The organism is Pseudomonas sichuanensis (genome assembly GCF_003231305.1).
GTDB lineage: Bacteria > Pseudomonadota > Gammaproteobacteria > Pseudomonadales > Pseudomonadaceae > Aquipseudomonas > Aquipseudomonas sichuanensis.
Genome location: NZ_QKVM01000019.1, coordinates 1 through 56,927, shown reverse-complemented (window position 1 = coordinate 56,927; position 56,927 = coordinate 1). Strand labels below are relative to the sequence as shown.

Here is a 56,927-nt window from a genome sequence, read left to right as displayed (position 1 = left end):
CGTAGTGGCCGCGTTCGGCGTTCCACTTGAGTTCAGGGTCGGGGGCGGTGCAGCCGAGCAGTTCCAGCTGCGGCACGGTCTGGTCGATGAAGCGCTGACGCAGCTCGTCGTTGGTCTGGCGCTTGATTTTCCAGGCCATCGACTGGGCGCTGTTGGGCGAGTGTTCGTCGCTGGGGCCGAACATCATCAGTGCCGGCCACCACAAACGATTGATGGCGTCCTGGACCATGTCGCGCTGGGCCTGGGTGCCGTTGCGCATCATGGTCAGCAGCAGTTCGTAGCCCTGGCGCTGGTGGAAGCTCTCTTCCTTGCAGATGCGCACCATGGCGCGGGAGTAGGGGCCGTAGGAGGTGCGCTGCAGCACCACCTGGTTGACGATCGCGGCGCCGTCCACCAGCCAGCCCACGGCGCCCATGTCGGCCCAGCTGAGGGTGGGGTAGTTGAAGATGCTCGAGTACTTGGCCTTGCCGCTGTGCAGCTTGGCGATTTCTTCGTCGCGGTCGGCACCGAGGGTTTCCATGGCGCTGTACAGGTACAGGCCATGGCCGGCTTCGTCCTGGATCTTGGCCATCAGCTGCAGCTTGCGTTTGAGCGATGGGGCGCGGGTGACCCAATTGCCTTCGGGGAGCATGCCGACGATCTCGGAGTGGGCATGCTGGGAGATCTGGCGGATGAGGGTCTGGCGGTAGGCGTCGGGCATCCAGTTCTTGGCTTCGATCTTGATCTCGGCGTCGATCTTTTCCTGGAAGGCGCGCTCTTCGGGCGACATCTCTTCCAGCGACTTGAGGCGTTTGACGCCGGTTTCTACGAGCTGTGCGTACATGTTCGGGCTCCCGGTGGTGGGCGGCTTGGGGCGTGGGGTATTTATAAGCGATACAAAACACAACATCAAACAGTATTTGATGTATCAAATAAGATTTGTGTATCACGTTGGGGTCAGATCGCGGGGCAAGCCCGCTCCCACAGCATCGGCGTCCAACTTCTTGGGGCAATCCATAGCGTGGGAGCGGGCTTGCCCCGCGATGGCGTTGTCACGGGTGAAAAAAAGCCCCGGACCATGCCGGGGCTCGATGGACAGCTGCCGAATCAGCTGGCCAAACGCTTGTCGTACACGTGACAGGCTTTGCCCTCCGAGCGCTTCAGTGCCCCGCACGGCTGCAGGTGCACCTGCGTGCTGATGCCGATATAGGTCTTGATCTGCTTGGCCAGCTCACCCACCACCTGCTTGCGCTGGCCTTCATCCAGGTACTGACTGTCAGCGCGCAACTCCACGTGCACCTCGACGCTGTCGAGATTTCCATTGCGATACAGATGTATCTCATATAGCTCTGAAAGCTGTTTTATTTTCAGAACCTGCTCTTCGATCTGCGTGGGGAACACGTTGACCCCGCGGATGATCAACATGTCGTCGCTGCGCCCGGTGATCTTGCCGATGCGCCGCATCGGCCGGGCAGTGCCAGGCAGCAGGCGGGTGAGGTCGCGGGTGCGGTAGCGCACCATCGGCAGCGCCTCCTTGCTCAGCGAGGTGAACACCAGCTCGCCGAGCTGGCCGTCCGGCAGCACGGCGCCGGTCACCGGGTCGATGATCTCGGGGTAGAAGTGGTCCTCCCAGATGGTCGGGCCGTCCTTGGTCTCGATGCACTCCATGGCCACGCCCGGGCCCATGATTTCCGAGAGGCCATAGATGTCCAGGGCGTCGATGCCCAGGCGCTGCTCGATGGAGCGGCGCAGTTCATCGGTCCAGGGCTCGGCACCGAAGATGCCCAGGCGCAGTTTGAGGTCGTCGGGGGCAATGCCCTGGCGCTCGATCTCGTCGGCCAGGTTGAGCATGTACGACGGCGTGACCATGATGATGTCGGGCTGGAAGTCGCGGATCAGCTGCACCTGCTTTTCGGTCTGGCCGCCAGACATGGGGATCACCGTGCAGCCCAGGCGCTCGGCGCCGTAGTGGGCGCCGAGGCCGCCGGTGAACAGGCCGTAGCCGTAGGAGACATGCACCTTGTCGCCCTTGCGCCCGCCGGCGGCGCGGATCGAGCGCGCCACCACGTTGGCCCAGGTGTCGATGTCGTTCTGGGTGTAGCCGACCACGGTCGGCTTGCCGGTGGTGCCGCTGGACGCATGCAGGCGCACCACCTGGTCCTGGGGCACGGCGAACATGCCGTAGGGGTAGTTGTCGCGCAGGTCGTTCTTGCCGGTGAAGGGGAACTTGGCCAGGTCGTCCAGTGTGTGCAGGTCGTCCGGGTGGGCGCCGCAGGCGTCGAAACGCTGGCGGTACAAAGGCACGTTCTGGTAGGCGTGCAGCAGGCTCCAGCGCAGGCGCTCCAGCTGGTGCTGGCGCAGCGCGTCGAGGCTGGCGGTTTCCATCGGGTCGAGCAAGGCGCGTTCGGCTTTGGCGTAGTGGTTCATGGTTTCACTCGAATTGTTCTTGTCGTGGGCCAGGGCCCTGAGTGTCATGGGGGCAGCATACTGCCCGCGTTGCATTGCGTCTCTGGGCGACTGATCAGAGGCGCTCGATCACCAGGGCGATGCCTTGGCCCACGCCGATGCACATGGTGCACAGGGCGTAGCGGCCACCGGTCTGTTCAAGCTGGTGCAAGGCGGTGGTGACCAGCCGTGCGCCGCTCATGCCCAGTGGATGGCCCAGGGCGATGGCACCGCCATTGGGGTTGACCCGTGGGTCGTCGTCAGCCAGGCCCAGTTCGCGCAACACGGCCAGGCCCTGGGCGGCGAAGGCTTCGTTGAGTTCGATGACGTCCATGTCGGCCAGCGCCAGGCCGGTCAGCTCCAGTACCTTGCAGGTCGCCGGCACCGGGCCGATGCCCATGATGCGGGGTTCGACCCCGGCCACCGCCAGCCCCAGCACCCGGCCGCGGGCTTTGAGGTTATGCCGGCGCGCGGCCTCGGGGCTGGCCAGCAGCAGCGCGCAGGCGCCGTCGTTGACCCCGGAGGCATTGCCGGCGGTGACGCTGCCACCCTCACGGAACGGCGTGCCCAGGCGCGCCAGTTGCTCAAGGGTGGTGTCGCCTCGGGGGTGTTCGTCGTGCTCAATAGATTTGGTCGGGCCTTTGCGCTGGGGGATCTCGACCGGCACGATCTCCTGGGCCAGGCGCCCGCTGGCCTGGGCCGCGGCGGCTTTGTGCTGGCTGCGCAGGGCAAAGGCGTCCTGGTCCGCACGGCTGATGCCGAATTGCTCGGCAACGTTCTCGGCGGTCTCGGGCATCGAGTCGATGCCGTATTGCGCTTGCATCAGCTTGTTGACGAAGCGCCAGCCGATTGTGGTGTCGTACAGCTCGGCGCTGCGGCCAAAGGCCTGTTCGGACTTGCCCATCACGAACGGCGCACGCGACATCGACTCGACCCCGCCGGCCAGCATCAGCCCGGCTTCGCCGCAACGCAGGGCGCGGGCGGCATTGCCGATGGCGTCCAGGCCCGAGCCGCACAGGCGGTTGAGGGTGGTGCCGGGCACGCTGATCGGCAACCCGGCCAGCAGGCTGGCCATGCGCGCGACGTTGCGGTTGTCCTCGCCGGCCTGGTTGGCGCAGCCAAGGATCACATCGTCGACCTGGCTCCAGTCCAGTTCGGGGTGGCGCGCCATCAGTGCCTTGATCGGTACCGCGGCCAGGTCGTCGGGGCGCACGCTGGACAGGGCGCCGCCGTAGCGGCCAATGGGGGTGCGCACCGCATCGATGATCAGTGCATAGGGCTGGCGGGTATCAGTCATGGGTGTTCTCCGGTGCCAGCACGCTGCCGCGCACCTTGTAGGATTTGCCGTGGAACAGGGCGATCAGCTCGCCATGCTGGTTTTCGATGCGCACGTCGTAGTTGCCGGTGCGGCCTTTGCGGCTCTGTTCAGTCGCGCTGGCGACGAGCTGGTCGCCACGTTTGGCCGCAGCGACGTAGTCGATGCTGCAACCCAGGGCCACGGTGGCTTCGTCATGGCTGTTGCAGGCGAAGGCAAAGGCCGAGTCGGCCAGGGCAAACAGATAGCCGCCATGGCAGGTACCATGGCCCTGGATCATGTCGGCGCGCACGGTCATGGCCAGGCGCGCGCTGCCGGGGCCGGCGTCGAGCAGTTCGATGCCCAGGCCCTGGCTGGCCGCATCGCGGGCGAACATGGCCTGGGCGCAGGCACGCGCCAGGGCTTGGGGGGACAGATCAGGCATGCAGGCGGCCTCCTTCGGCGTGGGTGCGGCGCAGCAGCAGGGAAGGGCGGTAGCGTTCCTCACCGTAGCTGCGTTGCAGGTTGTCGAGCACGCGCAGGGTGTAGCCGACACCGAGGCTGTCGGCCCAGGCCAGCGGGCCACGGGGGTAATTGACCCCGGCGCGCATGGCCAGGTCGATGTCTTGCGGCGTGCCAACCCCTTGCAGCACGGCGTCGGCCGCTTCGTTGGCGAGCATGGCGACGGTGCGTAGCACCACCAGGCCGGGCAGGTCGGCAACGGCGCTGACCTCGAGCCCGGCGCTGCGCAGCAAGGCGATCGCCTGGTCGCGAGCTTCGGCTGTGCAGTTGGCGGCGTGGCTGATGGCAAGGCGGGTAGCGCTTGCATAGTCCTGGGCCAGATCGAGCAGGACCAGGTTGCTCAGACCGTCCTCGCGGGCACGCTGGCTGGCCAGGCGACCGTCGGAAAGCGCCAAGGTGGCGTCGCCAACCCGCAGCAAGCCTGCGCCTGCGCGTTCGGTCACGCTGATACCTGCGCCGCGCAAGCGCTCCACCAGGGGGCGTAGTACGCCAAGGTCGCCTTCTGCCACGCAGCAATCCACATTCGCCTGGCTGGCCAGGGTGAGCGGTTGCGGCCTTTGTGCGCCCTCGGCATAGCTATAGAAGCCCTGGCCGGACTTGCGCCCCAGGCGCCCGGCATCCACCAGCGCCTTCTGCACCAGCGACGGCTGGAAGCGCAAGTCGCCATAGAAGGCCTCGAACACTGAACAGGTCACGGCGTAGTTGACGTCATGCCCGATCAGGTCGGTGAGCTCGAAAGCGCCCATGCGAAAACCACCGGCCTCACGCAGCAGGGCGTCGAGGGTGGCGCAGTCGGCGGCGCCTTCCTGCAGCAGGCGCAGGCTTTCGGCATAGAACGGGCGCGCCACGCGGTTGACGATGAAGCCCGGCGTAGACTGCGTGTGCACCGGCTCTTTGCCCCAGGCCCTGGCCGTTTCATGCAAGGTGGCGGCTACGGCTGGATCGCTGGCCAGGCCCGAGACAATTTCCACCAGGGCCATCAACGGCGCCGGGTTGAAGAAGTGCATGCCGATCACTTGCTGGGGGCGCTTCAGGCCGGCGGCCAGGCTGGTGATCGACAGCGACGAGGTGTTGCTGGCAAGGATGCAGTCCTCGCCACACAGGGCTTCGAGCTGATGCAGCAGGCCTTGTTTGATCGACAGGTTCTCGACGATGGCTTCGATGACCAGGCGCGCGGGTGCGAGCGCATCGAGGGTTTCCACAGGCTGCAGGCGGGCGCTGATGGCTGCACGCTCGGTGGCTGGCAGCCTGCCTTTTTCCACCAGGCGGCCGAGCTGCCGGTCGATGCCTGCAACGGCTTGCGCGGCGGCGCCTGGGCGGTTGTCGTAGAGGCGAACCGGATGGCCGGCCTGGGCCGCTACCTGGGCGATCCCGGCCCCCATGGCACCGGCACCAATGACTGCCACCAACGTGTTGCGGTCGAGTGCAGCCATGATCAACGCCCCTTGAACGCGGGTGCGCGCTTGTTCATGAAGGCGCTGACGCCTTCGCGGTAGTCCTCGCTGCGCCCGGCCAACCGTTGCAGGTCGCGCTCCAGCTCCAGCTGTTGGTCGAAACGGTTGTCGTAGCTCTGGTTCAGTGCGCGCTTGATCAGGGCCAGGCCGTAGGTGGGCTGGGTCGCCAGCTGGCGGGCCAGGGTCAGGGCCTCGTCGCGCAGGGCTGCATCGTCGACCACCCGATAGATCAGCCCCCACTGTTCCGCCTGTTCGGCGCTCAGGCGCTCACCGAGCAATGCCAGCGCCTTGGCCCGGGCCATGCCGACCAGGCGCGGCAGCAGCCAGGTGCCGCCGGAGTCGGGTACCAGGCCGATCTTGCAGAACGCCTGGATGAAGCTGGCCGAACGCGCTGCCAGCACCAGGTCGCAGGCCAGCGGCAGGTTGGCGCCGGCACCGGCGGCCACGCCATTGACGGCACAGATCACCGGTAGCGGCAGGTCGCGCAGGCTGCGTACCAGGGGGTTGTAGAACTTTTCGATGGACTCGCCCAGGTCGGGCATCTCGGCGCCGGGGGCGACATTGCGATCGGACAGGTCCTGGCCCGCGCAGAAGCCGCGGCCTTCGCCGGTCAGCAGCAATACCCGGGCGTGTTCGCTCTGGCGCACTTGCTTGAGGGCTTCGCGCACTTCCAGGTGCATGGCGCTGTTGAAGCTGTTCAGTTGCTCGGGCCGATTGAGACTGAGCAGGGCGACGCCGTCGTCGTCGATGGAAAACAGGATGTGCTGGAAAGGCATGCTGGAAGCGCTCCGTCGGTGGAGGGAAGGGGTCACTGGCCGAGGAAGCGGGCCGGGCGTTTTTCCTGGAAGGCGCGAATGCCTTCGTTGCGGTCGGCAGTACCGGCCAGCAGGGTGAATGCGTGGCGCTCGAAACGCAGGCCGCTGGCCAGGTCGGTGTCCTGGGCCTTGAGCAGCGCCTCCTTGGCCAGGCGCACGGCCAACGGGGCCTTGGCGGCGATAGCGCGGGCCACCTGCAGGGCGCGCTCGACCGTCAGTTCTGGCTCGGTGACTTCGCTGACCAGGCCGGCCTGCAAGGCACGGCGGGCGTCGATGGCCTCGCCACTGAGGACCATCTGCATGGCCAGCGGCTTGCCCACTGCTCGCAGCAGGCGCTGGGTGCCGCCGGCGCCGGGGATGATGCCGAGGTTGATTTCGGGTTGACCGAACCGTGCATCGCTGCCGGCAATGACGATATCCGCGCACATCACCAGTTCGCAGCCACCGCCCAGGGCGTAGCCGTTCACGGCCGCGACCAGTGGCTTGGTGAAGGCAGCGATGCGTTGCCAGTGGGATACGCGGGGGTCGTTGAGGATACCGACCAGGTCGCGCTCGGCCATTTCGTTGATATCGGCGCCGGCGGCGAAGGCCTTGCGGCTGCCGGTGATGACCACGGCACGGGTGTGTTCGTCGCGCTCTGCGGCGTCGAGCTGGGCGGCCAGCTCGGCCAGCAGCTCGGTGTTCAAGGCGTTGAGGGCTTGCGGGCGGTGCAGGGCAATCAGACGGACGCCGTCCGCTGGGGGCTGCACAACGAGGTTGCTTGGCATGGTGGTACCTCAGGCTGCACGTTCGGCGTCAGCCGCAGCTGGCTTTTCTTGGAATTGTTGGCGGTGCTGGGGCAAGTATAAATTCAAAGCGATACCGCAATGCAATAGATAAATTGATTATATGTATCTGATTGTGCTCCTGGCCTCGCTAGCGCGATCCATCGCCGGCAAGCCGGACCCCACAGAATAATGCGCCATAGCGTTAGCGATCAGGTCCTTTTGAAGCCGTATTACAGGCAATGAATCGTCGCCCTCAAAGCGATACACGCTTGAATGAATTGACTGAATCATTTGAAGTGATACAAGATCGGCTTGTCATTCGAATCACATTGAGTAACAACCTATGCCCAGCTACCGCCTCGACGGCCTGACCCCGGTGGTTCACCCCAGTGCCTATGTCCACCCCAGCGCAGTCCTGATCGGTGACGTGATCATCGGCCCCGATTGTTATGTTGGCCCGCTGGCCTCATTGCGCGGCGACTTCGGGCGTATCGTCCTGGAGCAAGGCGCCAACCTGCAGGACACCTGCGTGATGCATGGTTTCCCTGGGGGCGACACGGTGGTGGAGCGCAATGGGCACGTCGGCCACGGTGCGGTGTTGCACGGTTGCCGGGTGGGCGAGGATGCCTTGGTGGGGATGAATGCGGTGGTGATGGATGGGGCGCATATCGCGCCGCGCTGCATCGTCGCCGCCACGGCCTTCGTCAAGGCCGGCTTCCAGTGCCCGGAGCAGACTCTGGTGGTGGGCGCGCCGGCCGAGGTCAAGCGCCCGCTCAGCGACCAGGAGCTGGCCTGGAAGCAACGCGGCACTGCCCAGTACCACGCCCTGACCCGACGTTGTATGGCCTCGATGGTGGAGTGCCCTCCATTGAGCGAAGCAGAGGCGCAGCGCCCGCGCATGGGTGATTCAGGTTTCCGACCCAAGGCCGAGGGCGGCGCATGAACCTTGCACGGCCACGGCAGGCAGGTATAGTCGAGGCTTTAGCCGCGCCGCGCCCCCTCATGAGCAGCCTTGCCCCCCTGAATCACCTGATCACCCGCTTCCAGGAGCAGACGCCGATCCGCGCCAGCTCGCTGATCATCACACTCTATGGCGATGCCATCGAACCCCATGGCGGCACGGTCTGGCTGGGTAGCCTGATCAACCTGCTGGAACCGATGGGCATCAATGAGCGGCTGATCCGTACCTCGATCTTTCGTCTGACCAAGGAAGGCTGGCTGACCGCCGAGAAGGTGGGGCGACGCAGCTACTACAGCCTGACCGGCACCGGCCGGCGGCGTTTCGAGAAAGCCTTCAAGCGTGTCTACAGCGCCAACCTGCCGGCCTGGAACGGCGCGTGGACGCTGGTGCTGCTGTCGCAGCTCGATGCCGCCAAGCGCAAAGCCGTGCGTGAAGAGCTGGAGTGGCAAGGTTTCGGCGCCATGGGCCCGAACCTGCTGGGCTGCCCACGCAGCGACCGTGCCGACCTTGCGGCGACGCTGCGCGAGTTGGACGCCGAGGATGACAGCATCGTGTTCGAGACCCACGCCCAGGAAGTGCTGGCCTCCAAGGCCTTGCGCGCCCAGGTGCGCGAGAGCTGGAACATCGATGAACTTGGGCAGCATTACAGCGAGTTCATTCGCTTGTTCCGCCCATTGTGGCAGGCGATGAAAGAGCTGGAGGCGCCCGATGCCGCCGACTGCTTCCTGGCCCGCACCTTGCTCATCCACGAGTACCGCCGCCTGCTGCTGCGCGATCCGCAATTGCCGGATGAGTTGTTGCCGGGCGACTGGGAAGGCCGAGCGGCTCGGCAACTGTGCCGTAACCTGTATCGGCTGGTGCAGGGCAGGGCAGAGGAGTACCTTGCCACTGCGCTGGAGACCGCGGACGGGCCGCTGCCGGATGCCAACAGCAGCTACTACCAACGGTTCGGTGGATTGAGCTGACTAAAACAGCCGAATCCCTGCGGAAACCTCGACGGCTTTGCTGATGTTGTAGCCGACAACGCGCCATTGCTCAGCTTCCTCGCTGAGCAGCACGGCCTCGGTGACGGTCATGTTTGCAAAGGTTGATTGGGTCTGGACGGCCGCGTAATGACCAGGCGGCGCATCCGGCAGTTGTTTGGTGAACGCCACCTGGTATTGATTGCGCTGCTGCAGCTCGCCAAGCCCCATGCGTAGTCCGCTGATGCCTTTGACCCAGTTTGGCTCGGTCGTAGCTGCTTTGAGTACTGCACCTGCCGACGCCCAGGTCATATCGGCTCTTCCCGCGTCCAGCAATAGCAGGAACTCGTTCGCGGTATCCGCTATCTGTCTCTGCTGTTGCGCAGAGCCAGGCTGGGAGAGCACTACCGCCGACGTATTCGTCGCGGGCGCGTTGGTATTGATGGAGACATCACAGCCTGCGAGCAACAGCAAACCGACCAGTAAAACACCTTGCTTCATGCAAAAGCCTCGAGAGTAGAGGGGGTCAGCGAGCTATTAAACCTAAAACCGGACGCGTTGGACACCCGCAAGGCCGTACACAGCACATTGCTCAAAAGGTCTCAAGTCTGTCGAATTATGACTTGGACGATCTTGGTAGGGGCGCAATAGGATTGCCGCCATCGGAGTTCATGACCAACTCCCCTAATCAGGAAAATCCAGATGAACCTCAAATCCCTTATCGCCAACCCACTGGGCTTCGGCACAGCGCCCCTGGGCAACATGTTCCGCAATGTCCCAGAGGCCGAGGTGCAAGCCACTGTCGACGCCGCCTGGAACAACGGCGTGCGTTACTTCGACAGCGCGCCGTTCTACGGTGCCGGCCTCTCCGAATCGCGTCTGGGCAACGCCCTGGTCGGTCGTCCGCGTGACGAATACGTGCTCAGCACCAAGGTCGGCCGGATCATCCTCGACGAACTGGAAGACCCTGCCAGCCGTGAGCTGGGCGAGAAGAGCGGCTTGTTCGAACACGGCAACCGCAACCGCATCGTCAACGACTACAGCGCCGACGCCACCTTGCGTTCCATCGAGGACAGCCTGCGTCGCCTGAAGACCGACCGCCTGGACATCGTCTGGATCCACGACATCGCCCAGGACTTCTATGGTGACGAGTGGCTGGAGCGTTTCGAAACCGCGCGTAAAGGGGCCTTCCGGGTCCTCACCCGCCTGCGTGAAGAAGGCGTGATCAAGGCGTGGGGCCTGGGTGTGAACCGGGTCGAGCCGATCGAGCTGACCCTCGACCTGGACGAGCCGCGTCCAGACGGCTTCCTGCTCGCGGGTCGTTACTCACTGCTGGATCACGATCGCGCCCTGCAACGGGTCATGCCGCAAGCCGTGGAGCAGGGCGTTGGCATCGTCGTCGGCGGCCCCTACAGCTCTGGCGTCACTGCCGGTGGCGAGCACTTCGAATACCAGAAGGCCTCCCAGACGGTGCTGGAGAAGCTCGAACGCATTCGTGCGGTCGCCCGTGCCCATGGTGTCGACGTCAAGGCCGCCGCCCTGCAATTCGCCCTGGCCCACCCGGCGGTGGTCGCAGCGATCCCGGGTTCGACCCGTGCGCTGCACGCCAACGAAGACCATGCAGCCCTGAGTGCCGTCATCCCCAGCGCGTTCTGGAACGACCTGCGTCAACAAGGCCTGGTCAACGCCCTGGCGCCCGTTCCAACCGTTTGAACTGACTTTGCGGGGCCGCGTGGCGGCCCTGTCCTTAACGCATCATCGGGGTTGAACCCCAGGAGAAACATCATGGCTACTGCACAATCGTCCATCGAACTTGCCGTCAATGCCGACCGTGTCTGGCAACTGATTGGCGGCTTCGACGCACTGCCCGACTGGCTGGCGTTCATTCCACACAGCACCCTGAGCGAAGGCGGCCGCGTGCGCACGCTCAAGAGCATCGACGGCGACACCATCATCGAGCGCCTGCTGGACTTCAACGAAGCCGGGCGCAGCTACAGCTACACCATCCTTCAAGGCCCGGCACCGGTTCGCGACTACCAGTCGACCCTGCGCGTGGTGCCGGAAGGCCAAGGGGCCCGCGTGGAATGGTCCGGCTCGTTCGTGCCGGTCGGTATCAGCGATGCCGAAGCGAGCGCGATGTTCACCACCATCTACCAGGATGGCCTGGCGGCGCTGAAGCAAGCACTGAAAGGTTGATGGATGGCTTGGGGCCGCAAAGCGGCCCCAAGCCCAAGCAGCCCGCCCCGAACCGTGTTTCCACGGCCTTACTCATTTTCGAAGACTCATATGCTGGACTTCAGACAACTGCGTTATTTCGTCGCCGTGGCTGAGTTGGAACACGTGGGCAAGGCGGCGGAGCAACTGCACATCTCCCAGTCGCCGCTCAGCCGGCAAATTGCCCAGCTTGAGGAGCGCCTGGGGCTGCAGCTGTTCGAACGCAGTCAGCAACGGCTGCGCCTTACCTCCGACGGTCGCACCTTCCTGTACGAAACCAAGGCCCTGCTCAAACACGCCGAACGCCTGGAGTCACTCGGCCGCCGACTGGGCCGGGGCGAGACGGGCGGGCTGTGCATTGGCTACGTCAGCCACGCCATCCATGCTGGGGTGTTGCCCAAGGCGTTGCGCCAGGTCCGTGAGCAACGGCCGGGCATCCATATCGCCCTGTACAACCTGACGGCTCAAGAGCAATTCGAGGGGCTGCGCCAGCGCAGCCTCGATATCGCACTGGTGTGCGAGCCGATACCGGCGGGGGATCTGGACCTGCTGGCAACACCGGTATTCAAAGATCCGCTCTATCTCGCGCTACCCTTGGGGCATCCACTGGCAGCCAAGGCGCAGATCGACCCTGGCGATCTTCACGAGCAGGATTGGATCATGGTCGACGGGCACGCCACCCCCAACCGTCGCGAGCGTTTCATGGCCCGTTGCGTGGAAGCAGGCTTTACCCCGCAGATCCGGCTGGAGGCCGCCGAACCGCTGAGTGCGCTGGGGCTGGTGTCCGCAGGATTAGGCCTGGCGCTGATACAGCAGAGCATTGGCGGTGGCAGTAACCCTGAGGTGGTCCTGCGCGAGTTGCCGTGGTTACAGCAAAGCATCGGCCTCTGGGCAGCCTGGCACCGTGTTGACCTGCGCCCGATAGTAGGCGAGTTTCGTCAGATCGTATTGGCTGGCGCAGAGTACTGAGGACCCGTAGCATCATCGAGGCAATCGCACGGTCCTGTCCTGATGACAGGGCCGCTGACATCTGCGCGCTCGCACCCTGATTATTCATTCACCAAGGAGCCGATCATGGATCTAGGTATCAAAGGCCGCTGGGCGATCGTCTGCGCCGCCAGCCAAGGGCTGGGCAAAGGCTGCGCCGAGGCGCTGGCGGGCGAAGGCGTCAACCTGGTGATCAATGCGCGCACCGCCACTACCCTGGAGCAGACTGCTGCCGAGCTGCGTAGCCGGTTCCCGGCAATCGAAGTGGCCACGGTCGCCGGTGACGTGGCCGAGCCTGCGGTCCGCCAGGCCCTGCTCAGTGCCTGCCCGCACGTCGATATCCTGGTCAACAATGCAGGCGGCCCGCCGCCGGGGGATTTCCGTGACTGGGGCCGGGATGACTGGCTCAAGGCGCTGGACGCCAACATGCTCACGCCCATCGAACTGATCAAGGCCGTGGTGGACGGCATGGCAGAACGTGGCTTTGGCCGGGTGGTGAACATCACCTCCGGTGCGGTCAAGGCGCCGATCGACCTCCTGGGACTTTCCAATGGCGCACGTAGCGGCCTGACCGGTTTCATCGCCGGGCTTGCCCGCCAGCAGCGCCTGGCCGGGCGCAATGTGACCTTGAACAACTTGCTGCCAGGCGCGTTCGACACGGCACGCCTGCACAAGACCCTGCAGGCGGCGAGCCAGGCCAGCGGTGATCTGCAGGCGACGACCCGGGCACGCCGCCAGGCGATCCCGGCGGCGCGGTTCGGCAATGCCGAGGAGTTCGGTGCGTACTGTGCGTTCCTCTGCAGTGCCCATGGGGGCTATATCACCGGGCAGAACCTGCTGATCGACGGCGGGGCCTATCCAGGGACCTTCTGAGCAACGGCATCCGGGTGCGCGGCAAGCGATCAATCCAGCCGCGTCACCCACTTGCCGGACGCGCTGCCGTCCTTGAGCTGGCGTAACGCCTGCGGCAGCGCTTCGAAGGCAAAGTCCCGGCGCTCCGGCGCCAGTAGCCGACCATCGGCGACCATTTGCAGCAAACCTTCGCCTGCGACCTTCAACGCCTGGCGATCTAGCAATCGGCCATGGGCATGGATGCTGTTGAGGGCTACTTCATGCAGTGAGATTGCTGTACTGAAAGCGGCCAGCGGCGCGGTTTCCTGGCGGTCCTGGATGCACACCAGGTGGCCGTTGTAACCCAACAGGTGGGCCAGGCTTGCGGCATGCACGCCGCTTACGGTGTCGAACAGGGCGTGCAACGGGCGCTCGCCGAGGGCGGTTTGCAAACGTGCCAGCCAGTCGTTGGAACGGTAGTCGAATACCCCAATCACACCCATTTGCTTGAGGCTGGCATGATGTTTTTCGCCCGCCGTGGCCCATACCCGCAGACCGCGCTGCACGGCGAGCTGGACGAGGTAGAAGCCGACCGCGCCACCCGCACCGATCACCAGCACGTCGCTAGATGCACCGTTGCCGACCTTGGCCAGCGCTTGCCAGGCGGTAAGCGCAGGGCAAGGCACCGCGGCGGCTGCGGTGGCTTCGAGGTTGCCCGGAACCTGCATCACCAGGTCGGCGTCGAGCAGGCAGTACTCGGCGAAGCTGCCATCGCGGGACAGCGATTGGTGATAGGCGATGCGCGTCCCCAGTAGCAGGTCGACGCCTTCACCGACCGCGGCGACGACGCCGACGCCATCCACGCCCGGTACGGTGCCCTGGCGCCAGTCGGCATGGCCCCATTCACAGATTTTCCAGTCCACCGGGTTGAGGGCGATGGCGCGGTTGGCCACCAGCACTTGGCCAGGGCCGGGTTGCGGCAGGGGTTTGTCGATGAGCTGCAGACCGTCCAGGCCGGCGTTCGGGGTCCAGCCCCAGGCTCTATGGGTGTTGTGCATAGGGATCCTCGTGAAAGTAGGAGGGCAGGGTAGCCATCAATGACAAAGGGCCGCTGGGCGGCCCTTGTGTTCAAGCAAACTGGATTCAGATTGCGAGGCTGTCGACCACACCGCCGTCGACCCGCAGGGCTGCGCCGGTGGTGGCGGAGGAGTAAGGGGACGCGAGGTAGACCACCAGATGGGCGACTTCGTCGACCTCGGCGGCGCGCTGGATGATCGAACTCGGACGGGCGCTGCGCACGAAATGGTCAGCCTCTTCGCGGATGCTGCGGCCGGAGGCCTTGGCAGCGTCGGCCACCAGGTTGGCGACGCCGTCGGTCAGGGTTGGCCCTGGCAGCACTGCGTTGACGGTGACGCCGGTACCTGCCAGGCGCTTGGCCAGGCCGTGAGAGACGGCGAGGTTGGCGGCCTTTGTTACGCCGTAGTTGATCATGTCGGCGGGGATGGCGATGCCGGACTCGGACGAGATGAACAGGACCCGCCCCCAGCCTTTTTCGACCATGGCCGGTGCGTAGTGACGAGCCAGGCGCACGCCGGACAGCACGTTGGTTTCGTAGAAGCGGGCCCACTCGCTGTCGGCTACCTCGAAGAAGTCGACGTCATCGTAGATGCCCAGGTTGTTGACCAGAATGTCGGCACTGGGATGGGCCTCGAACAGGGTCTGGGCGCCTTCGGCGGTGCCCAGGTCAGCAACGACACCGTGGACCTGACCACGCCCGCCTTGGGCGCGCAGTTCGGTGAGGGCGGCATCCACCGATTTCTGGCTACGGCCGGCGATGACGACGTCGGCATGGGCCCGGGCCAGCCCGCGGGCGATGGCCAGGCCAATACCGCCGGTCGAGCCGCTGATGATGGCGGTGCGTCCGCCGAGGTCGATGTTCATGGAATGGCTCCTGTGGGTGAGTTGTATCGATGAGGCCATGCTATTGAGGCGCTAAAAGACTGTAAAAGACATGATTCGACTGGGTTCAGACCTTTTAGGTCTGTTCGGCCAGCGCCAACACCTGTTCGCGGAAACCCCCCACGATCGGCCGCAGGTCCACCTGATGCCAGGCCGCCCATAGCCGCACGCAAGGCCTGAACCAGTCCAGCTGGCGCAACACCACGTTAGGGCCCGCGCTGGCCGCCAGGCTGCTCTGCACCATGGCCAGGCCCAGCCCTGCGGACACCAATCCGAGCACGCTCAGCGAGTCGGTGGCCTCCAGCGACAGGCGTGGGGTGAAGCCGGCATCGGCGCAGCGGGCGATGAAGTCATCGCGCTTGTTGACCTGGTCGGGCTGGCCGCCGGTGATGATCCACTCCTGTTCGTGCAGGTCGGCGGGGGTGAGTTCGGCCTGGGTCGCCAGCGGGTGCTCGGCGGGAATCGCCAGCAGCATGGGGTCGTCCAGCACGGGCAGGGCAAGCAGATCAGGATCGTTGTCGGGTGCGGGCTCGCAGACCAGGGCGATGTCGAGGCTGCGTTGACGCAGGCCTTCGAACTGCTCGCCCGGTGTCATGTTGTAGAGGGCGATATGGATCTGCGGACGACTGCCACGGATGGCCCGCACGGCGCCGGGCAGCACGCCGGCATGGATGGCGTGGTTGACATAGCCGATACACAGGCCGCCTTCCTCACCGCGGCCCAAGCGCTTGCCCAGCGACTCCAGGCGCTCGGCGTGCTTGAGCAAGCCACGGGCTTCGGCCAGGAAGGTGCGCCCGTCAGTGGTGAGGAACAGCCGTTGGTTGCGTCGCTCGAACAGGGCCAGGCCGAGATGATCCTCGAGCTGCGCGATCTGCCGGCTCAGCGGGGATTGGGAAATGTGCAGCTGCTCCGCCGCGCGGCCGACGTTTTCACATTCGGCGACGGCGACGAAGTAGCGCAACTGACGTAGATCTTGCATGGGACCTCCGGGGGACCGCTCCACGTTTACGAGGGCGGTCCCGATTTGGCCAGCCTCAGTGCACGTCAGGTAATGTTACGCAGCCTCGCCGATGGTGTTGGCAGTGGCCTCGCCGCGCCCGCCAAGCCATACCAGCAACAGCCCGCCCGCTGCCAGCAGGCCGCCGGCCACCGGTATTGCAGCATAGCCAAGGCCCAGGCTGATGACGCCACCACCCAGCGCCGCGCCCACCGCGTTGCCGAGGTTGAACGCGCCGACGTTGATCGAAGAAGCAAGGCCTGGCGCCTCGGCAGCGGCGATCATCACGCGCATCTGCAGTGGCGGCACCACGGCGAAGGTGAACACGCCCCATACCAGCAAGGCCAGGGCCGCACCGAGGTGGTTGCCCAGTACCAGCGGCATCAGCACCATGACCACGGCCAGAACGCCGAGGAAGATCCGTGCCGAGCCGTCCAGCGACCAGTCGGCCAGGCGACCGCCCAGGCTGTTGCCGAGCGTGAAACCTACGCCGATCAGCACCAGGCCGAGGGTGACGAAGCTGTCCGAGGCGCCGGTCAGTTCGGCCAGCACGGGGGCTACGTAGGTGTAGAGGGTAAACATCGCACCGGCGCCGAGCACGGTGGTGGCCATGGCCAACAGCACCTTTGGCCGGGCGATCACGGCCAGTTCGCGGCGTACATCGGGCACGCTGCCACGCTCGCCCTTGGGCAGGGCATACCACAAGGCGGCCATGGCGAGGATGCCGAGCAGCGCGGTGCCGGCGAAGGCCAGGCGCCAGCCGACCTGCTGGCCGATCCAGGTGGCGGCGGGCACGCCACCGATGTTGGCGATGGTCAGGCCCATGAACATGGTGGCGATGGCACTGGCCTGCTTCTCACGTGGCACTACGCTGGCAGCCACCACCGCACCCAGGCCGAAAAAGGCACCGTGGTTGAGGCTGGTGATCAGGCGCGAGGCGAGCAGGGTGCCGTAGCTCGGCGCCAGGGCCGAGAGCAGGTTGCCGAGGGTGAAGATGGCCATCAGCGCGATCAGTGCTCCGCGCTTGCCGAAGCGGCTGAACAGCAGGGTCATGATCGGGGCGCCGAGCATCACGCCAATGGCATAGGCCGTCACCAGCATACCGGCGCTGGGGATGCTGACGTCCATGCCTTCGGCAATCACCGGCAGCAGGCCCATGGGGGTGAACTCGGTGGTGCCGATGCCGAAGGCGCCGATGGCCAGGGCGGTCAAGACGTGCCCGGGTTTCATTGCGCGGACTCCTGTGCGGCGAAGCTGGATAATGGGGTCTGATCATGCAGGCTCATCGGATGGCTCCGGTTGATGTTATGAGCGATGCTGGAACGTATCGCTTGGTGGGCGCAGTATCTCCATCTTGCGCGGATGGATTAAGTCATGACTGCGCCAATGACTTTTGACTTGAAATCACGGATCAAGAGAGGGAAGCCCGCAGCGAGAGCGTTCGAAGCGGGCAGGGGACTTGGTGGTAGAGCGATCAGTGAATGGCAACCGGATTGATGTTGACTTGAGTGGAGCCAACATAAAGCGGTTGGCCGAGCACAAACAGGAACTCCCAAACCTTGTCGTGCACCAATGCACGGCTGTCGATCAGTTCCAGGTTGTAGATGCCGCGCTTGGCGAGCATGTACTGGTTGACCGGAAACTCGTCCTTGCCATGCGGGTTCGGATAAACCTCCGAGGCCCAGGTGTCGCCGCCGAAAGCGACGATTCCCTGGTCTGCCAGCCACTGCGCCGCTTCCATGCCGATGCCGGGTTCCACTTCCAGGAACTGCTTGTTGTCCTTGCCGATCAATTCCAGCCAACCGGTGTTGAACAGCACCACATCGCCCTTGCGCAGGGTCAGGCCTTGCTTCTTCAACACAGCCTGGATGTCGGCCACGCTGAACTCGGTGCCACCTGGCACGACGGCTTTGTTGTAGTAAGCGGTCATGTCCAGCACCACGCCACGGGTCACTATCGGCGGCACTTTCTCGACCCCGAGCTTGGTGACGCCATCGACAGTCACGAAGTCGGCCGCTTTGTTGCCGTTGTAATAAAGATTATCGATGCCGATGTGGCCAATCCCGTTGAGCTGGGTGCCAACGCCGGTCCAGGCATTTACCAGTTCATCGTTGAAAGTGAACTTGTTCGGCCCCAGCGACTTACCGGCTTGCTGCCCGACCTGCACGTTGTAAAGGCGGAAGCTACGATGGCGGAATGCAGGAAGGTTCTTGTCTACGGGTACGGCCAACGGATAGGTCTTGCCGGTCTTGACCAGGCCGACCGCCTGCTTGACCACGTCTGGGGTCAACAAGTTGGCAGCGCCGATTTCATCGTTTGGACCGTAGGCCGATGGATACCAATCGGCGGCAGAGGCGGCCTGCATGGCAAGGGGCAGCAAGGCCGCCAGGGCGAATTTTGTAAAGGTTTTCATCGTGGTTCTCCAGAATTTTTCAGGCGGTGGCCTGGGGCATCTTCGGGTAGGCGGTTAGAACAAGTGCATCGCCGTCAAAACCGGCCGCTAAGGTAAGAGCAAACAGTGCAAGGGGTATGATGCGGTCCAGTGGGTTAAACAATGGTTCGCAGTTTGCGGCCTTTACAATTGCGGATTAAGCCCCGTATAAGCCAAATTTATTTGCCTTGAAGTCAAGAATGAAGATTGCGCTAGAGGAGGGCAGGAGAGGTAGACCTAGATGCCCTCGGTATTAACTGGCGAGAGTTTGGGCAATGCTTCTCTGGGCCATATCCAGATGGTCGAATATGGCGGGGCGCCCTATGAAACTAAGTTTATTGAAGCGCTGAAACGTGTCGAAATCGGATGTTGAGGGAGTTGAAAATGCTGCTTCCTTGATAATTCATACCTATAACTCAACTAAATACTCATTTAGTTGAGTTATATTTAGCGCCTATAAATTCGCGGCAAAGGGGCAGGCCGCAATCAGATCTGTGAAGCGGAGCGTTGTGCTTGAGCGGGCGCAGCCGCAACAGGCTGTATCATCCGGCTGGCCATCAACGCCTCTTGCAACTGGGCGATATCAACGTTGCCAAGCATGGACACTGGCAGTTTGAAGCTGCCATTGCGGTGAGCGATGAGCAGTACGTCTTCCTCGTTCACCAAGGCACGCTCGACATGCATCAAGTCCGCGAACGGCAGTTCGAACACATTGCTTGAAAACTGGCTTTCAGGGATCTGGACGCTGTGGGCAGTAAACACAATCTGCCGACGCACACGACTGAAATACACCAGGGCGCCTGAACCGGCCAACACGAATACCAAACTGCCGAAAGTCACCAGGCCGCCCATGGGCTCGCCGTCTCTAGACATGAACCAACCAAGCACAGCCAGGGCTGCGAAGAACGCCACTGCCAGATAGAGCTTCAGGACGTTGGGGCCGTAGCGGTAGGTTTTGAGGTTCGAGGTTGGTACATGCATGGGGCGATCTCCTTGATCAGGGCAACTGATGGTGTGCGATTGTAAGACCTTCGCGAGGCTCTGCACGAAAAGAGATGCATCGGAATGACGGCTGCATTCGATATTGGTCGCAGTAGCGGCCACTTGCAGCGTTATTCCTTTCCGTAGATGGTCGGGAACCCTACAGAATCTCAGCTTCCGAAGGGCGCCGATTGGGTTTCTCGGGATTTCGTACAGAACCTAGCATTCGTGGATGTCTACCGCTCGCTAGATTCCAGTGATTACGGGGGGTTGAGCTACAGCTGTTTTGTGAAAGCTGGCTGCTTCGATGCGTTGTCTGGCAAAAAAGATTCGATGGCCAATTACTACGTCATTTCCTTCCATAAACCACGGTGATTGTCGGGCTATCCGTTGGTGTCATTCGTTTTTATCAACGGGTGGCACCGAGTCGTCTCAGAAACGCTTGTAGGTTCGAGCCAAGCTGCTCGAATTACGCGTTGCTGGCTATCGAGAAGCACGGTGCAGTACGTGGTTGGAAGATGGCACTGAACCGAATCCATCGATGCCGGTTTCCCAACGGCGGTGAATACTATCCGTGATGGCTAGTCAGACTGGCCACTGACGTACCAGGTCGAAGCAAGCGCTTTGGCCTGGCTTGCAATCTGGCCAACCCAGTGCCCGGCAGCCTCATACGAAGCTGCGCATAATGTATATTATGTTAAATTGTGTATTCCTAATGCTGCCGCCCATCTGTCATCAGCTCCCTGCTCCATGATTTTCATGTAACCCGAAGTCAGGTTTCACTGCGCGAACCGCGCGACCACCTCATCCGACGACATGACTTCGGCATATTCATCACCGAGTATCGCCAAGGTCAGTTCATGAACGGTCCTAGCGTCCCAGCACTTTCCATTTGCCCCGACGACGGGCACGGCTGTCGTGGCGTCTGACGGAAGAATAATGCTGTACCCCAGTGCTTTTCCCGCACGGACTGTGGCGTCCATGCTGTTATGAATGACAACCCCCGTCAGCACCAAACGCTTTACCCGCATCTTCCCAAGTGTGGCGTCCAGCTCGGTACCGATGAATGCGCAGTTTTCCTGTTTGACAATGACGGCCTCACCCTCGATCGGAGCAACCTCTTGCTTGATGCCATTCCACGGGCCATTGACGTAATAGCTGGATGTGGGCATCCGTTCATCGTGCTTGACGTGCACAACAGGCCAGCCGTTTGACCGCCAGAGCGCCAGCAGTCGCTGGATCACTGCCAGATACCCAGGATTGCTTTTGCCATCCCAGTTCGGGCGATCAATGGCATTTTGTACGTCAAGGATCACAAGGGGCACAGGGCTGGATTGGTCCTTCATCCGTTTTCAATTCCTTTGGCTGACGATCAGGCCGAGTGTGCTGCAACAGGGTTCCACCAGCAATGCCCTGCGCCCACGGTGCATGCTCACATCAGGCAATAGAACTCACTGACCTCAGCAACGACTTTCCCTGCGCCGTCATACAGTCGTGCCTCCGGGTTCAAGGCAATCGAGCGAGCTTCGAGCACATAGCGTTGCCCCGCTGTGAAATGGCCGTAATTGACGGTCAGGTAGCATTCGCGTACTGAAGGCCCGCCCATCATGCTCATGCCGCCACCGCCGCTGGTTTCATAGTCGAACTTCACGACCAGCTCGTGACTGCCGGGCGTAACCTGGAAAAACGCCCGTCTTCGAGGCGTTGCTTGTCCAGGCGTTCGGCCAGCAACACTCTGTCGTTGGGGAACGGTATCGACAAGTCGACCCAGGCCATCTCTGGGTTGGCGGTTGGCATCGGCGTCTGGCAGCCCGCAATAACACTGGCTGCGACGAGCAAGATCATCCTGCGCATGATCAGCACCTCAAGGAGGCATATGATCAGCATAGCCTTATACAGCCATTTCTATCCCGCGCTCATTTCCACGTCAGGGCTCAAAGTGCCCAGCCAGGCAACCAGGGCGATAATGACGATGGCCATTGAAAGCTCGAATGCCAGGCTTCGACGCAAGGCACTCACCGCAACTGAATGCTCGCCATTTCGAACCGAACGCTCCAGCAGCGGGCTCAAATGAAAACGATTGAGGGTAGCCAGCGCGATCATTGCGCCGAACAACAGGGTCTTCAAAAACAGCAAAGCACCATAGGTACTGAGCATGACGCCATCGATGCGTGGGCCAACAATAAAGAGGTAATTGATTGCGCCGGTGAAACCGATGACGACCACGATCACGGCGCCGACCGATTCAAAACCAGTCAATACCCGGGCAAGAGTCTGCACCTCATGTTCGCCTTTCAGTGATTTGCAGCGAAGCAACAGCGCGAACGCCGCCAGCGCCCCCAGCCAGGCGCCCGCAGCCAACAGATGGAAAACATCACCGATGAGCTGCCAATAGCCACGACTCCCCTCGCCCATCGCCCCATGGCCGGTCCACGCCAGGCTTGCCAGTGCAACGGCTCCGCTTGCAGTGACGAGCCACAGGCTGGCGGTCGCACAGCGCTTGTATTGCCAGATGCCGACAATGGCGACAAGCAGTGCGGCAATGCGGACCAGCCAACTCAGGCCGACATCAGTGCCCGTCAGAATCATCTGGAAAAAATGGTGATGCAGCTCCATGAAGCCCGACACACCACTCATGGATTTCGCAAGAACACCCAGCGCGACCAAGGATAACGCTATACCCAAGAGCGACGTGCCATACAGGAGCGACTCGAAACGCAAGACCGTGCCCGGCGTCCTCTCCTTCCCCTTCAGGCCATACAAGCCAAAAAGCGCCAAGCCAAATAGCATCATCAAGTCGAGATATAGCGCGAAACGAACCGCGATAGTCAGCGAGTCGCCCATGGATCATTTCACTTTGAAGGAAAAACTGCCGGTAATCGGGTGAGTGTCCGAAGAAACAGCGCGCCATTCGACCTTGTAAGTGCCCGTGGTCAAGGGCGCTGCAGGCGTGATGATCATGGCCTTCGGATCACTGCCCGCGGCGACGGCTGCCTGTACTCCCATGGGGGAATTTGGCATACCCGGCATGTCGGTCATGATCAGTTTTGCCCCCGAGAACTGAGTCGTAAGTTGCTCGGAAAAATGCAGTTCGATGGAAGAAGGCGCCATGCCATCCGCACCTGCCGCCGGCGTGGATGAAAGGAGCTTAGGGTGTGCCTGGGCGACGGCGCTAAGGAACAACCCAGCGGTCAGCGCAAGTGTTACAGCAGTGGCTTTATGGAAAGGCATGCAAGGCTCCTCACAGCGAGCGCTGTCAGTTCGAGGTTTTTTAGGGAGTGGGTATCACGTCCGTGAATGCACTGAATCAGCGTTACGGTGCAGGTGCACGATGTCACAGGCGCAAGGATCGTGCGATTACATTTCAGTCAGCTTGAAAGGGGCCTGGCGCCGCTGGTTACGGGTATGAGCGCTTCGGGCAGATTGCTTGTCGTCACTCATATAAATTACGTAATGAATTGATAACGATCATCAAAAACCACCGCGAATTGCTGTGGTGGTTTGGCTGATTAATCAAATTGGGTAATGGCCACCAGGAGCATGCCGATGGTTTTGCAGCGCCGGGCATCTGGTCGCCCACATGCGATACCAAGACAGGCACTTGGCCGTCATGGCGCTTCGCGTGCAATATACAAAAAAGTAAGAAAACATACGTAATAAACTAGCATTCCAGTACGTTACGAATCTCGGCAACCACCTGCCTCGTCGCCGCTTCAATCGTGCCTTCGTTACGACACAACACCCAGCCATGATCCGCGACCGCCCGCTCGAACGCCTGGGTACAGGCAACTTGCTCTTCCAGTTTATGCATCACCGTACTGCCCAGCCCACGGGTGCGTGCCGCCGCCCTCGCCCATGAAACTTCGGGGTCGGTAACAACCCCGACATGCAGGTCCGGCACACGCACGTTGCGCTCCCTGTTCAACCGTAGAATCTCGGCGAACGGGACTGTCCGGCGAAACGCGGCATCGGAGGGATACCAGCGATCGATCAGGATGATGCTGCCCGACGGCTGCTTGGGCAGCACGTGCTGCGAAATCCAGGCCCGGCTATCCGCCAGGCGCGCGCAAACCTCCCACTCCAGCTCACTGCTGGGGTGCCTGACGAGTCGATTGACCAAGCCCATTGTTTCACCGCGAAAGGGATCGCTCTTTTTCTCGCAAAGGCGGATCACCTTGTAGTTGCCGGCCCTTAGCGCTTGTGTAATGGTCTCCAGCAGCGTGGTTTTGCCGGTGCCCTTGGGCCCATCCAGAGAAACAAATAGCGAACGATTCATACTTCACATAACGATTGATTGAGGGGCGCGCAACTGCGCCGATACTAAAGCGAATCGCCAGTGGCGGCTAAACAATCTGGGCGTAAGCGCCATACCTGCGATGAGTGCCGTTTTGCAGACGCTGTTTGCAGATATGCCCGCTGCATCAAAGCCTCATGCGCGCTATGTTGGTGGCCCTGTTCGAACCCAACTGCCATAGAGGCCTGTCATGGTGATGTTCTGCCGCCTCAGTTTGCTGATCCTGGTCGCCGGCACGCTGCTGGGCGATATCCTGGTCGCCAGCGTCGGGCTGGTAGCCCTCTGCGCTGCTGCCGTCTATCACAACGTCCAGCAGGACACCGCACAAGAAGAGCCTCAGGAGCCCGGCTTCACGGCGTAACACCGTAACCGCCGAACGCATGAAATCGGCGGATTGCACCAACGCCGTCGTCGATCATCGCTGCGTGTCCCTGGGCGCAACCGCGGGCGCGCTGTACCACTGCTCCTTAGGCACCACCTTGTCCTGCGCGGGGTCCCCCAGGTAGTGCGGCGACATGATCTGCACGCCGTACTCGTTGAACACATCCTGGATGTTGGCGTGCAACAGGGTCAGCAGCTCGGCCCGCGGCCGTGGCTCGCTGGGCACGGCCTGGGCCACCAGGCGGTATTCCGGGTAGAAGTCCGACAAGGCGGTCTGGAACACTTGCGGGCGGGGTGTGTCGAGCACCCCATCGGTGCGCCGCGCGGCCTCCAGCAGCATCGCCTCGACCTGGCGCCAGGGCGTGTCGTAGCCAATCGTGACCGTGGTGTCGACCACATAGCCCTGCCCTTGCACCACACGCGAGTAGTTCTTGGTCACCGCCCCGGTAATCATCGAGTTGGGCAGCGTCAGCACCTCGCCCAGCCCCGTGCGGATGGTGGTGGTGAACATGCCCAGCTCGGTCACCGTGCCCTCGTGCTCGCCAATGCGCACGTACTCGCCGGGCCGCAGGGTGCGGGTATACGTGAGGATGAGCCCGGCGGCGGCCTGGCCGACCACACTGGTGGCGCCCAGCGAGATCATCAGGCCGATCAGCACCGACAACCCCTTGAAGGCTTCGGTGTCGGCGCCCGGCAGGTACGGGTAGGCCATGGCCAGGGCGAACAGCCAGATCGCCAGCGAGGTCAGCCGAGTGGTGGGTTGCAGGGTTTCCTGGGTCAGCCAGCTGATCGAGCCCGGCCGCGCCAGGCGCTCGAGCAGGCGCTTGCTGAAGGCGCTGATGCCACGGGCGATGAAGAAGATCAGCAAGGCGATCAGCAACCCCGGGATCGCGTCGACCATGCCCGTCAGCACATGGCGCAGCAGCCCCAGCAGGTACAGATTCAGGCTTTCGCCCCAGGGGCGGGTGTAGGGGAAGCGCTGCAGGACGAAGCTCAGCCATTCGTAGGTCAACAACAGCACCAGGGTCCAGCGCACCAGCGCCAGCAGGCGCCGCAACAGCGGATACAGGTTGCTGGAATCGACCAGCTGCGTGTGGCCGATGCGCAAGGCACTGGCGTGTTTGCGCACCCGCTGGGGCAACCACGACAAGGCCTTGCGGTGCAGCCACGCACAGAGTTTGACCAGCACTATGTACACCAGCGTGGCGGCGGCGCTCAGCCCGGCGGCAGTGAGCAGGAAGCGCGGGCTGCGCGCCTGTTGCGCCTCGTCGACCACCTGGCGCAGGCGTTGCGCCGCCGCCTCGGCACCTTGCCGTACGTTGAGGTCGCTGCCGAGCATGTCCTTGGGCGAGACGATGAATGCGCGGCGATCACCGAGCAGTACCAGGTAGCTGTCCTGAATGGCGTCCACGCTGACCGTGCCGGCCTCGCCTTCATCCAGCCGCTCGTTGATGACCGCCTCGGCGCGCCGGGCCCTGGCAGCAGGTGCTTCGCCCAGCAAGGTGGCGTGGAACACCATGATGCTGCGGTTGGCAACCTTGAGCTCGGCAGGCTCGGCCGTCGCGACGGCGCCTTGCTCGATGGCCTGGCTGCCCAGGCTGACCAACATGACCGCCAGCGCAAACACGCCTGCGACGATTCGCTTGAGCATGGGCCCCTCCGCTTGATCATCCATTACCTGACGCCGGCCCCTGCTCCACCCACTGCCAGAACAGCATGTAGCCGATGGCCAGGATCACCGGGCCGATGAACAACCCGATGATGCCTTCGGCAACCATGCCCCCCAGTGCACCGATCAGCACCACCGGCATCGGCACATTCACCCCGCGCCCCAGCAGCAGGGGCTTGAGCACGTTGTCGACCATACCGGCCAGCACGCTGTACACGGCAAACACCACGGCGCCGACACTGGCGCCTTCGGTAAAGAACACAAAGGCCACCACCGGCAGCGTGATCAGCAACACCGGTAACTGCATGATGCCCAGCAGCAGCACCAGAATGGCCAGCAGGCCGGCGCCGGGGATGCCCATGAGCACGAAACCGAGCCCCACCAGCAGCATCTGGATGAAGGCAATGCCGACCACGCCCTGGGCCACCGCACGAATGGTCGCGGTGCACAGCTCGGCGATCAGCGGGCCGCGTTCGGCGCCGGAGATACGCGTGCCGATCTGCACCGCGCTGCGCTCACCGTTGTCGCCATAGGCCATCACCACGCCCGACAGGATCAACGCACCGATAAACAATAAGAAGCCGGTGCCGACCCCGGCCAGCTTGCCCAGCACCACCATGCCGATGCCCTTGAGGTGCGGGGTGACGCTCTGGATCAGGCTGGTGGCATCGGTGGCCGCCTGTTGCCAGAAGCCGTACAGCGGCGGCCCCACCAGCGGCCAGGTGGCCACCACCGGGTTGGCCTGGGGCACATGCCAGGCCCCGCTCTTGAACAGCTCCATCGCCGCGGACACCGACGCTGCGATGGAATCGCCCAGCAGGTAGATCGGCACCATCAGGATCAGCAGCGTGACCAGGATGATCAGGCTGGCCGCATGCCCGCTTTTCAAGCCAAGCCTGGCGCGCAAACGTCCATGCAACGGGTAGAAGGTGATGGCCAGGATCACCGCCCAGAGCATCAGGCTCAGAAACGGGCGGAACACCGCAAAACAGGTGACCACCAGCGCGGCCACCAGGCCTGCGCGTATCAGCACGTCCAGCAAAGCCCGGGACTGCTTGAGCTCGTTAGGCAAAGGCAACATGGGCCACCTCCTGGTCAGTGGCGGGGCAACGCCCGCCACGGGTATCCAGCAGCCTAGTACGGCACCGGCAAGTCGCAAACGGCGACAGGGCGCAGGATAAATTGCGTCTTCCGGCATCAGATCAATGCACTGCAATATCAATCCGGTATTATCCGCGCCATTCAACTGTTCGTTTACGAGTGGAGTCGTGCGTGATGAAAGTTCTGACGTTGTTCGGCACCCGCCCAGAAGCCATAAAGATGGCGCCATTGGTCAAGGTCCTGGCCCGCACCGAGGGTGTCGAAAGCATCGTCTGCAGCACCGGCCAGCACCGGCAGATGCTTGACCAGGTCTTGCAGCTGTTTGCCGTGCCGGTGGACCACGACCTCGACGTGATGATCCCGGGGCAAACCCTCAATGGCCTGTTCGCCCGCCTGATGACCCGTATCGACGCCCTGCTCGACGAACTCAAGCCTGATTGCGTGCTGGTGCACGGCGACACCACCACCGCCGCCGCCTGCAGCATGGCGGCCTTCCACCGCGGCATCGCCATCGGCCATGTCGAGGCCGGCCTGCGCACCGGCGATTTGGCCCAGCCCTTCCCCGAGGAAATGAACCGCCGCGTGGTGGACGTGATGGCCCGCTGGCTGTTCGCCCCCACCGTCACCTCGCGCGGCAACCTGTTGCACGAGAACCTGCAGGGGCAGATCCACGTTACCGGCAACACCGTGATCGATGCCCTGGACCTGATCCTGCAGAAACTCGACCGCGAGCCCGAGATCGGCGAAGGCTTCGCCAGCCGCTACCCGTGGCTCGACGCCAGCCGCCGACTGATACTGGTCACCGGCCACCGCCGGGAGAACTTCGGTGAAGGTTTCCGGCAGATCTGCCAGGCCCTGGGCGAACTGGCCAAGCGCGACGATGTGCAGATCGTCTACCCGGTGCACCTCAACCCGCAGGTGCGCGATGTGGTCATGACGGTGCTCGGCGACAACCCCAACGTGCAGCTGATCGACCCGCTGGACTACCTGGAGTTCGTCTGGTTCATGCAGCGCGCCCACCTGGTGCTGACCGACTCCGGCGGCGTGCAGGAAGAAGCGCCGCACCTGGGCAAGCCGGTGCTGGTCATGCGCAACACCACCGAGCGCCCGGAAGCCGTGGCCGCCGGCACGGTCAAGCTGGTGGGCACCGACAGCGCGCGGATCGTCCAGGCGGTGCAGGCCATGCTTGATGATCACGCGCTCTACGCTCAGGTGGCGCGCAGCGTCAACCCTTATGGCGACGGCAACGCCAGCGAGCGCATCGTCAATGCCCTGCTCGGGCGACCATTCACCCCCTTCGGAACGCACTGAATGCCGACCTAGCGTCAATAAATCGGCGACGTCATTTGGTCCGACGTCGCCGGTCGAATTTTCTTACAAAAAAGCATCAAAATATTGACATGGGCACTTTGATATTAGAGAGTACGCCTCCGATGTCTTGACGAAGTGGCATCGCGTTCGAACGACCGTTTGACAGCGTTCGCTCCCCCCATCGTCACTGATTACCCGAGTACCCACGCGAAGACCTGCGCCTTAAAACGCCTGTCGGCGCACACGTTTGCACGCCCGCTGAGCGCTGCCAACGCCACTGAACCTTCAAGGACTAGATCGTTGAGCCACACGACTCGCCGCTTGCAGTTCGCCGTTCTGGGCACTGCCCTTACCTCCCCGCTCCTCGCCCACGCCACCCCTGCCAGCGATGCCTTGCAAGCGCTGATGGCCCAGGATTGGGTGTCACGCAGCGTTTCGCTCAAGGACCTGGGCATCACCAACCCGGTGGTGCTCGACCAGGCCGACAACCGCCAGGCGTTCTTCCTGCCGGTGCCCAAGGGCGTGGCGATCAGCGATGCGCAGATCGAACTCAAGGGCCAGTTCATCAAAGGTGAAGAGCAGCCTGCCACCCTGCGCCTGGCCGTCGATGGCCAGCCCCGCGTGGCCGAACGCGTCAACCGCGCCGAAGGCGACCTCAGCCGAACCCTGGCAGTGGACAGCGGCAAGCACGTCAGTGGCTTCGTCAATTTCACCCTGGACTGGAGTTCGCCGGTTTCGGAGGACTTCTGCGCCCCGCCACGGGCCACCGCCAACGTGCTGACCCTGTCGCCACAGACGCGCCTGAGCTACCGCTACTCGATGTCGGCCCTGGGCAGCCTGGCTGAAGCCTGGAGCAGCCTGCCGGGTGAGCCGGTGATTCTGGTAGCGGCCGGTGCGCTCGAACGCAACAGCTTCGACAGCGCCTGGCGCCTGGGCGTGGCCCTGGAGCGCAGCGCCCGCCGCGCCCAGGTACGTGCATTGCCGCAAGTCGGCGACAGCGTGTCGCTGGCTGGCATCGAGGTGCCGGCGGCCCTGGTCAAAGTCCCAGCCTTCGCCGCCCTGAGCAGCCAGGCCAGCCACACCCTGGCCAGCCCGGCCGAGCTGGGTGCCCTGCTGCTGCTCGATGCCCCGGCGATCCGCGCCGACCTGGCCGTCGCCGACAACGCGCTGGCAGCACAGCTCAACGCGGCCCTGGACGCCCTGGCGCAACAGCTGCAGGACGACCAGGCCGCCCTCGCCGCCCTGGCGCAATGGCGCAATGGCGCAATGGCGCAATGGCGCAAGCAGAAGGCCAGCCTGGCTACGGGCGCCCTGCCCAGCCAGCAACTGCAACTGCTCAGCCTGGGCCGCCAAGCCTTGGTGGCCGTGGCTGCCGATGCCGGCGCCAAGGCCGCCGGCGTGTTCGACGCGAACTGGCGCAATGTGCTGGTGTCGCGCGAAGCGCAGGTCAAGGAAGTGGGCGACGCGCTGCGCAACGATCACGGCCATCTGCGCCTGAGCGCCCTGGGCGGCAACTTCGGCACCTTCGACGTGGTCAGCCGCGGCGAGTGGACCGCCACCTTCCCGCTCAGCGCCGTGTCGAGCAACGGCCGCATGCCGGGGGAACTCAACCTCGACCTCGCCGCCGCGCCGGGCGCCTCGCCGACCCCGCCGGTTGCCTCGGTGATCTGGAACAACGTGCTGCTCAACGCCGCGCAACTGGATGCCGATGGCAGCCCCGAGCGGCTGAAGGCGCGCATCCCAGGCTACGCCCTGGGCGTCACCAATACCGTGCAGGTGCGCTTCCAGCGCCAGCCGAGCTCGCCAAACTGCGCCGAGATCCCTCAGGCCTACCCGGTCAACGTGCTGCCCAGCAGCTACCTGAGCTCGGCCGACGCCGAACCCGACGGGACCTTCATCGGCCTGCTGCCACTGCTGGCCGGCAAACCCCAGGTGATCGTCGACCAGGCCGCCCTGCAAACCCCGGTGGCCAACCTGGGCAAACTGATCCGCCTGGCCAGCGCCGCCTCGCTGTCGCCGGTCAATGCCGAGCTGGTGCTGGCCGACGGCAAGGCAGAGGTCGCGCCGTCGCGGCCGTTCCTGGCCGTGGATGTGCAACTGCCCGGCGCCAAGCCGGTGCTGGGCGTCGCCGAGCTGCAACGCCTGCAGGCCCAGGGCAACCAGCAACTGGCCCTCGACCTGCAGGGGCCACAAGGTCTGGGCACCTTGTCGGTGGTCGACTCCAGCGGCCAGCACGGCGTGCTCTGGAACAGCCTGGGCAACCCGGCCATGGTGCCGCAGGTACCCTTCCTGCTGACCCAGGGCAATGCCGTGGTGGTTGGCGAGCAAGGCCCGTTGACCTGGGTCGACACCACCGACCCGGAACTCAACCTGGCCGGCACGCCGTTCCACCAGTGGCGCAAGCAGCTGGTGTGGGCGTTGCCCACCTTGTCCGGCATCGTCCTGCTGCTGGTGCTGCTGGGTGTGGTCGCTCGCCGGCTGCGTCTGAAGCACAAAGGCAAGTAGGCCGGGGTAAGCGCGCATGTTCTCACTCTATTGGCCGTACCTGCTGGCGGAGTATTACCGGGGGCTGGAGATCGTCACCGCCGTCGTCGGTGTGCTGATCCTGCTGTCCAGCCTCGATGACCTGTTCATCGATACCTGGTACTGGGTGCGCCAGACGTACCGCAAGCTGCTGATCCGCCGCAAGCGCTACCAGGCGTTGACGGTGGAGCAGCTGCGCGCCAAGCCCGAGCAGCCGCTGGCGATCATGATCCCGGCGTGGCTGGAGTACGACGTGATCGCGCCGATGCTGGAGAACATGGTCGGCTCGCTGGACTACAAGAACTACTACATCTTCGTCGGCACCTACTGCAACGACCAGCGCACCATCGACGAGGTGGAGCGCATGCGTCGGCGTTACAAGCAGTTGATCCGGGTCGAAGTGCCCCATGACGGCCCGACCTGCAAGGCCGACTGCCTGAACTGGATCATCCAGGCGATCTTCGCCCAGGACGCGCGCATGCCCGAGCCCTTCGCCGGGATGATCCTGCACGACAGCGAAGACGTGCTGCACCGCCTGGAGCTGCATTACTTCAACTACCTGCTGCCGCGCATCGACTTCATCCAGCTGCCGGTCACCTCCCTGGAGCGTGACTGGTACGAACTGGTGGCCGGCACCTACATGGACGAGTTCGCCGAATGGCACACCAAGGACCTGGTGGTGCGCGAGAGCATGTCGCGCATGGTGCCGTCGGCCGGTGTCGGCACCTGCTTCTCGCGCAAGGCGTTGCTGGAGCTGTCGGCCGAGACCAACAACCAGCCGTTCAACACCGACACCCTCACCGAGGACTACGACATCGGCGCGCGCCTGGCGCGGCGCGGCATGAAGCAGATCTTCGGCAAGTTCCCGGTGGACTACGTGGCCAAGCGCACCACCTGGTTCGGCAACGGCAAGGAAAAGATGGTGGCCGTACACATGCCCCTGGGCGTGCGTGAGTATTTCCCCGACACCTTCCGCACCGCCTACCGGCAAAAGGCCCGCTGGACCCTGGGCATCGGCCTGCAAGGCTGGAGCCAGGTGGGCTGGGAAGGCTCGCTGGCGACCAAGTACCTGCTGTTCCGCGACCGCAAGGGCCTGATCACCTCGTTCGTGGCCATCCTTGCGTACGTGTTGCTGTTCCAGCACCTGATCTTCCTGGGGATCAGCGCCACCGGCCACTGGAAGGTGTTCTTCCCGTCGGTGTTCTCGCCCAACAGCCTGCTGCTCGACCTGATGTGGGCCAACACCCTGGCCCTGAGCCTGCGTATCCTGCAGCGCGCGTACTTCGTCGGCCGCCTGTATGGCTGGGAACACGCCCTGCTGTCGGGGCCGCGGATGATCATCGGCAACTTCATCAATGCCATGGCCGCGGCACGGGCCTGGCGCCTGTACCTGGGCTACCTGTTCCTGGGCAAGAAGCTGGTCTGGGACAAGACCATGCACGACTTCCCCTCGGCCGACCAGTTGCACCAGCAGCGCCTGCGCCTTGGCGAACTGCTGCTGTCGTGGCGCGCCATCGACGACGATATCCTGGCCCAGGCCCTCAAGGCCCAGGCCGAAGAACACAAGCCGCTGGGGCAGATCCTGCTCGAGCACGGCTACCTGGATGCGGACACGCTCAACGAGGCCATCCTGTTCCAGCAGGAAAACGGCGAGCCCGCAGCGTCCATCCCCGAAACCACACCCGCTTCGGCGGCGAAGAAGACCCAGGCTGCCGCACTGACATGACCCCTGCTCGCCCCGCCATCCTGTTGTTCGGTGCCTGGCTTGCCTGCGCCAACCTGCCCACCGCCCTGGCCGCCGAGGTGCCGCTTGAAGGCGTGGCCTGGGAACAGGCCGACCAGGCCTTTCGCAGCTACCAGTCGGGGCGCTACCGCGATGCCCTGCAACAGGTGGACGCCGCCCTCAAGCTGCGCCCTGACGTGGCCCGGCTGAACCTGCTCAAGGTCTACACCCTGCAGAAGCTCGGCCGGCGCAACGAAGCCCGCCAGGCGGCGCAAAGCGCGCTCAAGCGCGGCGTGCGCGACCCCGGCCTGCAGGCGGCGGTGACCAACCTGCAACAAAATGCCCCGGCTGCCACCGGCCCGGCACCTTCGGCGGCTTACCAGCGTGGCTTCCCGCTGGCGACCAAGGCCTACGCGGCCTACAACGCCGGCGACATGGCCGCCGCCGAGCGCGATGGCGAGCGGGCGTTTCGTACCGACCCAAGCCAAGGCGCCTGGGCCCTGCTCTGGCTCGACAGCCTGGAGGCGCAGCAACGCTGGGCCGACGCCGCCACCGCCGCCGGCACGGCGATCAGCCTGGGCGCCCCCAACACCAGCGACCTGGAAGCCCGCCGCCAGACCCTGAACCGGCGCATGGCCGTGCGCCCGGCCGAACAGGCCTATCAGGCGCTGATCGCCAACCGCCCCGGCGATGCCGTGCCGCTGGCCCGCGAAGCCGTGCGCCTGGCGCCGGACATCGCCAGCCACCGCCTGCTGCTGGTGACCGTGCTGCTGCTGGACAACCAGCCCGCCGCCGCCGAGCAAGCCGCCAACCAAGCACTCGAAGCCGATGACGAAAGCACCGTGATGCTGGTGATGCGCGGCTACCTGCGCCAGTACCAGGGCAACGCCCAGGCCGCCGACAGCGACTTCGACAGCGCCCTGGCCCAGGACTGGCTCGACGAGGAACAACTGCGCAACGTGCGCCTGATCGCCATCGACGCGGCCCTGGCCGGCGGCGACAAAGGCCGCGCCACGGCCCTGCTGGCGCCCATGGACGCCAGTGACGAGGCCGTGGGCAAACGCCAGCAGGCCCTGGCCGATGCGCGCCCCGCGGCCGCTGCGCTGAACCTGAGCACCTACCCGGCGCCGCGCCAGTCGTGCCAGGACACCCCCTACGGCACCCAGTGCGAACTGTTGCCCGCCGATGCCGGCGGCGCCGCCGGCCCGGCCAGCGAGGCCTACGCCGCCTATGCCCGCCAGGACTACCAGATAGCGATCGAGCAGGCGCGCAAGGCCGTCGAACAGGACCCGGACAACTTAGAGTTCCAGCGCCTGCTCACCACCGCCCTGGCCGCCGGCACCCCGCAGCAGGCCGCCGAAGCCGAGCAGCGCCTGAGCGACGCCATCGCCCGTACACCCAGCGATGCCGAGCTGCTGATGCAGCGCGGCTACCTGCGCATGCGCACGGCCCAACCCGCCCGCGCCCGTGAGGACTTCCGCGCCGCCCGCGACACCGGCAAGGCGCCGAAGACCGTGGTGCTCGACGAGGCCTATGCGCTGTCGGCCATGGGTGAAAAGCCGGCCGCCGTTCGCCAGCTCAAGCACGCCATCGACATGGACGATGCCGGCACCCTGCAGTTGGATGAACAGCAGCGCCACAACACCCGCAGCGCCATCACCGCCTATGACCGCGAATGGGGTGCCACCGTGACCGCCAGCTACCGCGGCGCGCGCCCGAGCACCACCATCGCCAACGCCGGGCAAAGCTCGGCCGGCGACTCGATCTTCAGCACCGCCGAACTGTACTGGCGGCCCAGCCAGTTCAATGACCAGAACGGCGTGCTGGAGGTCTATGGGCGGATGAGCAATACCCTGTGGGATGAAGGTGGCCGCTTCAAATCAGCAGGTGCAATCGACCCTTGCAGCCACCAGGCGCTGGACGACAACGGCTCGACCGATTCGAAATCGGTCAGTGGCTTCCCCAGCACCATTGCTTCCCTGGGCGTGCGTTATTCGCTTTCCGATACCGGCTTCACGTTCGGCCTCGAACGGCGCTTCCTGGTCGGCTCGGCGACCCGCGAAGGCACCGCGAACCCAGGCAAAAACAGCGTGCGCTGCGAAGTTCAACGAACCGTTGAAAATGTCAACCGAGATGTTCAGGACCCTGCTGAGCGTATCAACGGTGCCTTGATGACTTACAAACTCAAGGACGACAGCGCCGGCGGTTGGCTCGCCTATGCAACCTACGGTTTCTACCGTGGCACCGAACTGCGCATGGAGCGCAGTTGGTGGACCGTGGATGCTTATTCGCAACTGGGTTATTCGCTGGAAGACAACGCCGCGAAATACACACTGTATGACGTCGACAACGAAGGCTCGCGTACCCGAGCGCTGGGCACAGCCGATGGCCAATTGCTGCGCAGACAGCTGTTCCTCAGCAACGAGGTTCGCTTGGGGCGCAGCTTCCGGCTCACCGAGATCTCGCCAAATCTGGTGCTGTTCCCACATGTGGTTGGGGCAGCCGACTGGATCTGGCAAAAGGACGAAGTGACCCATCTCAAGGGCAAAAGTGGCCTGCTGGAGGATGCCAGCGGCAAATATTCCATGACCCGCGACCAGAGCTCCTGGTCCATGGCCGCCGGCCCTGGTGTCGCCCTGCGCTACTACTTCCGCGAAGACCACTACCATACGCCCCGCTCCTACCTGGACTGGACGGCCCAATACCGCTTCGCCATTGGCGGCGGTGCCTCCGACCGGGCCGAGGGCCTGTTCATGAACCTGACTCTGTCGTATTGAGGACCCCCGCCATGCTGCCGTCTTCTGTGCTCACCCGCTCCTTCAAAGGCCTCGCCGCCAGCCTGCTGGCCGCCAGCATCGGCTTTGCCGTGCCCGCCGCCCAGGCCGATGACTCGTCGATCGTGCTGCGTGGCAACGACGGCTGGCTGTTCCCCGGCTGGGGCAGCCTCACCGAGGTCGACAGCCGCGGCATCGAAGCCTCCACCGCGCTGATCAAGGACGCCCAGCAGGCCCTGGCCGCGCGCGGCGTGCAGTTGCAGGTGCTGGTGCTGCCTGACAAGACCCGCTTCTACCAGGACAAGCTGCCCGCCGGCAAAGCCCTGAGCCCTGCCGTGCAGCAGCGCTACCAGACCATCCTGGCCAGCCTGCGCAAGGCCGGTATCAGCGCCATCGACGACGAGGCCGTGCTGCGCCAGCTCAAGGCCGCCGGCAAGGACGTGTTCTACCGCACCGACCAGCACTGGACCCAGGCCGCCGCCGACGCCACGGCGCAAGCCACCGCCGAGCAGGCCCGCCGCGATGTACCGGCGCTCAAGGGCACTGCCGGCAGTGGCATGCAGCTGGGCAGCGAGTTCAAGGAGCGCCGCTACGGCGACCTGGCCGAGCGCTTCCTCACCCCCGAGCAGCGCAAGCAGACCGGCCGCGAAACCTTTACCGTGCGCCGTCAGGCCGCGGCCAGCGGCCTGCTCGACGACGCCCCGGCGCCGCTGCACGTGACCGGCCACAGCATGGTGCAGCCGTACTTCGGCTTCCCGCAAAAACTGTCCAACAGCATCGACCGCCCGGTGTCGGTGAACTGGAAGCCCGGCAACGTCGGCCAGTGGATCATGTTGCTTGAGTACCTGGAATCGGCCGACTTCAAGCGCAACCCGCCCCAGGTGCTGGTGTGGCAGATGTTCGAGCCCACCTACGCCCAGGGCCCCCAGGCCAGCGGCCTGTGGGACAACGCCTCGATCATGAGCGCCGACACCTGGCGTCAGCGCCTGCGCGCCGCTGCCGGAAAATGAGCCATGGCTGAACAGGCGACCCCCGTCACCCCTTCGCACCGTGGCTATACCGCCGCGGTGATCGGCCTGTTGCTGCTGGCCCAGGCCTGTGGCCTGTGGCTGCTGTTCAACAGCAAGCTCGATGCCGCCCAGCTGCAGCCGGCGGCCTGGTTCGACGGCGAGGCCGGCAAGGCCCTGGGCGATGCGTTGCAGCCGGAACTGCAGAAAAACGCCGACACCCTGAGCGCGGCGGTGCGCTATCGCCTGCTCGGCGACCTGGGCGACCAGGTGGTACAGGGTTGCCCGGGCTGGCTGTTCTATCGCGACGGCCTGCGCGCCCAGGCCGGCGTAAAAGGCGCCTATGAAGCGCGCCTGCGGCTGATGCAGCACTGGGTCGGGCAACTGCGTAGCCAGGGCCTGCAGGTGCTGCTGGTGGCCGTGCCGGACAAATCCCGTATCGAAAGCCAGGCCCTCTGCGGCCTGCAGCAGTCGCCGCAACTGCAGGCACGCCTGGGCCAGTGGCAAGCCAGCCTGGCCAGCCAGGGCGTGCCCTATGCCGACCTCGGTGCGGCCCTGGCCCACGGCCCGCAAACCCCGCCGCAGTTCTTCCGCACCGATGTGCACCTCAATGCCGACGGCGCCCAGCGCGCCGCCGATGCCGTGGCCGCCAGCGCCCTGGCGCTGCTCGATGGCAAGCGCGACCAGCTGTTCACCAGCTCCCAGGTTGGCGCCGCGCAACCGCGCATGGGCGACCTGATCGTGCTGGCGGGCCTTGAGCACGCCGCCAGTGCCTGGCGCCCGGCCGTGGAAGACGAACACCCGCAGCAGATCCAGGTGCAGCGCGGTGGCGGCCTGCTCGACGACACCCCGCCGGTGCAGGTGCTGCTGGCGGGCAGTTCCAACGGCCGGCGCAGCGCCTTTGCCGAACGCCTGGGCCGCAACCTTGGCCAGCAGGTGTGGAACCAGAGCCTGGACGGCGGCCAGTTCAGCGGTGCGCTGCTGGCCGCGCTGGGCAAGCGTGAGCGCTGGCCGGCCAGCCTCAAGCTGGTGATCTGGGAATTCTCCGAAAGCGCCCTGTCGCTGCCATTGACCGCCGACGAGCGCGCCGTGCTGGCAACGCTACCTGAACCGCAGGCCGACCATGCTCTTTAACTCCTACCTCTTCCTGCTGCTGTTCCTGCCGCTGACCCTGGCCGCCCACTACCTGATCGCCGCCCGCAGCCTGCGCGGCGCCGCGCTGTGGCTGTGCGTGACCTCGATCGTGTTCTACGGCTGGTGGAACCCGCAGTTCGTGCTGCTGCTGATCGGCTCGATCGCCTTCAACTACCTGGTCAGCCTGGCCATCCTCGGCACGGCCGGGCGCTCACGCCTGCAACTGCTGATCACCACGGCCGGGGTCGGTGCCGACATTGCGCTGTTGTTCCACTACAAGTACTTCGTCACCCTGGTGAACTTCGCCCAGGACTGGGGCCTGGCCGGCACCCGCCTGGACGACATCATCCTGCCCCTGGGCATTTCGTTCTTCACCTTCACCCAGATCGGCTTCCTGCTCGACTGCCGTGCCGGCATCGTCAAGGAACGCAGCCTGCTCAGCTATGTGCTTTTCGTGACCTTCTTCCCGCACCTGATCGCCGGGCCGATCCTGCACCACAAGGAAATGATGCCGCAGTTCGCCCAGCCGGATAACTACCGGTTCCGCGCCGAGAACCTGAGCGTTGGCGGCATGCTGTTCGTCATCGGCCTGGCCAAGAAAGTGCTGCTGGCCGACCCGATCGCCCCCTATGCCGACGCCGGCTTCGCCGACCCTGGCAGCCTCGGGTTCTGGGCGGCGTGGGGCACCGGCATCGCCTACGCGCTGCAGCTGTACTTCGACTTCTCCGGCTACTCGGACATGGCCCTGGGCCTGGCCAAGATGTTCGGCATTCGCTTCCCGCTGAACTTCAACTCGCCGTACAAGGCCAGCAACATCATCGATTTCTGGGCCCGCTGGCACATGACCCTGACCCGCTACCTGACCGCCTACCTGTATTACCCGGTGGCCATGGCGGTGTCGGAGTGGCGCGGCAAGCGCGGGCTGCCGGTCGGCACCCAGGGTGCGGCGACGCCGGGCGGCTTCGCCGCGGCGATCATCCTGCCGACCACCTTCACCATGGGCCTGGCCGGTATCTGGCACGGCGCGGGCCTGCAATTCTTGATCTTCGGCCTGCTGCATGCCGCCTACCTGTCGATCAACCATGCCTGGCGCATCTTCGTGGTCGGGCGCAACAGCAAGGCCACGCAGCACCCGCTGAAAGTGGCGGGCTACGTGTTGCTGACCTTCGCAGCGGTGATCGTTGCCCAGGCCTTCTTCCGCGCCGAGTCCACCCATGATGCCGTGCTGCTGATCGAGGGCATGTTCGGCCTGCGTGGCCTGGGCAGCCTGCCCGAGGTACTGTACCCGGCCGGCATCACCTGGGGTGACGCCTGGCGCCTGCTGGTGGGCCGCCACCTGGAGACGCTGCACGTACTGGCAGTGCTGTCCGTGGCCTGGTTCCTGCCCAATTCGCAACAGATCATGGGCGGCTTCTCGCCGTCCCTGGCCCGCGCGCAGCTCGACGGCCCGGCCGCGCTGCGCTGGGCGCCGACCCTCAAATGGCTGCTGATCATGGCGCTGCTGCTGGCGCTGTGCCTGATGAACCTGCACAAGGAAGCACGCTTCCTGTACTTCCAATTCTGACTCCGTGGAGTGATTGACATGAGCGAACAAGCCCTCAAGCAACAACTGGCCGACATCATCGAGAACGTGGTCGGCACCCCGGTGGCCCACGACGACCTGCTGATCGAGTCCGGCCTGGTCGATTCGATGACCGCGGTGGACATCGTCATGGCGGTGAAGAATGCGTTCGGCGTCAAAGTGCCGGCCACCGAGATCGACGAGCACCTGGAATCGCTCGACGCCCTCGCCGCCTTCATTCAGAACAACCGCTGAGCCTGCACAGGCCACCGCCCAGGAGAGTGCCGGATGCACTTCGATTTCGACCGCTGTGAGTTCGCCGACTGCCACCAGGGCGCCGACGCCCCTGCCCTGCGCGACGCCCATCGGGTACTGGACTGGGCCGGCCTGCAACTGGCCGTCGAGGCCTGGGCGCTGCGTGCCCGCGCGCAGGGCATCCAGCCCGGCACCGCGCTGGTGCTCAGCGGCCACAAGCAGATCGAATTCGTCGTGGCCATGCTCGGCTGCCTGCGCCTGGGCGTGACCTATGTGCCACTGGACAGCATCAATCCGCCGCAGCGCCTGCAGCGCATCATCGAGCTGGTGGGCGCCGGGTATTGCTACGACGCAGAACTGGACCAGTTCCGCGCAGGCCAGCCCTGCGCCGCACCGCTGGCCGAGGCGGGCCTGGCCTACGTCATGTTCACCTCCGGCAGCACCGGCGATCCCAAGGGCGTGCAGATCGGCCGCGACAGCCTGGCGCTGTTCGCCGGCTGGATTCGCGACTGCCTGGCCCTGGGCGAACGGCCGCGGTTCATGAACCAGATGCTGTTCAGCTTCGACTTCTCGCTGTTCGACCTGTGCGGGGCGCTGGCCCTGGGTGGCCAGTGCGTACTGTGCCCGCGCGAGGTGATCGGCGACCCCGAGCGCTTTGTCGACTACCTGGCCGACAGCCAGGTACAGGTATGGGCCTCGACGCCGTCCTTCGTCCGTCAGCAGTTGCTCAACGATGCCTTCGACGCCAGTCACCTGCCCGCCTTGCGGGTATTCGTGTTCGGTGCCGAATCGCTGACCCCGACCCTGGCCAACCAGCTGTGGGAGCGCTTCCCCGAGGCGCGGATCATCAATTCCTACGGGCCGACCGAAGCCACCTGCTCGACCACCTGGATCGAAATCCTGCCGCCGCTTGCGAACGCTGCCCAGCCGCTGTCCATCGGCCGGGCCAAGCCCTATGCCGAGCTGTTCCTCGACGACGGCGAACTGTGCATTGCCGGCGACCACGTTATGCGTGGCTACCTCAATCGCCCGGACCTGAGCGAGGCCGTGCTGTTCCAGCACAACGGCAAGCGCGCCTACCGCAGCGGCGACCTGGCCGAGATCGACGATCAAGGCCGGGTGTTCTTCCATGGTCGGCGCGACGACCAGATCAAGCTCAATGGCTACCGGATCGAGCTGGGCGAAGTGGACGCCGGGCTGGCCAGCCTGCCTGGGGTCGACAACGCCGCCACCATTGCCCTGCGCCGCCCCGACGGTGCACTGGTGCGCATGGTCGGCTTCATCGAAACCCCCGGGCACCTGCCGGCGGCCACCCTGGGCCCGTTGCCCGAGGCCCTGGCCGACTGGAAACAGCGGCTGGCAGGCAGCCTGCCGTCCTATATGATCCCGTCCGAACTGCTGGCCTGCGGCCGCTTCCCCGGCACCCTGTCCGACAAGGTCGACCGCAAGCGCCTGGCCGAGCTGTACCAGCAAGCCCGGGTAAAACGCCCCAAGGAGACTGTATGAAAGCCCTCGCCCTGCTCACAGGCGCCCTGCTGCTGTGCAGCGCGCTGCCCACCGTCGCCCAGGCCGAGGGCAAGCTGGCGCAGCTGTATGCGCCGCGCCCACCGGCTGGCTCGGCGTTCGTTCGCGTGCTGCAGCCAGCGGCGGGCGGCGTGCAGGTGCAAGTCGGGCATAACCCGGCGCAGCAACTGGCGGCCGGCCAGCTGGCCAGCAGCTACAACGTGGTCAAGGGCGGCGAGCCGTTCACCGTGCTGATCGCCGGCAAGAGCGCCGGCACCCTCAGCGTGGCCGCCGACAGCTACCAGAGCCTGGTGCTGCACGATGGCAAGCTGCTGGTGCTGGACGACAGCGCGGCCAGCGACGATGCCCTGAAGGCCGAGTTGCGTTTCTACAACCTGGCCAGCGACTGCCCTGCCGGCCAGTTGCAGGTGCAGGCCGGCCCGACCCTGTTCGCCGACGTGCCCCGGCAGACCAGCCAGGCGCGGGCGATCAACCCGGTGAGCGCCACCTTGACCGCCGGCTGCGGCGCGGCGCAGGCCAAGCCACTGCCCTTGCCGCAGCTGCAGCCGGGCGATCACTACGCGCTGTTCCTCACCGGCAGCGCCGAACAACCGGTGCTGCGCGGCGAGCTCAGCAGCACCGCACCCTACACCCGGTAAACCGCCATGCGCCCACTCTTTCGTGACGATCACCTGCTGTTTCGCGACCAGGTCCGGCGGTTTGTCGAGGAACGCATCCTGCCCCACTACGCCGACTGGGAGCGTGAGGGCATAACGCCCACCGCGCTGTGGCGCGACGCCGGCGCCCAAGGCCTGCTGTGCCCGGCGCTGCCTGCCCCCTATGGTGCCGATGGCGACTTCGGCCATGCCGTGGTGGTGATCGAGGAACTGGCCCGGGCCAACTGCCTGGGCATCGGCTTTTCGATCCATTCCGACATGGTCGCGCCCTACCTGTACAACCTCGGCACCCCGGCACAGAAAGACCGCTGGTTGCCGGCCATGGCCGCCGGCGAATTGATCGGCGCCATCGCCATGACCGAGCCCGGCGCCGGCAGCGACCTCAAGGCCGTGCGCTGCCGTGCCCGGCGTGACGGCGAGCACTATGTGCTCAATGGCCAGAAGACCTTCATCACCAACGGCGTCAACGCCGGCCTGATCATCGTGGTCGCCAGCACCGAGCCCGACCTGGGCGCCCGCGGCCTGTCGCTGTTCTGTGTCGAGGCGGGCCTGGCGGGCCTGAGCAAGGGCCCGGCCATGGCCAAGATCGGCCAGCATGCCCAGGACACCTGCGAGCTGTTCTTCGACGAGCTGCGCGTGCCTGCCGACTGCCTGCTGGGCGAGGAGAACGCAGGCTTCGAATACCTCGGCCGCGAGCTTGCCCGCGAGCGCCTGGCCATCGCCCTGCGCGCCGCCGCCCATGCCGAGGGCATGCTCGAGCAGACGCTGGCCTATACCCGCGAACGCAAGGTATTCGGCAAGCGCGTCAGCGACCACCAGCACAACCGCTTCATCCTCGCCGATGCCCGTTCGCGGCTGACCATGCTGCGGGTGTTCCTCGACGACTGCGCATGGCAGCTGATTGAGGGCAGCCTGGACCCGGTGGTGGCGGCCATGGCCAAGCTCAATGCCAGCGAGATCCAGGGGCAGATCCTCGACCAGCTGCTGCAGCTGCACGGCGGTTATGGCTACAGCAGCGAGTACGGTATCGGCCGTGCCTGGGCCGATGCCCGGGCGCTGCGCATTTTCGGCGGCACCAGCGAGATCATGCGCGAGATCATCGGGCGCAGCCTCTGATTCAGCCGCGCAGCCAATCCTCACGCAACCTGCGGGCGCGCGGGTCATCCCCCAGCGCCCACGGGTCGAGGGCAAACGCCACGACCTGCTCGGCGCCCGTGGTGCGGGCCCACTCCAACTGCCGCTGTACCCGGGCGTAATCCGCCGAACGTGCCTTGAAGTCGGTGCCGTCGTTTTTTTCCGACGGCAACTGCTCGAACAACTCCACCACCACATCGAATGGCACCTTGCGCCGGCGCAGCTCCAGCAGCAGCGGTTCGATGGCCTGCAGGTTGGCCCAGCCGGCCACACCGACGCCATCCTGCACCACCGGCCGCAACGCGGTGCTGTCGAGCAGCGTGCGCCATAGCTGCAGCAGCGAACCCTCGGTGGGCAGCACGCTGTGGTAGGTGGAAATCGACGGGACGCAGTCACTGTGCTGCCGGGTGCTGGCAGACATCGCCGTCAACCAGGCGGCCAGGCGCTGCTGGCTGTCGGCGCTGGCCCAGTGGTACTGCTCCAGCTCGTAGGGGATGTACCAGCCGGCAAAGGCGCGGTGCTGCGGCCAGGGCGCAGCAGCCATGTAGCCCTGCGCCTCGCCCAGGGCCTTGGCGAAGAACTGCGCCTGCCCCTGCGCGTCTGCCGACAGCGCCTGCCACCAGGCATTGTCAAACGGCAGCCCGACTTGTACCTGCATGCCCTCGTCATGGGCGATGTCGAAGACGTTGCGCAGCATGTCCTCGGGGATCATCCACGGCGATTGCCCGCCGATCAGCCCGACCCACTGCAGCGTCACCGTGCGGCAGCCCATGTCGGCCATGGCCGCCAGGCGCTGGCGCCATTGCTGCGGGTTGAGGTCGGCGTGGCTTTTCCACAGTTGCAGGAAGCTGCCCTGCAGGCCGGTGGAACGGGTGCAGCCCGGCAGGCTGGCGAGGATGGGCGCGGTGGCCAGCAGGCATAGCAGGCTGCGGCGGCTGAGGGTGGGAACGGAAATGGTGAGGTCCTTTTCGTGACGTGGTGCTGGAACGCAGCAGCCTACCTTAAATCGTCACCGATGGCTGGCGCTGTGATGCGGGTCAAGACGTCCATGCGCTCGTGCGGGTTTGCGTGATTGAACAGCCACGGTGTGGCGTCATCCCGCGCAGAGCACATTTGTACTCCCTGCGCGTGAGCGGTCGTCGAGTTGGCCAAACTGCCAATACCCGGACCCCTGCATTAGCACATATACAAATTAACTACCTGAACAAAACCTGAAGCCTTTCAAACTTAAACAAAATTACATGTTCATTCATGAAAGCTTACGGTCTTTCACACTTATTAAAATTGTTTCACACAAACACGCACATCACGCTCATCTGCGTGATTGAAAAGTCAAACCTCGGCATGGACAATAGCCCCCAGCACGCTGCACGCCATGCCCTGCAAGCCTTTCGGCAGCCTGCTCATTTTTCGCCGATTATTCAGGCCCGCTTTTAAAGTTGACCGAACAGCCCGCCAAACTGACGCACCAACTTATTACTTACGCCGTATTCACATTACGTTGACATTGCATCACTTCAAATGCGCGTCACCCTATCCCCCGAGGTAAACCATGAACGCAATTAACCACGGTGAAGTTTTCACCGCCGCCGATTCGAGCGAGCACATCCTGTTGACCGGCGCCACGGGTTTCCTCGGTGGGTCGGTCGCCGCCCAGCTGATTGCCGACGGCCAGGGCCCCACCCTCGCCTTCCTGGTACGCGGTGACACGCCCGCGCAAGGCCTCGAACGCCTGCGCGCCAACCTGCGCCAACATGGCGTCAGCCAGGCCGACTGCCTGGCACTGGAAGAATCGCAGATCCTTTGTGGCGACTTGCTCGACACCTCCTGGCTGGACGGGCAAACCCCGCGCCTGATGCAGTTCGACCGGGTGATCAACTGCGCCGCCGTGGCCTCGTTCTCGAAGAACCCGACCATCTGGCCGGTCAATGTCGAGGGCACCTACGCCTTCGCCGACGTGCTCAGCCGCTCCGCGCGCCTGAAGCGTTTCCTGCATGTAGGCACGGCGATGAGCTGCGGCCCGCAGCGCGAGTCGCCGATCAGCGAGTCGTGGGAGTTCCCCGAGGCCGAGCAGCAACTGGTGGACTACACCGCCTCGAAGGCCGAGATCGAGCGGCGCATGCGCGAAGAGCTGCCAGGCCTACCGCTGGTGGTGGCGCGCCCGTCCATCGTGGTCGGCCACAGCAGCCTCGGCTGCCAGGCATCGGGCAGCATCTTCTGGGTGTTCCGCATGGGCTTTGCGCTGGAGAGTTTCACCTGCGGGCTCGACGAGCAGATCGACGTGGTCCCGGTCGACTACTGCGCCGAGGCGCTGATCGGCCTGGCACGCAAGCCCCAGCTCAACCACGACCTGTACCACATCTCCGCCGGCCACAGCTCGGCCTGCACCTTTGCCGAGATCGACCAGGCGTTTGCCCAGGCCAACGGTGCCGAGCCGGTTGGCGAGCGTTATCGCAAGGTCGATGTGGATGACCTCAAGTCCCTGGCCGGCAGCTTTGCCACCCGTATCGGGCCTGCCAACCCGCGCCTGGTGCTGCGCGCGCTGCGCTTGTACAGCGGTTTCGCTGATCTGAACTACCTGTTCGACAACAGCCGGTTGCTGGAAGAAGGCATCGCTGTGCCGCCGCGTTTCACTGACTACCTGGATGTGTGCGTCAGGTCGTCCAATGGGGTGAGCATTGCCACCCAGATGCAGGCGGATTTCAAGTAACTCGTCATTCTGCTCCGTCACACGCGCTTGCCCGGGCCAGGGTTGAACCTGCTCCGGGCTTTTTTATGGGCTTGGGGTTGGGGGAAGGCTGCCAGGTGCCTGGCGGGAGATTGAGTGAAGGCCACCAGGTGTTCACCGGTGATTTTGCAGCGCCTGTGAGATCGAGCGCCGCCCGCGCGGCGCATCGCGGGACAAGCCCGCTCCCACATCTGTTTCGGGCCAATTATTTCTGTGAAAGTATCGGCGCCTGCCTTGGTGCATGTCTTGAGTCATGTGGAGCAGCATTAGCGACCACGCCAAAACCGCGTCGTACCAACAAGGCGGACCAGGTAATGGCACAGGAAAGACTGGCCCGAAACAGATGTGGGAGCGGGCTTGTCCCGCGATGCGCCGCGCGGGCGGCGCTCGGTCTTGAGGTCGCTACAAAAACACCGCCAGGCACTTGGTGGCCTTCACCCAATCTTCAGTCCACCCCCCTCTCGTCATACCGCAACAACCGCCCAGCATTCCCCAACACCAACAAAGTACTGAAGTTGTGCAACACCGCCGCAATCATCGCCCCAGCCGCCCCCAACAGCCCGAACGCCGCCGCAGCGATGATCCCCAAAGTCCAGCCCAACCCAATCAACACATTCCATTGCAGGGTACGTCGGCACAAGCGGCTCAAGCGGACACAGGTACCCAACCGGCGCAGGTCGGGGTTGATCAGCACGATATCGGCCGCAGCCATGGCGATATCGCTGCCGCCCACGCCCATGGCCACACCGACCACACCCGCCTTGAGCGCCAAAGAATCGTTGATGCCATCGCCCACCACCAGCGGCCGGAAGCCGGCCTGCAGCTCCTGATTGACGTGCTGCAGCTTGTCGTGCGGCAGCGCCTGGGCGACCACACTGCCGATCCCGGTTTGCGCAGCAACGGCATCAGCCACGCTCTGCCGGTCGCCGGTCAGCAGCAGTTGCCGCCCCAACCCCAGCTCGCGCAGTTGCGTCATGGCCTCGGCGGCTTCGGCGCGCAGGTTGTCGGCCAGCAACAGCCAGGCCACGAAGCGGCCATCCAGGGCCAACCCGGCGATCGGGCCGTCATGGGCCGGCACCGCAGGCATGGCGATGCCCAGTTGCTGGAACAGCTCCGGGCGCCCCAGCGCGGCTTCGCCATCGGCGGTGCGGGCCAACACGCCGAAACCCTGGCGTTCGCGCAGATCGCTCAGGGCCAGTAGCCGATCGTGGCTGACCAGCCCGGCCAAGGCACGGCTGACCGGGTGGCTGCTGGCGGTGCCGAGGCTCGCCGCCAGGCGTTTGACCTTGTCATCAGGCCACGCCGATGCACTGCACAATATCCGCTGCAGGTGCAGGCTGCCGTGGGTGAGCGTGCCAGTCTTGTCGATCACCAACGAGGTCAGGTCGGCAAGTTCCTCAAGAAACGCCGAGCCGCGGATCAGGATGCCGTGCCGCGCGGCAACGGCAATCCCGGCCACGGCGGTGGCCGGCGCCGACAGCACCAGCGCACAGGGGCAGGCAGCCACCAGAACGGCGAGCATCGCCTGGGCATCGGCGGTGATGAACCAGGTGGCGGCGGCGATCAGCAACACCAGCAGCAGATAACGCCCGGCATAGCGCTCGAGCAAGCGGGTGATCGGTGGCTTGGCCTGCTCGGCGCGCTGCATCAGGGCGATGACCTTGCCCAGTGTGGAGTCGTCGCCTACGCGGGTGACTTCAATGCGCAACAGGCCATCGAGGTTGATCGCCCCCCCATGCACCGCCGCGCCGGCCTGCACATCCTGAGGCACGCCCTCACCGGTGATCGGCGCGGTATCCAGGCTGGCATGGCCCTCTAGCACCCGGCCATCGGCCGGTATCCGGTCGCCGGCACGCACTTCCACCTGATCGCCTGGCACCAGGCTGGCATTGTCGACCTCGCGAACCTGGTCATCGGCGCCGATCAGACGCGCCTGGCTGCGGGTCAGGCGCCCCAGGGCCTCGATCGCCTCTTGCGAGCCGAGCACGCTGCGCTCTTCCAGCACGTGGCCGAAGATCATGATGACCGGTAGCAGTGCGGCAGTGGCCAGGTCACCGGTGGCCCAGGCGCCGAGCATGGCCAGGCCGATCAGTTGGTCGGTGATGCCATGCAGGCTTGGCTGGCGCAGGCTGAACCAGGCCGAGCGCAGCACCGGCACCGCCACCAGCAGCGAGGCGCAGCCCAGCAGAAGCTGCGCCACGCCCTCCTGGGCCGGGGCCAGCCAACGCCAGGCCAGGCCCAACCCGAGCAGGCCGAGGGCAAGCATGGCCAGGGTCAGCTGGCGGGCGGCCTGGCGACGCTCGTCGCTGGACAACAGCCCTGCCGTGAGATGCACATGGCCATGGTGGTGATGGCCGTGGTGGTGAGTACTCATGGTTTCGGGCCTTCCAGGATCATGCGCCCGGCATCGCCGGGGTCGACGGTGGTCACACTGCCCGCGTGGGACAGAATGGCGGGAATACGTTCGCGGTACAGGCGCAGCAGCAGGTCCGGGCTCTGCTGACCGCCCAGCCCAACGATGGTCGCCGTGCTGGCCTGGGCGCCGGACACCCGCTCACGCCCCTCGGCCTGGGCCACTTGCTGGGTGTGGTCAGCGGCCTGAGTGGCCTGCTGCAACTGCAGCGCGGCGTCGTTGCGCGCGCTGGCGATCGCCTGCTCGACCTGCTGGCTGGCGGTGAGCACGGCGTTGAAGGCGTTCACTGCCGCCACGGGCAGTGAGGACTGCACATCCACCCGCACCACCTCGATGCCCAGTTCGCCACCGGCCGCCTTGAGCGCCGCCAGGCGTTGGTTGATGCCTTGCTGCAGGTCGCCCCGCAGGCGCTCACGGCGCTCGGCAACGCCGCTGTCGGCGCCGACCAGTTCGGGGCGGGCCACCAGGATCGCGTCCATGTCGCGAGAGGCGCAAACCTGCACCGCGCTGCGCTCAACCAGGCGCTCCAGTGCTGGCAGCACATGTTCGCCCTGACGGGTGAAGGCATAAGGCTCGTTGACTGTGTAGAACACCCGCACGTCCAGTTGCACCATGCCCGCGTCACCGCTGAGCAGGTAGCCCGAGCCCGCCGTGGCATCGCCGGCCAGCTTGCCGTCCAGATCGGCCTTGCGCGCCAGCTCCGAGCGCAGCAGCAGCTCGACCCGGCGCTCGCTGACCCGGTCGGCCGACGGCAGCATCAGCACCTGTTCGAACGGCCGCGGCCAGGCCAGCAGCAAACCGGCATTCTGGACCCGTGACTCGGCGCCCAGGCGCAGCACCACCGCACGGTTCTCCGGGCCGATTTCGCGAACATTGCCGAACAGCCAGCCCAGCGCCGCCAGCAGGGTCACCGCATACAGCGCGATGAAACCGACGCCGCCGGCCTGCAGCCAAGCGCTACCACGCGGGTTAGTCATGGGCATGCCCCGCAGGCAGCACCGGGCCGTCCACCAGTGCACGGAACGGCGCCGCGTCGGTGCGCAGCACCAGGCGCGTGCTGGGCGTCACCAGCGTGCCGAGGGTGTCGAGCGAGCGCAGCAGCCGGTACAGCTCAGGGGCACCGGCATAGGCCTTGGCGTAGATCTGTGCCGCGTCGACCTGGGCCTGGGCTTGGATCTGCGCGGCCTTGACGCTGGCGTCGGCCTCGAGGATGCGGGCGTCACGCTCGGCCGCCGAGCGGATTTCGGCCGCCTTGCGCTTGCCTTCGGCGGTGCGCTCGGTGGCGATGGTCTCGCGCTCGGCGCGCATGCGGTCGACGGTGGCCTCGAGGGTCACCTTGGGCAGGGTCAGCCGCTCGATGCCCACCTGCACCACCTTGATGCCGTAGGTGTGCGCCAGTTGTTCGGCGATCTGCTGCTGCAAACGCTGCTCGAAGGCGTCGATGCGAACGCGGCTGGCATCCACGTTCACCAGGTCGGCCAGCTGGAAGCCGCTGGCGCTGGTTTCCAGTGCCGAGCCCACCAGGGTGCGGATCTGCCGCGCCGCTTCGTCGGGTTGGTTCTGCACGGCGCGCATGAAGCGCTGGATGCTCTGCGGGTCGGCCGCCACCTGCCAGGCGATATAGGCCTGCACGATGATCCGCAGGCCATCGCGGGTACCGACGTCCTGCAGGCCGCTGGAGGTGGTGCGCAGGCGCAGGTCGACCGGCACCGCCGCTTCGAACGGCACCGGCCAGCGCCAGGCAAGGCCCGGTTCCAGCAACACCCGTGAGGGGTTGCCGAAGCGGGTGATGACGGTGGCCTCGCCGACCCGTACCTGCACCAGGCTGGCAGTCGCGGCGAGCAGCAGCACCAGCAGCGCGGCGATCAGCATTCGACGCCGGACGGAGCCGACCGGCGCCTGGTCAGCAGGTGAATGGTCATGATCATGGTCGCAGCCATGGTGGTCGTGGGCGGCCTGGGTGCTCTGGCTCACTTGGCGTGCTCCTGGTTGCGGCTACTGGAGGTTGATACCGCTGGGTCCACCGGCAGGGCATAGCTGCGCAGGTCCAGGGTCGGCGCCTGGGTTGCGCCCAGGCGGTGGTCAATGATCAGGCTGTGGGCACCGGCCAGCCCTTGGCTCAGCCGGCCCAGGTACTGTTCCAGGACGAAGGCCTGGCCAGCACCCGCCCAGGCCGCCCGTTCGGCACCGAACACCAGCGCCGCAGCCTGGGCCTTGGCCCGGGTTTCATGGGCGCCGGCACTGGCCGAGTCGGCGGCCACGGTGGCAGCCTGGCGGGCAAGGCTGGCCTGTTGTGCGGCCTGGCCACGATCACGGGCGATCAACGCATCGGCATTGATCTGCGCGGCCTGCACGCCGTGGTAGGCATTGGCTGCACCGGCAGGTGGGTGGATCGCCTCGATCGCCGTGGCCAGGATCTCCACCCCGCTGTCGAGCCGGTCAAGATCGGCCTGCACCGCCCTGCCGATATCCTGGCCCAGGGCTTCGCGCGCTTCGCCCAGCACGCCGTCGAGCGAGCGCCCGGCAAAGTCGTGTACCAGCACTCGGTTGGCGACGCTGCGCAGCAACTGCTCGATATCGCTGCTGTGGTAGGTGGCGGCCAGCGCCGCAGCGTCGCTCAGGCCGATGCGGTAGATGAAGCGCACGTCCATGTTGACGATCTGGAAGCTCTGCGCGCCGCCATCGCTGCCCGCGATCACCTGGGCGTTCTCGCTGACGTGGGTGGCATCCCACAACCGGTTGGCGCCCACGGGCGCCGGCCCCTCGGCAGCGGCCAGGGGCTCGGCGGCAGCCGCGTCGCCAGTGCTGGCCAACTCATGCAGCGTGCCGTTGTCCACCCGCATGACGTTGCCAAGCGGCCAAGGCAGCCCCAGGTGCAACCCAGGTTGATAGACCTGTACCGGGTTGCCGAAGCGTTCATACACGCCGCGCCCAACCATGGGTACTTCGACCAGCCCGGTGAGCAGCCAGCCGGCCAGGCCGACCAGTGCTAGCACCGGCAACAAGGCACGGCGCATGAAGCCGAAGGCCCAGATTTGTTGCAGGTCGATGCCCAGGCGCTGGTGCAACTCGCCCTGCAGGTAGGCCAGCGGTCGCGGTGGCCATTGCAACGCGCCGGCGAACAGGCTGCGCGCCAGCCACTGTGGTTCGCGGCGTGGATGGCGCGGGCTGAACACTGCCAGCACGGCCCGCAACATCAACTCGATGGCCAGCAGGCCAGGCAGCAGGCCGATCAGCACCGCCAGGCGTGCCGGCCACAGCCGCTCGCCGTCGGCGAACGCCAGGCAAGCAATGGACAACACCAGCACAGCGATCAGCAGGCGCAACTGTGCCGCCAGCGCCGCAGCTTCGGGCCATGCGTTGCCGTCGCTGTTGGCCAGATGGCGCTCGACCACCACCAGCCCGAAGGCCAGCAACGCCCATGTACCCACCGCCAACCAGCTCGCCTGGCTGGCCTGGCCGGCAGCCGGAAGATCGAGCCGCCAATGCGCCTGCACCAGCAGCAACGCCAGCAGTGCCAGGCCGAACAGCCACAGTGCCTCGCCGCCAATGCGCTGCAACTGCCTACGGCACAGCGCACCCAGCCGCTCGAGCCAGCGTTCGTAGGGGCTGAGCTGTTCCGGGTCGCCCTCCTCCTGGCCAGCTTTGCGCCAGAACGCCAACGGCGCGGGGGGCTGGCCGATGGCAACGGCACGCCAGCCGGCAACCGCCCAGGCCGACTGGCAGCCGGCGGCCACCAGCAACCAGGCTGCAGCATTGATGCTCAGCAAGGGCGCCCAATGTGACGCGGGTGCGAACAACCCGACGAAGAACCCCAACCCACCCAGCAAGGCTGCCGCCGCCGCCGCGCTGTAAACCAGCAGTCCCAGGCGGCGTGCCTGCGTGGGCGCTTGCTGGAAGCGCGCAATCCCCTGCAGGTCCAGGCCAGGGCTATCCAGGTTGACGCTCATGAAGACTCCAAAGGCTCAAGGGTGCATGGCCGCAAGGTAGTCACCCACCCGGCATGCCGTGGCAGAGACGAGGCACGGTTAATTTCGTTATGTTATAGCAACGCCAGTGAAAAAATTGTGAGGAAATATTTCATCGGTTTCATCGACCAGAGCGCCTCTCGCATATTTTTCACATCCGTCTCACCGTCTCCCGACATTCGCCTGCTTAAAGTGCCGCCACTCGCGATGCCTGTGGCCCCAAGTGCCGCTGCATCCAACATTGCTCACCATCGGAGTGACTGCATGCTGCAAGGCACCCTCGTCAAACCCTCCTCCCTGAAGCCACCCCGACGCCTTCGGCTCTCCCCCAGGGCATTGCTTGCCGGCCTGTGCGTGGCGTTGACCCTGGCAACTGCCGGCGTGTCGTATGCCTCGCGCACCCAGGTACGCGACCTCGGCAGCGAGCGGCAGATGAGCCGCAGCGGTACCTATGCGGCCTGGGCCAAGGGCTCGGCCATTGTCCTGGTGCGTCACGCCGAACGCTGCGACCGCTCCCATGCCGCCTGCCTGAGCGACCCCGCCGGCATCACCGAGGACGGCAGCCGCGCCGCTGTCGGTGTGGGCCTTGGGCTCGAGCGCCTGGGGCTGCAGGACAGCGATATCCTGGCCAGCCCCGAGGTGCGTACCCGGCAGACGGCTGGCTTCATGTTCGGCAAGAACATCACCACCCAGGACTGGGTGGCGCGTTGCGATGCGACCTTCGCCAGCGCGGTGTTCGACCACAAACGGCCCGGCCATAACCTGGTACTGGTGACCCACAGTGGCTGCATCGACCAGCTCGAGCGGCAACTGGGCGTAGCCGGCGGCGAACGCAGCAGCGGTTATGCAAGTGCCTTGTTCCTGTCCCTCGACAGTGCCGGCAAACCACAGCTTCTTGGCCAGATGAACGCCACGCAGTGGCGCAACCTGGCCCCTGGCAAAGGGATGTGACCATGCAGCTTTCCATGCGCACGCGCTTCTACCTCAACAACCTGGCCTTCCCGTTGTTACTGGCGGTACTGGTGTTCGTGCTGTTCGACCTGACCGAGCTGGACCGCTGGATCAGCAACCTGCTGCTGGATGCCAACGGGCAGTTCGTCTTCGCGCACAATGCGCTGTTCGAGAAACTCACCCACAAGTGGCCGCGGATCCTGCCGGACTGGACGGGTGAACTGGCGGTGATCGGGGTGCTGCTGTCGCTGCTGTGGCCGCTGGCCTCGCGCTCGGCCCGCGCCATCGGCTTGCTGGAAGCGGCGCGCATCGCCCCGGTGATGCGCTGGAGCACCCGCTACCGCCGCGACCTGTGGTTCGTGGTGGTGGCGTTCGGCCTGTGCACCATGGTCATCCACTACCTGAAGAGCCACACCGGGGTGTACTGCCCGGTGGAAACCACGCTGTATGGCGGCACCGAGGCGCGCTACGAATGGTTCGACCAGTTCAACGGGCTCGACCGCGCCGGCCCAGGCCGTTGCTGGCCCGGCGGCCACGCCTCCAGCGGTTTTACCCTGTTGGCGCTGTACTTCATCGCCCTGCGCCACCGCTGGTTGCATGCGCGCAAGTTGCTGGTGGCGATCCTGCTGGTCGGCATGTTCTACGGCACCACCCGGGTGCTGCAGGGCTGGCACTACATGTCACATACCTTCTGGGCCGGCATTTTCGTCTGGCTGACCAGTTGGTTCACCGCCTTGCTGTTCTACGGCCGCCCGGCCCTCCAGGCAGCGCCGCAAGCAAGGCTCAGTAATCGCCACGCTTGCGAAACGCCCAGCGCCCTGCAATCAACGTAAAGGTCACCACCAACGCCACCAGCACCCAGAAGCCGTGGGGGTCGTCCGACAGCGGCACGCCCCCGACGTTCATGCCGAAAAAGCCGGCGATGATATTGATCGGCAACGCCAGCACGGTGACCACGGTGAGGGTGAACAGGGTGCGGTTGTTCTCTTCGGTGAGCTTGGCGGCAATCTCTTCCTGCAGCAGCTTGATCCGCTCGACCAGGCTGGTGAGGTCGCTGATGATCACCGAAAACTCTTCGGTAGAGGCCCGCAACTGGCGGATATCCTCTTCGTGCAACCACTCGGGCGGGCGGTTCAGCAGCCGCAGCAGCGAGCCCGGCTCCAGTGCCAGCAAACGCTGCAGGCGTACCAGCACGCGGCGCAGGCTGCCCAGCTCGGCGCGGTTGTCGCTCAGGCGCAGCGACAGCAACTGGTCCTCGATGCGGTCGATCTTCAAGGTGGTTTCGCGCAGCACCCGGGTCAGCAGGTCACCCTGGTCGCGCACCAGGTGCACCAGCAACTCCACCGTCGAACCGAACCCCTCGCCGCGCTTTACCGATGAGCGCAGCTCGTCCACCGAGTGCAGCGGCTGCAACCGTGCGCTGACCAGCAAGCGGCTGCGTGCACAGGCCCACAAGGTGGAAACGTCGGACGACATCACCCCATAGCTGAACACCAGGTCGTTGACCACCGCCAGCAAGGCGCTGTCGGTGTGCTCGATACGCGTGGAGCGCGACCCTTCGCGCAGGGTTTCGAAAAAGGTCTCGGGCAGGTCCAGGTGGCTTTTCATCCAGCGCTCGCAGGCGGCGTGGGCAAGGTTCAGGTGCAGCCAGAGGAACTGCTCGTCGGCTGGCGCCTGCAGATGTACCAGCGCCTGTGCCGAGTCGATCTCGCGACCGGGCTGGCCCGGGCGGAAGAGGTACGCATAGAGCAAGCCGTGCAGGTCGGTTTCGGGGTTTTGCGGATTGGCAGGGAGCATGCGGCGGAGCGACCTCGGCGAGTCCCGTTTCAGAGAGGGTCATATTAGGTAACGTCACATGACAGTCGCGTGACGTTTTCGCTGAAGGCCTCGGCCGTTGTAGCCGGCTGCCATGGAACTGGCACGCCCGTCACAACTGGCATGCGGTATGCCAAAATTTCTGGTAATGGGAATTGTTACCAGATAAGATCGCGACGCTTTAATACCCTCTCCCGTGCCCCTTTCCAGGACCTGAACCCATGCGTTACAGGATTGTGTCGCTGTGCCTGCTCCACGCCGCTCCGATGCTCAGCTGGGCCGCGCCAGCGCCGCTCGAAACCAGCACCGGCATTCAGCTTGAAGCCGTGAACATCAATGCCGATGCCGCCGACTACGAGCGGGCCGATGGCCCGGTCGAAGGTTACCGCGCCACCCGTTCGGCCAGCGCCACCCGCACCGACACTGCCCTGCACGAAACCCCACAGTCGGTCAGCGTGGTGCCCAAGGATGTGCTGGAAGACACCGGCGCCACCCGCCTGCAGGACGCCCTCGACTACGCCGGCGGCATTGGCCGGGCCAACAACTTCGGCGGCCAGGGCCTGACCACCTTCACCGTGCGCGGCTTCACCACGGGCGAGTTCTATCGCAACGGTTTCCCGATCAACCGCGGCTACCCCAACGCCCCGGACGCCAATACCGTCGAACGCCTGGAAGTGCTGCGCGGCCCCGCCACCGCCCTGTACGGCCGTGGCGACCCCGGCGGCACTTTCAACGTGGTCAGCAAGCAACCCTTGCCCGAATCCAAGGTCACCCTGGGCAGCCAGCTCGACGATCAAGGCATGCACCGCGCAACCCTCGACGCCACCGGCCCGTTGAACCAGGACGGCAGCCTGGCCTACCGCCTGAACGTGCTTGGCGAGGGCGGCGAGAGCTTCCGTGACGATGTCCAGAGCGAGCGCTACGACGTCGCCCCGGTACTCAGCTGGCAGGTCAACGACAACACCAAGATCGTCTTCGAAGGCGACTTCATGCGTAACAACCACCCCCTCGACCGTGGCCTGACCCGCTACGCCACACAGACCGGCAGCGCTTCGCGCGACACCTATATCTGGGAAAAAGGCAGCGACAACCTGCTGCACAACGACAACAACATGGCCCAGTTGCGCTTCGAGCATATGCTCAACGACAACTGGACCCTGGCCGGTGGCATGCAATGGCTCGACGGCACCCTGCAGGGCAACGCCGTGGAAGCCAACAAGGCACCGGCCGACGGCCGCACCCTGCAGCGCAACTTCAACTACCGCAAGCTGGAGTGGACCGACCGCGACTACCAGCTCAACCTCACCGGCCACTTCGACACCGGCGCGTTCAGCCACACCCTGCTGACCGGCATCGAGTACGAAGACTATGACTACCGCTCGATCATCCAGCGCTCGTCGGCCACCGACGGCACCTACCCGATCGATATCTACCACCCGGTGCTGGGCCAGCCGCGCCCTGCCCTGACCCGCACCACCACCCACGACCAGGAAAACCTCAAGACCTGGGCCTGGTTCGTCCAGGACCAGGTGGCCCTGACCGAACGCCTGAAGGCGCTGGCGGGTGTGCGCCTGGAGCGATTCGAGCATGACTACGACAACTACCTGCCGGGCGCCAAGGGCTGGCAGGCGGCCGACAATGCCGTCACCCCGCGTTTCGGCCTGCTCTACGACCTGACCGACACCATTGCCGTCTACGCCAACACGGCGCGCTCGTTCAAGCCCAATACCGGTGCCAGCCGCCAGGGCGACGGCTTCGATCCGGAAAAAGGCAAGTCGTACGAACTGGGGATGAAGTGGGAGGCATTGGAACGCCAGTTGAGCGTCGACGCGGCGATCTACCACATCGTCAAGGAAAACGTGCTGACCCGCGACCCGGCCGACCCCAACTACAGCCTGGCCGCCGGCGAAGTGCGCAGCCGCGGCCTGGACCTCAACGTGGCCGGCAACATCACCCCTGAGTGGCGGGTGATCGGCGGTTATGCCTACGTCGATGCCGAAGTGACCAAGGACAACCGCCTGCCCAGCGGCACGCGCCTGGCCAACATTCCGCGCAACAGTTTCAGCCTGCTCAATACCTATGAGTTCCAGGATGGCCTGGCCAAAGGGCTGGGGCTAGGTGTGGGGGTCAAGTACGTGGATGACCGCAACGGGCAGACCGAGGCGGTGACCTACACCATGGAGCAGTACAGCGTGGTTGACCTGCTCAGCTACTACAAGGTCAACGAGCATGTGCGCCTGAACCTGGATGTGAAGAACGTGTTCAACAAGGGGTATGACGAAGGGGCTTTCAATACCTATGCGTATCCTGGTGCACCGCGGACGGTGCAGGCTGGGGTTGCTTATACCTTCTGAAGGGTTTGCGGTTGGGCATGCAGTGTCCGCCGCAAGAGTTGCAGCGCCTATC

General features: G+C 64.9%; 49 protein-coding genes and 2 pseudogenes (1 of these 51 running past the window's edge). 23 read left to right on the top strand and 28 right to left on the bottom strand.

From position 1 onward, the window contains the following. The 7 genes from paaA to paaF form a co-directional block, all read right to left on the bottom strand. Nucleotides 1-823, bottom strand: the 5' portion of a protein-coding gene (gene paaA / locus DM373_RS12285) for a 1,2-phenylacetyl-CoA epoxidase subunit PaaA (RefSeq protein ID WP_110993842.1). It extends 167 nt beyond the left edge of the window; the window shows 823 of its 990 coding nt (coding positions 1-823); it begins with the start codon at nt 821-823; its stop codon lies off the left edge, out of view. A gap of 263 nt (nt 824-1,086) precedes the next feature. Next, nucleotides 1,087-2,406 (bottom strand): phenylacetate--CoA ligase PaaK, encoded by a 1,320-nt coding sequence (gene paaK / locus DM373_RS12280; protein ID WP_110993880.1) that lies wholly within the window; start codon nt 2,404-2,406, stop codon nt 1,087-1,089. A gap of 94 nt (nt 2,407-2,500) precedes the next feature. Beyond that, nucleotides 2,501-3,721: a 3-oxoadipyl-CoA thiolase gene (gene pcaF, locus DM373_RS12275; RefSeq protein ID WP_110993841.1), complete on the bottom strand. Its 1,221-nt coding sequence runs from the start codon at nt 3,719-3,721 to the stop codon at nt 2,501-2,503. Then, nucleotides 3,714-4,163 (bottom strand): hydroxyphenylacetyl-CoA thioesterase PaaI, encoded by a 450-nt coding sequence (gene paaI / locus DM373_RS12270; protein WP_110993840.1) that lies wholly within the window; start codon nt 4,161-4,163, stop codon nt 3,714-3,716. The genes pcaF and paaI overlap by 8 nt, the downstream gene beginning before the upstream one ends. Continuing rightward, nucleotides 4,156-5,673 (bottom strand): 3-hydroxyacyl-CoA dehydrogenase PaaH, encoded by a 1,518-nt coding sequence (gene paaH / locus DM373_RS12265; RefSeq protein WP_110993839.1) that lies wholly within the window; start codon nt 5,671-5,673, stop codon nt 4,156-4,158. The genes paaI and paaH overlap by 8 nt, the downstream gene beginning before the upstream one ends. Nucleotides 5,674-5,675: 2 nt before the next feature. Continuing rightward, the gene (gene paaG, locus DM373_RS12260) at nt 5,676-6,470 is read right to left on the bottom strand and encodes a 2-(1,2-epoxy-1,2-dihydrophenyl)acetyl-CoA isomerase PaaG (protein WP_110993838.1); all 795 of its coding nucleotides are present in this window, start codon (nt 6,468-6,470) and stop codon (nt 5,676-5,678) included. Nucleotides 6,471-6,502: 32 nt separating this feature from the next. Continuing rightward, entirely contained in the window at nt 6,503-7,276 is a 774-nt protein-coding gene (gene paaF / locus DM373_RS12255; protein ID WP_110993837.1) for a 2,3-dehydroadipyl-CoA hydratase PaaF, read from the bottom strand. Between the two features lie 343 nt (nt 7,277-7,619). On the opposite strand from paaF, the gene paaY reads away from it, so the two are divergent. Both paaY and paaX read left to right on the top strand, forming a co-directional pair. After that, complete coding sequence (paaY, locus tag DM373_RS12250; protein ID WP_110993836.1) at nt 7,620-8,219, top strand: phenylacetic acid degradation protein PaaY; 600 nt, start codon at nt 7,620-7,622, stop codon at nt 8,217-8,219. A 59-nt stretch (nt 8,220-8,278) separates the two neighbouring features. Beyond that, the gene (gene paaX / locus DM373_RS12245; RefSeq protein ID WP_110993835.1) at nt 8,279-9,202 is read left to right on the top strand and encodes a phenylacetic acid degradation operon negative regulatory protein PaaX; all 924 of its coding nucleotides are present in this window, start codon (nt 8,279-8,281) and stop codon (nt 9,200-9,202) included. Here paaX and DM373_RS12240 read toward each other — a convergent pair whose 3' ends face one another. Next, on the bottom strand, nt 9,203-9,700 hold the full coding sequence (locus DM373_RS12240) for a DUF4019 domain-containing protein (protein ID WP_110993834.1): 498 nt from the start codon (nt 9,698-9,700) through the stop codon (nt 9,203-9,205). A gap of 201 nt (nt 9,701-9,901) precedes the next feature. Between DM373_RS12240 and DM373_RS12235 the strand changes: the two genes are divergently transcribed. The 4 genes from DM373_RS12235 to DM373_RS12220 all read left to right on the top strand — a co-directional run bounded on the left by DM373_RS12235 (nt 9,902) and on the right by DM373_RS12220 (nt 13,273). After that, nucleotides 9,902-10,912 (top strand): aldo/keto reductase, encoded by a 1,011-nt coding sequence (locus DM373_RS12235; RefSeq protein ID WP_110993833.1) that lies wholly within the window; start codon nt 9,902-9,904, stop codon nt 10,910-10,912. A gap of 72 nt (nt 10,913-10,984) precedes the next feature. Further along, complete coding sequence (locus DM373_RS12230; protein ID WP_110993832.1) at nt 10,985-11,395, top strand: SRPBCC family protein; 411 nt, start codon at nt 10,985-10,987, stop codon at nt 11,393-11,395. Between the two features lie 90 nt (nt 11,396-11,485). Beyond that, nucleotides 11,486-12,382 carry a LysR family transcriptional regulator gene (locus DM373_RS12225; protein ID WP_110993831.1) on the top strand — a complete coding sequence of 299 codons (897 nt, stop codon included), beginning with the start codon at nt 11,486-11,488 and terminating at the stop codon, nt 12,380-12,382. Nucleotides 12,383-12,487: 105 nt separating this feature from the next. Next, on the top strand, nt 12,488-13,273 hold the full coding sequence (locus DM373_RS12220; protein WP_110993830.1) for an SDR family oxidoreductase: 786 nt from the start codon (nt 12,488-12,490) through the stop codon (nt 13,271-13,273). A gap of 29 nt (nt 13,274-13,302) precedes the next feature. Here DM373_RS12220 and DM373_RS12215 read toward each other — a convergent pair whose 3' ends face one another. From DM373_RS12215 to DM373_RS12190, 6 genes are all read right to left on the bottom strand, one after another. Further along, nucleotides 13,303-14,289 carry a zinc-binding dehydrogenase gene (locus DM373_RS12215; RefSeq protein ID WP_110993829.1) on the bottom strand — a complete coding sequence of 329 codons (987 nt, stop codon included), beginning with the start codon at nt 14,287-14,289 and terminating at the stop codon, nt 13,303-13,305. 85 nt (nt 14,290-14,374) lie between these two features. Then, on the bottom strand, nt 14,375-15,172 hold the full coding sequence (locus DM373_RS12210; protein WP_110993828.1) for an SDR family NAD(P)-dependent oxidoreductase: 798 nt from the start codon (nt 15,170-15,172) through the stop codon (nt 14,375-14,377). A 94-nt stretch (nt 15,173-15,266) separates the two neighbouring features. Continuing rightward, nucleotides 15,267-16,169: a LysR family transcriptional regulator gene (locus DM373_RS12205; protein ID WP_110993827.1), complete on the bottom strand. Its 903-nt coding sequence runs from the start codon at nt 16,167-16,169 to the stop codon at nt 15,267-15,269. A gap of 75 nt (nt 16,170-16,244) precedes the next feature. Then, complete coding sequence (locus tag DM373_RS12200; protein WP_110993826.1) at nt 16,245-17,417, bottom strand: MFS transporter; 1,173 nt, start codon at nt 17,415-17,417, stop codon at nt 16,245-16,247. 244 nt (nt 17,418-17,661) lie between these two features. Further along, entirely contained in the window at nt 17,662-18,600 is a 939-nt protein-coding gene (locus tag DM373_RS12195) for a cyclase family protein (protein WP_110993825.1), read from the bottom strand. Between the two features lie 504 nt (nt 18,601-19,104). Further along, complete coding sequence (locus DM373_RS12190; protein WP_110993824.1) at nt 19,105-19,599, bottom strand: hypothetical protein; 495 nt, start codon at nt 19,597-19,599, stop codon at nt 19,105-19,107. Between the two features lie 371 nt (nt 19,600-19,970). Here DM373_RS12190 and yidD point away from each other — a divergent pair, with 371 nt between their 5' ends. Then, nucleotides 19,971-20,177, top strand: coding sequence for a membrane protein insertion efficiency factor YidD (gene yidD / locus DM373_RS12185; RefSeq protein ID WP_208642795.1), 207 nt, complete (start codon nt 19,971-19,973; stop codon nt 20,175-20,177). Between the two features lie 201 nt (nt 20,178-20,378). On the opposite strand, the gene DM373_RS12180 is transcribed toward yidD, so the two are convergent. From DM373_RS12180 to DM373_RS12160, 6 genes and pseudogenes are all read right to left on the bottom strand, one after another. Beyond that, nucleotides 20,379-20,945 carry an isochorismatase family protein gene (locus tag DM373_RS12180; protein WP_110993823.1) on the bottom strand — a complete coding sequence of 189 codons (567 nt, stop codon included), beginning with the start codon at nt 20,943-20,945 and terminating at the stop codon, nt 20,379-20,381. 86 nt (nt 20,946-21,031) lie between these two features. Beyond that, a complete protein-coding gene (locus DM373_RS12175) occupies nt 21,032-21,370 on the bottom strand; it encodes a PA0061/PA0062 family lipoprotein (protein ID WP_482822399.1) in 339 nt (112 codons plus the stop codon). After that, nucleotides 21,328-21,444: pseudogene (locus tag DM373_RS29915) on the bottom strand (hypothetical protein); the annotation flags it as partial. The pseudogene DM373_RS29915 and the gene DM373_RS12175, both read right to left, overlap by 43 nt. A gap of 60 nt (nt 21,445-21,504) precedes the next feature. Continuing rightward, complete coding sequence (gene copD, locus DM373_RS12170) at nt 21,505-22,443, bottom strand: copper homeostasis membrane protein CopD (protein WP_110993822.1); 939 nt, start codon at nt 22,441-22,443, stop codon at nt 21,505-21,507. Between the two features lie 3 nt (nt 22,444-22,446). Next, a complete protein-coding gene (gene copC / locus DM373_RS12165) occupies nt 22,447-22,830 on the bottom strand; it encodes a copper homeostasis periplasmic binding protein CopC (RefSeq protein ID WP_110993821.1) in 384 nt (127 codons plus the stop codon). A 430-nt stretch (nt 22,831-23,260) separates the two neighbouring features. Further along, nucleotides 23,261-23,875, bottom strand: coding sequence for a dTMP kinase (locus tag DM373_RS12160; RefSeq protein WP_110993820.1), 615 nt, complete (start codon nt 23,873-23,875; stop codon nt 23,261-23,263). A gap of 208 nt (nt 23,876-24,083) precedes the next feature. On the opposite strand from DM373_RS12160, the gene DM373_RS28950 reads away from it, so the two are divergent. After that, a complete protein-coding gene (locus DM373_RS28950; RefSeq protein WP_167409831.1) occupies nt 24,084-24,254 on the top strand; it encodes a hypothetical protein in 171 nt (56 codons plus the stop codon). A 54-nt stretch (nt 24,255-24,308) separates the two neighbouring features. Here DM373_RS28950 and DM373_RS12155 read toward each other — a convergent pair whose 3' ends face one another. Both DM373_RS12155 and DM373_RS12150 read right to left on the bottom strand, forming a co-directional pair. Next, nucleotides 24,309-25,925, bottom strand: coding sequence for a mechanosensitive ion channel family protein (locus DM373_RS12155; RefSeq protein WP_110993819.1), 1,617 nt, complete (start codon nt 25,923-25,925; stop codon nt 24,309-24,311). 16 nt (nt 25,926-25,941) lie between these two features. Then, nucleotides 25,942-27,024: an AI-2E family transporter gene (locus tag DM373_RS12150; protein ID WP_110993818.1), complete on the bottom strand. Its 1,083-nt coding sequence runs from the start codon at nt 27,022-27,024 to the stop codon at nt 25,942-25,944. Between the two features lie 194 nt (nt 27,025-27,218). Between DM373_RS12150 and wecB the strand changes: the two genes are divergently transcribed. The 11 genes and pseudogenes from wecB to DM373_RS12095 all read left to right on the top strand — a co-directional run bounded on the left by wecB (nt 27,219) and on the right by DM373_RS12095 (nt 42,628). Continuing rightward, a complete protein-coding gene (wecB, locus tag DM373_RS12145) occupies nt 27,219-28,355 on the top strand; it encodes a non-hydrolyzing UDP-N-acetylglucosamine 2-epimerase (protein ID WP_110993817.1) in 1,137 nt (378 codons plus the stop codon). 300 nt (nt 28,356-28,655) lie between these two features. Then, complete coding sequence (locus DM373_RS12140) at nt 28,656-30,860, top strand: hypothetical protein (RefSeq protein WP_208642794.1); 2,205 nt, start codon at nt 28,656-28,658, stop codon at nt 30,858-30,860. A gap of 16 nt (nt 30,861-30,876) precedes the next feature. Continuing rightward, nucleotides 30,877-32,523: pseudogene (locus DM373_RS12135) on the top strand (glycosyl transferase family protein); the annotation flags it as partial. Between the two features lie 77 nt (nt 32,524-32,600). After that, entirely contained in the window at nt 32,601-35,378 is a 2,778-nt protein-coding gene (locus tag DM373_RS12130) for an NfrA family protein (protein WP_110993815.1), read from the top strand. An 11-nt stretch (nt 35,379-35,389) separates the two neighbouring features. Beyond that, nucleotides 35,390-36,385, top strand: coding sequence for an alginate O-acetyltransferase AlgX-related protein (locus DM373_RS12125; protein WP_110993814.1), 996 nt, complete (start codon nt 35,390-35,392; stop codon nt 36,383-36,385). A 3-nt stretch (nt 36,386-36,388) separates the two neighbouring features. Then, entirely contained in the window at nt 36,389-37,516 is a 1,128-nt protein-coding gene (locus DM373_RS12120; RefSeq protein WP_110993813.1) for an alginate O-acetyltransferase AlgX-related protein, read from the top strand. Beyond that, on the top strand, nt 37,506-39,080 hold the full coding sequence (locus DM373_RS12115) for an MBOAT family O-acyltransferase (protein WP_110993812.1): 1,575 nt from the start codon (nt 37,506-37,508) through the stop codon (nt 39,078-39,080). Before DM373_RS12120 ends, DM373_RS12115 begins: the two co-directional genes overlap by 11 nt. Nucleotides 39,081-39,098: 18 nt before the next feature. Then, the gene (locus DM373_RS12110; protein WP_110993811.1) at nt 39,099-39,332 is read left to right on the top strand and encodes an acyl carrier protein; all 234 of its coding nucleotides are present in this window, start codon (nt 39,099-39,101) and stop codon (nt 39,330-39,332) included. A gap of 33 nt (nt 39,333-39,365) precedes the next feature. After that, nucleotides 39,366-40,838 carry an AMP-binding protein gene (locus DM373_RS12105; RefSeq protein WP_110993810.1) on the top strand — a complete coding sequence of 491 codons (1,473 nt, stop codon included), beginning with the start codon at nt 39,366-39,368 and terminating at the stop codon, nt 40,836-40,838. Then, complete coding sequence (locus DM373_RS12100; protein ID WP_110993809.1) at nt 40,835-41,494, top strand: alginate O-acetyltransferase AlgF; 660 nt, start codon at nt 40,835-40,837, stop codon at nt 41,492-41,494. The genes DM373_RS12105 and DM373_RS12100 overlap by 4 nt, the downstream gene beginning before the upstream one ends. Before the next feature lie 6 nt (nt 41,495-41,500). Continuing rightward, nucleotides 41,501-42,628, top strand: coding sequence for an acyl-CoA dehydrogenase family protein (locus DM373_RS12095; RefSeq protein WP_110993808.1), 1,128 nt, complete (start codon nt 41,501-41,503; stop codon nt 42,626-42,628). A 1-nt stretch (nt 42,629) separates the two neighbouring features. Here the strand turns inward: DM373_RS12095 and DM373_RS12090 are convergent, their stop codons facing one another. After that, the gene (locus DM373_RS12090) at nt 42,630-43,505 is read right to left on the bottom strand and encodes a DUF4434 domain-containing protein (RefSeq protein WP_341866385.1); all 876 of its coding nucleotides are present in this window, start codon (nt 43,503-43,505) and stop codon (nt 42,630-42,632) included. 693 nt (nt 43,506-44,198) lie between these two features. Between DM373_RS12090 and cprA the strand changes: the two genes are divergently transcribed. Further along, on the top strand, nt 44,199-45,356 hold the full coding sequence (gene cprA, locus DM373_RS12085) for a cationic peptide resistance protein CprA (protein ID WP_110993806.1): 1,158 nt from the start codon (nt 44,199-44,201) through the stop codon (nt 45,354-45,356). A 463-nt stretch (nt 45,357-45,819) separates the two neighbouring features. Here the strand turns inward: cprA and DM373_RS12080 are convergent, their stop codons facing one another. Genes DM373_RS12080 through hflK (DM373_RS12065) form a run of 4 tightly spaced genes read right to left on the bottom strand, consistent with a single transcriptional unit; the run spans nt 45,820 to nt 51,737 of the window. Then, the gene (locus tag DM373_RS12080) at nt 45,820-47,748 is read right to left on the bottom strand and encodes a heavy metal translocating P-type ATPase (protein WP_110993805.1); all 1,929 of its coding nucleotides are present in this window, start codon (nt 47,746-47,748) and stop codon (nt 45,820-45,822) included. Further along, nucleotides 47,745-48,764, bottom strand: coding sequence for a protease modulator HflK (hflK, locus tag DM373_RS12075; RefSeq protein ID WP_244215065.1), 1,020 nt, complete (start codon nt 48,762-48,764; stop codon nt 47,745-47,747). The genes DM373_RS12080 and hflK (DM373_RS12075) overlap by 4 nt, the downstream gene beginning before the upstream one ends. Further along, the gene (gene hflC / locus DM373_RS12070) at nt 48,757-49,761 is read right to left on the bottom strand and encodes a protease modulator HflC (protein ID WP_425272578.1); all 1,005 of its coding nucleotides are present in this window, start codon (nt 49,759-49,761) and stop codon (nt 48,757-48,759) included. Before hflC ends, hflK (DM373_RS12075) begins: the two co-directional genes overlap by 8 nt. Beyond that, entirely contained in the window at nt 49,758-51,737 is a 1,980-nt protein-coding gene (hflK, locus tag DM373_RS12065) for a protease modulator HflK (protein WP_110993803.1), read from the bottom strand. The genes hflC and hflK (DM373_RS12065) overlap by 4 nt, the downstream gene beginning before the upstream one ends. A 282-nt stretch (nt 51,738-52,019) precedes the next feature. On the opposite strand from hflK (DM373_RS12065), the gene pmrG reads away from it, so the two are divergent. Then, on the top strand, nt 52,020-52,706 hold the full coding sequence (gene pmrG / locus DM373_RS12060; protein WP_110993802.1) for a lipopolysaccharide core heptose(II)-phosphate phosphatase PmrG: 687 nt from the start codon (nt 52,020-52,022) through the stop codon (nt 52,704-52,706). Between the two features lie 2 nt (nt 52,707-52,708). Further along, nucleotides 52,709-53,539 (top strand): phosphatase PAP2 family protein, encoded by an 831-nt coding sequence (locus DM373_RS12055; protein ID WP_110993801.1) that lies wholly within the window; start codon nt 52,709-52,711, stop codon nt 53,537-53,539. Here DM373_RS12055 and DM373_RS12050 read toward each other — a convergent pair. Beyond that, the gene (locus DM373_RS12050) at nt 53,490-54,503 is read right to left on the bottom strand and encodes a transporter (RefSeq protein ID WP_110993800.1); all 1,014 of its coding nucleotides are present in this window, start codon (nt 54,501-54,503) and stop codon (nt 53,490-53,492) included. The two genes, DM373_RS12055 and DM373_RS12050, sit on opposite strands and share 50 nt — an antisense overlap. Nucleotides 54,504-54,742: 239 nt before the next feature. On the opposite strand from DM373_RS12050, the gene DM373_RS12045 reads away from it, so the two are divergent. Further along, nucleotides 54,743-56,875: a TonB-dependent siderophore receptor gene (locus DM373_RS12045; RefSeq protein ID WP_110993799.1), complete on the top strand. Its 2,133-nt coding sequence runs from the start codon at nt 54,743-54,745 to the stop codon at nt 56,873-56,875. The last annotated feature ends 52 nt before the right edge of the window (nt 56,876-56,927 follow it).

Excerpts from the sequence above, each read along its gene's own strand:
- paaK (WP_110993880.1), bottom strand. The coding sequence starts at position 2,406 with ATGAACCACTACGCCAAAGCCGAACGCGCCTTGCTCGACCCGATGGAA.
- pcaF (WP_110993841.1), bottom strand. The coding sequence starts at position 3,721 with ATGACTGATACCCGCCAGCCCTATGCACTGATCATCGATGCGGTGCGC.
- paaI (WP_110993840.1), bottom strand. The coding sequence starts at position 4,163 with ATGCCTGATCTGTCCCCCCAAGCCCTGGCGCGTGCCTGCGCCCAGGCC.
- paaH (WP_110993839.1), bottom strand. The coding sequence starts at position 5,673 with ATGGCTGCACTCGACCGCAACACGTTGGTGGCAGTCATTGGTGCCGGT.
- paaG (WP_110993838.1), bottom strand. The coding sequence starts at position 6,470 with ATGCCTTTCCAGCACATCCTGTTTTCCATCGACGACGACGGCGTCGCC.
- paaF (WP_110993837.1), bottom strand. The coding sequence starts at position 7,276 with ATGCCAAGCAACCTCGTTGTGCAGCCCCCAGCGGACGGCGTCCGTCTG.
- paaY (WP_110993836.1), top strand. The coding sequence starts at position 7,620 with ATGCCCAGCTACCGCCTCGACGGCCTGACCCCGGTGGTTCACCCCAGT.
- paaX (WP_110993835.1), top strand. The coding sequence starts at position 8,279 with ATGAGCAGCCTTGCCCCCCTGAATCACCTGATCACCCGCTTCCAGGAG.
- DM373_RS12240 (WP_110993834.1), bottom strand. The coding sequence starts at position 9,700 with ATGAAGCAAGGTGTTTTACTGGTCGGTTTGCTGTTGCTCGCAGGCTGT.
- DM373_RS12235 (WP_110993833.1), top strand. The coding sequence starts at position 9,902 with ATGAACCTCAAATCCCTTATCGCCAACCCACTGGGCTTCGGCACAGCG.
- DM373_RS12230 (WP_110993832.1), top strand. The coding sequence starts at position 10,985 with ATGGCTACTGCACAATCGTCCATCGAACTTGCCGTCAATGCCGACCGT.
- DM373_RS12225 (WP_110993831.1), top strand. The coding sequence starts at position 11,486 with ATGCTGGACTTCAGACAACTGCGTTATTTCGTCGCCGTGGCTGAGTTG.
- DM373_RS12220 (WP_110993830.1), top strand. The coding sequence starts at position 12,488 with ATGGATCTAGGTATCAAAGGCCGCTGGGCGATCGTCTGCGCCGCCAGC.
- DM373_RS12215 (WP_110993829.1), bottom strand. The coding sequence starts at position 14,289 with ATGCACAACACCCATAGAGCCTGGGGCTGGACCCCGAACGCCGGCCTG.
- DM373_RS12210 (WP_110993828.1), bottom strand. The coding sequence starts at position 15,172 with ATGAACATCGACCTCGGCGGACGCACCGCCATCATCAGCGGCTCGACC.
- DM373_RS12205 (WP_110993827.1), bottom strand. The coding sequence starts at position 16,169 with ATGCAAGATCTACGTCAGTTGCGCTACTTCGTCGCCGTCGCCGAATGT.
- DM373_RS12200 (WP_110993826.1), bottom strand. The coding sequence starts at position 17,417 with ATGAAACCCGGGCACGTCTTGACCGCCCTGGCCATCGGCGCCTTCGGC.
- DM373_RS12195 (WP_110993825.1), bottom strand. The coding sequence starts at position 18,600 with ATGAAAACCTTTACAAAATTCGCCCTGGCGGCCTTGCTGCCCCTTGCC.
- DM373_RS12190 (WP_110993824.1), bottom strand. The coding sequence starts at position 19,599 with ATGCATGTACCAACCTCGAACCTCAAAACCTACCGCTACGGCCCCAAC.
- DM373_RS12180 (WP_110993823.1), bottom strand. The coding sequence starts at position 20,945 with ATGAAGGACCAATCCAGCCCTGTGCCCCTTGTGATCCTTGACGTACAA.
- copD (WP_110993822.1), bottom strand. The coding sequence starts at position 22,443 with ATGGGCGACTCGCTGACTATCGCGGTTCGTTTCGCGCTATATCTCGAC.
- copC (WP_110993821.1), bottom strand. The coding sequence starts at position 22,830 with ATGCCTTTCCATAAAGCCACTGCTGTAACACTTGCGCTGACCGCTGGG.
- DM373_RS12160 (WP_110993820.1), bottom strand. The coding sequence starts at position 23,875 with ATGAATCGTTCGCTATTTGTTTCTCTGGATGGGCCCAAGGGCACCGGC.
- DM373_RS28950 (WP_167409831.1), top strand. The coding sequence starts at position 24,084 with ATGGTGATGTTCTGCCGCCTCAGTTTGCTGATCCTGGTCGCCGGCACG.
- DM373_RS12155 (WP_110993819.1), bottom strand. The coding sequence starts at position 25,925 with ATGCTCAAGCGAATCGTCGCAGGCGTGTTTGCGCTGGCGGTCATGTTG.
- DM373_RS12150 (WP_110993818.1), bottom strand. The coding sequence starts at position 27,024 with ATGTTGCCTTTGCCTAACGAGCTCAAGCAGTCCCGGGCTTTGCTGGAC.
- wecB (WP_110993817.1), top strand. The coding sequence starts at position 27,219 with ATGAAAGTTCTGACGTTGTTCGGCACCCGCCCAGAAGCCATAAAGATG.
- DM373_RS12130 (WP_110993815.1), top strand. The coding sequence starts at position 32,601 with ATGACCCCTGCTCGCCCCGCCATCCTGTTGTTCGGTGCCTGGCTTGCC.
- DM373_RS12125 (WP_110993814.1), top strand. The coding sequence starts at position 35,390 with ATGCTGCCGTCTTCTGTGCTCACCCGCTCCTTCAAAGGCCTCGCCGCC.
- DM373_RS12120 (WP_110993813.1), top strand. The coding sequence starts at position 36,389 with ATGGCTGAACAGGCGACCCCCGTCACCCCTTCGCACCGTGGCTATACC.
- DM373_RS12115 (WP_110993812.1), top strand. The coding sequence starts at position 37,506 with ATGCTCTTTAACTCCTACCTCTTCCTGCTGCTGTTCCTGCCGCTGACC.
- DM373_RS12110 (WP_110993811.1), top strand. The coding sequence starts at position 39,099 with ATGAGCGAACAAGCCCTCAAGCAACAACTGGCCGACATCATCGAGAAC.
- DM373_RS12105 (WP_110993810.1), top strand. The coding sequence starts at position 39,366 with ATGCACTTCGATTTCGACCGCTGTGAGTTCGCCGACTGCCACCAGGGC.
- DM373_RS12100 (WP_110993809.1), top strand. The coding sequence starts at position 40,835 with ATGAAAGCCCTCGCCCTGCTCACAGGCGCCCTGCTGCTGTGCAGCGCG.
- DM373_RS12095 (WP_110993808.1), top strand. The coding sequence starts at position 41,501 with ATGCGCCCACTCTTTCGTGACGATCACCTGCTGTTTCGCGACCAGGTC.
- cprA (WP_110993806.1), top strand. The coding sequence starts at position 44,199 with ATGAACGCAATTAACCACGGTGAAGTTTTCACCGCCGCCGATTCGAGC.
- DM373_RS12080 (WP_110993805.1), bottom strand. The coding sequence starts at position 47,748 with ATGAGTACTCACCACCACGGCCATCACCACCATGGCCATGTGCATCTC.
- hflK (WP_244215065.1), bottom strand. The coding sequence starts at position 48,764 with ATGACTAACCCGCGTGGTAGCGCTTGGCTGCAGGCCGGCGGCGTCGGT.
- hflK (WP_110993803.1), bottom strand. The coding sequence starts at position 51,737 with ATGAGCGTCAACCTGGATAGCCCTGGCCTGGACCTGCAGGGGATTGCG.
- pmrG (WP_110993802.1), top strand. The coding sequence starts at position 52,020 with ATGCTGCAAGGCACCCTCGTCAAACCCTCCTCCCTGAAGCCACCCCGA.
- DM373_RS12055 (WP_110993801.1), top strand. The coding sequence starts at position 52,709 with ATGCAGCTTTCCATGCGCACGCGCTTCTACCTCAACAACCTGGCCTTC.
- DM373_RS12050 (WP_110993800.1), bottom strand. The coding sequence starts at position 54,503 with ATGCTCCCTGCCAATCCGCAAAACCCCGAAACCGACCTGCACGGCTTG.
- DM373_RS12045 (WP_110993799.1), top strand. The coding sequence starts at position 54,743 with ATGCGTTACAGGATTGTGTCGCTGTGCCTGCTCCACGCCGCTCCGATG.